Origin of the sequence: Rhizobium sp. FKL33, from assembly GCF_005222915.1 — a bacterium.
Lineage (GTDB): Bacteria > Pseudomonadota > Alphaproteobacteria > Rhizobiales > Rhizobiaceae > Rhizobium_E.
In genome coordinates this window covers 56889-113151 of sequence record NZ_STFX01000003.1, presented here as the reverse complement: position 1 = coordinate 113151, position 56263 = coordinate 56889, and the positions used below count along the sequence as shown (strand labels likewise).

At 61.5% G+C, this 56263-nt stretch carries 55 protein-coding genes (1 of these 55 running past the window's edge); 29 read left to right on the top strand and 26 right to left on the bottom strand.

What is annotated here, in order from left to right:
* The first annotated feature begins 378 nt into the window (after positions 1-378).
* The gene (locus tag E8Q41_RS01955) at positions 379-1047 is read left to right on the top strand and encodes an SAM-dependent methyltransferase (protein ID WP_137153814.1); all 669 of its coding nucleotides are present in this window, start codon (positions 379-381) and stop codon (positions 1045-1047) included.
* A 199-nt stretch (positions 1048-1246) separates the two neighbouring features.
* Positions 1247-1960 (top strand): DNA helicase, encoded by a 714-nt coding sequence (locus tag E8Q41_RS01950; RefSeq protein ID WP_170976329.1) that lies wholly within the window; start codon positions 1247-1249, stop codon positions 1958-1960.
* Positions 1961-1980: 20 nt separating this feature from the next.
* Here E8Q41_RS01950 and E8Q41_RS01945 read toward each other — a convergent pair whose 3' ends face one another.
* Positions 1981-3405, bottom strand: a complete 1425-nt coding sequence (locus tag E8Q41_RS01945; RefSeq protein ID WP_137153812.1) for a mannose-1-phosphate guanylyltransferase/mannose-6-phosphate isomerase — start codon at positions 3403-3405, stop codon at positions 1981-1983.
* 191 nt (positions 3406-3596) lie between these two features.
* Between E8Q41_RS01945 and lnt the strand changes: the two genes are divergently transcribed.
* The 4 genes from lnt (at position 3597) to trmB (ending at position 7964) form a co-directional block, all read left to right on the top strand.
* Entirely contained in the window at positions 3597-5183 is a 1587-nt protein-coding gene (gene lnt / locus E8Q41_RS01940; protein ID WP_137153811.1) for an apolipoprotein N-acyltransferase, read from the top strand.
* Between the two features lie 147 nt (positions 5184-5330).
* On the top strand, positions 5331-5753 hold the full coding sequence (locus E8Q41_RS01935; protein ID WP_137153810.1) for a helix-turn-helix domain-containing protein: 423 nt from the start codon (positions 5331-5333) through the stop codon (positions 5751-5753).
* Between the two features lie 259 nt (positions 5754-6012).
* On the top strand, positions 6013-7254 hold the full coding sequence (gene metK, locus E8Q41_RS01930) for a methionine adenosyltransferase (protein WP_137153809.1): 1242 nt from the start codon (positions 6013-6015) through the stop codon (positions 7252-7254).
* Entirely contained in the window at positions 7251-7964 is a 714-nt protein-coding gene (trmB, locus tag E8Q41_RS01925; RefSeq protein WP_170976328.1) for a tRNA (guanosine(46)-N7)-methyltransferase TrmB, read from the top strand. Before metK ends, trmB begins: the two co-directional genes overlap by 4 nt.
* Positions 7965-7967: 3 nt before the next feature.
* On the opposite strand, the gene E8Q41_RS01920 is transcribed toward trmB, so the two are convergent.
* The 3 genes from E8Q41_RS01920 to E8Q41_RS01910 all read right to left on the bottom strand — a co-directional run bounded on the left by E8Q41_RS01920 (position 7968) and on the right by E8Q41_RS01910 (position 9617).
* Positions 7968-8777 (bottom strand): alpha/beta hydrolase, encoded by an 810-nt coding sequence (locus E8Q41_RS01920; protein WP_137153807.1) that lies wholly within the window; start codon positions 8775-8777, stop codon positions 7968-7970.
* Positions 8778-8872: 95 nt separating this feature from the next.
* On the bottom strand, positions 8873-9130 hold the full coding sequence (locus tag E8Q41_RS01915) for a DUF1150 family protein (RefSeq protein WP_137153806.1): 258 nt from the start codon (positions 9128-9130) through the stop codon (positions 8873-8875).
* 52 nt (positions 9131-9182) lie between these two features.
* Positions 9183-9617 carry an Hsp20 family protein gene (locus E8Q41_RS01910; RefSeq protein ID WP_137153825.1) on the bottom strand — a complete coding sequence of 145 codons (435 nt, stop codon included), beginning with the start codon at positions 9615-9617 and terminating at the stop codon, positions 9183-9185.
* A 163-nt stretch (positions 9618-9780) separates the two neighbouring features.
* Between E8Q41_RS01910 and E8Q41_RS01905 the strand changes: the two genes are divergently transcribed.
* Positions 9781-10725: a nucleoside hydrolase gene (locus tag E8Q41_RS01905; RefSeq protein ID WP_137153805.1), complete on the top strand. Its 945-nt coding sequence runs from the start codon at positions 9781-9783 to the stop codon at positions 10723-10725.
* A gap of 231 nt (positions 10726-10956) precedes the next feature.
* Here E8Q41_RS01905 and groL read toward each other — a convergent pair whose 3' ends face one another.
* Positions 10957-12597, bottom strand: coding sequence for a chaperonin GroEL (groL, locus tag E8Q41_RS01900; protein WP_137153804.1), 1641 nt, complete (start codon positions 12595-12597; stop codon positions 10957-10959).
* A gap of 60 nt (positions 12598-12657) precedes the next feature.
* Positions 12658-12954 carry a co-chaperone GroES gene (groES, locus tag E8Q41_RS01895; RefSeq protein ID WP_137153803.1) on the bottom strand — a complete coding sequence of 99 codons (297 nt, stop codon included), beginning with the start codon at positions 12952-12954 and terminating at the stop codon, positions 12658-12660.
* A gap of 166 nt (positions 12955-13120) precedes the next feature.
* Between groES and chrA the strand changes: the two genes are divergently transcribed.
* The 3 genes from chrA to E8Q41_RS01880 all read left to right on the top strand — a co-directional run bounded on the left by chrA (position 13121) and on the right by E8Q41_RS01880 (position 15903).
* Entirely contained in the window at positions 13121-14485 is a 1365-nt protein-coding gene (gene chrA, locus E8Q41_RS01890; RefSeq protein WP_137153802.1) for a chromate efflux transporter, read from the top strand.
* 55 nt (positions 14486-14540) lie between these two features.
* Positions 14541-15242, top strand: a complete 702-nt coding sequence (locus tag E8Q41_RS01885; protein WP_137153801.1) for a pyrimidine 5'-nucleotidase — start codon at positions 14541-14543, stop codon at positions 15240-15242.
* 145 nt (positions 15243-15387) lie between these two features.
* Positions 15388-15903 carry an EF-hand domain-containing protein gene (locus E8Q41_RS01880; RefSeq protein ID WP_170976327.1) on the top strand — a complete coding sequence of 172 codons (516 nt, stop codon included), beginning with the start codon at positions 15388-15390 and terminating at the stop codon, positions 15901-15903.
* Between the two features lie 34 nt (positions 15904-15937).
* On the opposite strand, the gene E8Q41_RS01875 is transcribed toward E8Q41_RS01880, so the two are convergent.
* A complete protein-coding gene (locus E8Q41_RS01875) occupies positions 15938-16813 on the bottom strand; it encodes an LOG family protein (protein WP_137153799.1) in 876 nt (291 codons plus the stop codon).
* A gap of 86 nt (positions 16814-16899) precedes the next feature.
* Here E8Q41_RS01875 and dapD point away from each other — a divergent pair, with 86 nt between their 5' ends.
* Positions 16900-17757 carry a 2,3,4,5-tetrahydropyridine-2,6-dicarboxylate N-succinyltransferase gene (gene dapD / locus E8Q41_RS01870; RefSeq protein WP_137153798.1) on the top strand — a complete coding sequence of 286 codons (858 nt, stop codon included), beginning with the start codon at positions 16900-16902 and terminating at the stop codon, positions 17755-17757.
* Between the two features lie 43 nt (positions 17758-17800).
* Here the strand turns inward: dapD and E8Q41_RS01865 are convergent, their stop codons facing one another.
* Both E8Q41_RS01865 and E8Q41_RS01860 read right to left on the bottom strand, forming a co-directional pair.
* Positions 17801-18259 carry a type II toxin-antitoxin system VapC family toxin gene (locus E8Q41_RS01865; RefSeq protein WP_137153797.1) on the bottom strand — a complete coding sequence of 153 codons (459 nt, stop codon included), beginning with the start codon at positions 18257-18259 and terminating at the stop codon, positions 17801-17803.
* Positions 18256-18510 carry a type II toxin-antitoxin system prevent-host-death family antitoxin gene (locus E8Q41_RS01860; RefSeq protein WP_137153796.1) on the bottom strand — a complete coding sequence of 85 codons (255 nt, stop codon included), beginning with the start codon at positions 18508-18510 and terminating at the stop codon, positions 18256-18258. Before E8Q41_RS01860 ends, E8Q41_RS01865 begins: the two co-directional genes overlap by 4 nt.
* A gap of 111 nt (positions 18511-18621) precedes the next feature.
* Here E8Q41_RS01860 and dapE point away from each other — a divergent pair, with 111 nt between their 5' ends.
* Both dapE and E8Q41_RS01850 read left to right on the top strand, forming a co-directional pair.
* Complete coding sequence (gene dapE / locus E8Q41_RS01855; RefSeq protein ID WP_137153795.1) at positions 18622-19815, top strand: succinyl-diaminopimelate desuccinylase; 1194 nt, start codon at positions 18622-18624, stop codon at positions 19813-19815.
* Complete coding sequence (locus E8Q41_RS01850; RefSeq protein WP_170976326.1) at positions 19802-20398, top strand: hypothetical protein; 597 nt, start codon at positions 19802-19804, stop codon at positions 20396-20398. Before dapE ends, E8Q41_RS01850 begins: the two co-directional genes overlap by 14 nt.
* Here E8Q41_RS01850 and truA read toward each other — a convergent pair.
* From truA to E8Q41_RS01835, 3 genes are read right to left on the bottom strand one after another with little or no spacing between them, the layout of a single operon-like run.
* The gene (gene truA / locus E8Q41_RS01845; protein WP_137153793.1) at positions 20384-21178 is read right to left on the bottom strand and encodes a tRNA pseudouridine(38-40) synthase TruA; all 795 of its coding nucleotides are present in this window, start codon (positions 21176-21178) and stop codon (positions 20384-20386) included. The two genes, E8Q41_RS01850 and truA, sit on opposite strands and share 15 nt — an antisense overlap.
* On the bottom strand, positions 21178-22113 hold the full coding sequence (fmt, locus tag E8Q41_RS01840) for a methionyl-tRNA formyltransferase (RefSeq protein ID WP_137153792.1): 936 nt from the start codon (positions 22111-22113) through the stop codon (positions 21178-21180). The genes truA and fmt overlap by 1 nt, the downstream gene beginning before the upstream one ends.
* Before the next feature lie 48 nt (positions 22114-22161).
* On the bottom strand, positions 22162-23217 hold the full coding sequence (locus E8Q41_RS01835; RefSeq protein WP_137153791.1) for an AraC family transcriptional regulator: 1056 nt from the start codon (positions 23215-23217) through the stop codon (positions 22162-22164).
* A 144-nt stretch (positions 23218-23361) separates the two neighbouring features.
* Here E8Q41_RS01835 and E8Q41_RS01830 point away from each other — a divergent pair, with 144 nt between their 5' ends.
* Positions 23362-24105: a hypothetical protein gene (locus E8Q41_RS01830; protein ID WP_137153790.1), complete on the top strand. Its 744-nt coding sequence runs from the start codon at positions 23362-23364 to the stop codon at positions 24103-24105.
* On the opposite strand, the gene def is transcribed toward E8Q41_RS01830, so the two are convergent.
* Both def and E8Q41_RS01820 read right to left on the bottom strand, forming a co-directional pair.
* Positions 24106-24618 carry a peptide deformylase gene (gene def, locus E8Q41_RS01825; RefSeq protein WP_137153789.1) on the bottom strand — a complete coding sequence of 171 codons (513 nt, stop codon included), beginning with the start codon at positions 24616-24618 and terminating at the stop codon, positions 24106-24108.
* 81 nt (positions 24619-24699) lie between these two features.
* Complete coding sequence (locus E8Q41_RS01820) at positions 24700-26208, bottom strand: globin-coupled sensor protein (RefSeq protein WP_137153788.1); 1509 nt, start codon at positions 26206-26208, stop codon at positions 24700-24702.
* Positions 26209-26586: 378 nt separating this feature from the next.
* Between E8Q41_RS01820 and rmuC the strand changes: the two genes are divergently transcribed.
* The 5 genes from rmuC to E8Q41_RS01795 all read left to right on the top strand — a co-directional run bounded on the left by rmuC (position 26587) and on the right by E8Q41_RS01795 (position 32857).
* Positions 26587-27759 carry a DNA recombination protein RmuC gene (gene rmuC, locus E8Q41_RS01815; protein WP_137153824.1) on the top strand — a complete coding sequence of 391 codons (1173 nt, stop codon included), beginning with the start codon at positions 26587-26589 and terminating at the stop codon, positions 27757-27759.
* A gap of 53 nt (positions 27760-27812) precedes the next feature.
* Positions 27813-28709, top strand: a complete 897-nt coding sequence (locus E8Q41_RS01810; protein WP_137153787.1) for a ribokinase — start codon at positions 27813-27815, stop codon at positions 28707-28709.
* Positions 28710-28901: 192 nt separating this feature from the next.
* Positions 28902-31133, top strand: a complete 2232-nt coding sequence (locus E8Q41_RS01805) for a methyl-accepting chemotaxis protein (RefSeq protein ID WP_137153786.1) — start codon at positions 28902-28904, stop codon at positions 31131-31133.
* A 697-nt stretch (positions 31134-31830) separates the two neighbouring features.
* Entirely contained in the window at positions 31831-32259 is a 429-nt protein-coding gene (locus E8Q41_RS01800; RefSeq protein ID WP_137153785.1) for a hypothetical protein, read from the top strand.
* A 172-nt stretch (positions 32260-32431) separates the two neighbouring features.
* Positions 32432-32857 carry a DoxX family protein gene (locus tag E8Q41_RS01795; protein WP_170976325.1) on the top strand — a complete coding sequence of 142 codons (426 nt, stop codon included), beginning with the start codon at positions 32432-32434 and terminating at the stop codon, positions 32855-32857.
* Between the two features lie 75 nt (positions 32858-32932).
* Here E8Q41_RS01795 and E8Q41_RS01790 read toward each other — a convergent pair whose 3' ends face one another.
* Positions 32933-33769, bottom strand: coding sequence for an NAD(P)-dependent oxidoreductase (locus tag E8Q41_RS01790; RefSeq protein WP_137153783.1), 837 nt, complete (start codon positions 33767-33769; stop codon positions 32933-32935).
* 119 nt (positions 33770-33888) lie between these two features.
* Between E8Q41_RS01790 and E8Q41_RS01785 the strand changes: the two genes are divergently transcribed.
* From E8Q41_RS01785 to E8Q41_RS01775, 3 genes are read left to right on the top strand one after another with little or no spacing between them, the layout of a single operon-like run.
* A complete protein-coding gene (locus E8Q41_RS01785; protein WP_170976324.1) occupies positions 33889-35094 on the top strand; it encodes an FkbM family methyltransferase in 1206 nt (401 codons plus the stop codon).
* Entirely contained in the window at positions 35091-36176 is a 1086-nt protein-coding gene (locus E8Q41_RS01780; protein WP_137153781.1) for an FkbM family methyltransferase, read from the top strand. Before E8Q41_RS01785 ends, E8Q41_RS01780 begins: the two co-directional genes overlap by 4 nt.
* Positions 36177-36188: 12 nt before the next feature.
* Positions 36189-37001: a cephalosporin hydroxylase family protein gene (locus tag E8Q41_RS01775; protein ID WP_137153780.1), complete on the top strand. Its 813-nt coding sequence runs from the start codon at positions 36189-36191 to the stop codon at positions 36999-37001.
* 73 nt (positions 37002-37074) lie between these two features.
* On the opposite strand, the gene E8Q41_RS01770 is transcribed toward E8Q41_RS01775, so the two are convergent.
* From E8Q41_RS01770 to rfbF, 7 genes are all read right to left on the bottom strand, one after another.
* Entirely contained in the window at positions 37075-38151 is a 1077-nt protein-coding gene (locus E8Q41_RS01770) for a radical SAM protein (protein WP_137153779.1), read from the bottom strand.
* Positions 38152-38248: 97 nt separating this feature from the next.
* On the bottom strand, positions 38249-39484 hold the full coding sequence (locus tag E8Q41_RS01765) for a glycosyltransferase family 2 protein (protein ID WP_137153778.1): 1236 nt from the start codon (positions 39482-39484) through the stop codon (positions 38249-38251).
* 39 nt (positions 39485-39523) lie between these two features.
* Positions 39524-40744 carry a glycosyltransferase gene (locus tag E8Q41_RS01760; RefSeq protein WP_137153777.1) on the bottom strand — a complete coding sequence of 407 codons (1221 nt, stop codon included), beginning with the start codon at positions 40742-40744 and terminating at the stop codon, positions 39524-39526.
* A gap of 90 nt (positions 40745-40834) precedes the next feature.
* Positions 40835-42061, bottom strand: a complete 1227-nt coding sequence (locus tag E8Q41_RS01755; protein ID WP_137153776.1) for a class I SAM-dependent methyltransferase — start codon at positions 42059-42061, stop codon at positions 40835-40837.
* Complete coding sequence (locus E8Q41_RS01750; RefSeq protein ID WP_137153775.1) at positions 42058-42621, bottom strand: dTDP-4-dehydrorhamnose 3,5-epimerase family protein; 564 nt, start codon at positions 42619-42621, stop codon at positions 42058-42060. The genes E8Q41_RS01755 and E8Q41_RS01750 overlap by 4 nt, the downstream gene beginning before the upstream one ends.
* Entirely contained in the window at positions 42618-43703 is a 1086-nt protein-coding gene (gene rfbG, locus E8Q41_RS01745) for a CDP-glucose 4,6-dehydratase (RefSeq protein WP_137153823.1), read from the bottom strand. Before rfbG ends, E8Q41_RS01750 begins: the two co-directional genes overlap by 4 nt.
* Entirely contained in the window at positions 43703-44473 is a 771-nt protein-coding gene (rfbF, locus tag E8Q41_RS01740) for a glucose-1-phosphate cytidylyltransferase (protein ID WP_137153774.1), read from the bottom strand. The genes rfbG and rfbF overlap by 1 nt, the downstream gene beginning before the upstream one ends.
* A 241-nt stretch (positions 44474-44714) precedes the next feature.
* On the opposite strand from rfbF, the gene E8Q41_RS01735 reads away from it, so the two are divergent.
* On the top strand, positions 44715-45230 hold the full coding sequence (locus tag E8Q41_RS01735) for a hypothetical protein (RefSeq protein ID WP_137153773.1): 516 nt from the start codon (positions 44715-44717) through the stop codon (positions 45228-45230).
* Between the two features lie 2 nt (positions 45231-45232).
* Here E8Q41_RS01735 and E8Q41_RS01730 read toward each other — a convergent pair whose 3' ends face one another.
* On the bottom strand, positions 45233-47227 hold the full coding sequence (locus E8Q41_RS01730) for a CocE/NonD family hydrolase (protein WP_137153772.1): 1995 nt from the start codon (positions 47225-47227) through the stop codon (positions 45233-45235).
* A 156-nt stretch (positions 47228-47383) separates the two neighbouring features.
* Positions 47384-48334 (bottom strand): LysR substrate-binding domain-containing protein, encoded by a 951-nt coding sequence (locus tag E8Q41_RS01725; protein WP_137153771.1) that lies wholly within the window; start codon positions 48332-48334, stop codon positions 47384-47386.
* A gap of 131 nt (positions 48335-48465) precedes the next feature.
* On the opposite strand from E8Q41_RS01725, the gene E8Q41_RS01720 reads away from it, so the two are divergent.
* Positions 48466-48750, top strand: coding sequence for a DUF1127 domain-containing protein (locus E8Q41_RS01720; RefSeq protein ID WP_170976322.1), 285 nt, complete (start codon positions 48466-48468; stop codon positions 48748-48750).
* Between the two features lie 133 nt (positions 48751-48883).
* Here the strand turns inward: E8Q41_RS01720 and E8Q41_RS01715 are convergent, their stop codons facing one another.
* Positions 48884-49525, bottom strand: coding sequence for a TetR/AcrR family transcriptional regulator (locus E8Q41_RS01715; protein ID WP_246660048.1), 642 nt, complete (start codon positions 49523-49525; stop codon positions 48884-48886).
* Between the two features lie 135 nt (positions 49526-49660).
* On the opposite strand from E8Q41_RS01715, the gene E8Q41_RS01710 reads away from it, so the two are divergent.
* Genes E8Q41_RS01710 through E8Q41_RS01695 form a run of 4 tightly spaced genes read left to right on the top strand, consistent with a single transcriptional unit; the run spans position 49661 to position 53947 of the window.
* Positions 49661-50818 (top strand): MFS transporter, encoded by a 1158-nt coding sequence (locus E8Q41_RS01710; RefSeq protein WP_137153769.1) that lies wholly within the window; start codon positions 49661-49663, stop codon positions 50816-50818.
* A gap of 4 nt (positions 50819-50822) precedes the next feature.
* Entirely contained in the window at positions 50823-52103 is a 1281-nt protein-coding gene (locus E8Q41_RS01705; protein WP_137153768.1) for a D-arabinono-1,4-lactone oxidase, read from the top strand.
* On the top strand, positions 52100-53263 hold the full coding sequence (locus tag E8Q41_RS01700) for an alanine racemase (protein ID WP_137153767.1): 1164 nt from the start codon (positions 52100-52102) through the stop codon (positions 53261-53263). Before E8Q41_RS01705 ends, E8Q41_RS01700 begins: the two co-directional genes overlap by 4 nt.
* Before the next feature lie 18 nt (positions 53264-53281).
* Positions 53282-53947: a metallophosphoesterase family protein gene (locus tag E8Q41_RS01695; RefSeq protein ID WP_137153766.1), complete on the top strand. Its 666-nt coding sequence runs from the start codon at positions 53282-53284 to the stop codon at positions 53945-53947.
* Here the strand turns inward: E8Q41_RS01695 and E8Q41_RS01690 are convergent.
* A complete protein-coding gene (locus E8Q41_RS01690) occupies positions 53944-55644 on the bottom strand; it encodes a long-chain-fatty-acid--CoA ligase (RefSeq protein WP_137153765.1) in 1701 nt (566 codons plus the stop codon). The genes E8Q41_RS01695 and E8Q41_RS01690 overlap by 4 nt on opposite strands.
* A 151-nt stretch (positions 55645-55795) precedes the next feature.
* On the opposite strand from E8Q41_RS01690, the gene E8Q41_RS01685 reads away from it, so the two are divergent.
* Positions 55796-56263, top strand: partial view of a lactonase family protein gene (locus E8Q41_RS01685; RefSeq protein ID WP_170976321.1) — the beginning only. It continues 585 nt past the right edge of the window; the window shows 468 of its 1053 coding nt (coding positions 1-468); the start codon lies at positions 55796-55798; its stop codon lies off the right edge, out of view.

Below are 56263 nucleotides of genomic sequence, written 5' to 3'. Positions count from 1 at the left end.
CCCCACATCGCCTGACTTCGGCAGAGTCTGGCGACCGTTCCTATCAGAATCATGGGGATCGTTCCGGACGTGGCAACGTCGGCGAATCGTACAGGGCGCTTTCAGGAATTTCATCGGGTGATGCGAACGACCGAAACGATGGCGCAACGCGGAAGTGATTTCTGGACGGGGCCGGAAGCGGACTGTCTGTTTCTGGAGTTCGGCAGAAAACAGGAGCACTCTCTCCGACAAACAGTCTGGTTCCGACGCCGAGAGCGGTGGGTTAATTAGAAAACCCATTAACGACTTGCATAGCTAATTTAAACTCTCGTTTACCATATCTGTTTACTTTTGCCTTCAGCAGTCGGCAGGAAGACTGCCTCAGAGGGGAATCTCCAAATGGCCGCGCAGGCAAAGCAAAAACGCATCACATCCGAGATCCAGCCGGAAATCTCTTCGCTGGAAGCGAAATATGCTCGGTTCGACAAATTCCTGAAAGGTCTATGGAAGGATGTCTATCCGGAGACTGCGACCGACCTGCACGATTCCATCACGTCCTCGGCCTACAACGCCCTGAAGGCCGAATTCCCGTTGCCAGAAGGGGCCAAAGTGCTGGATATCGGTTGCGGCCAGGGCGTTGCGCTCAAGCATTTCGCCGCCGACAAGCTCGACGCCGTCGGCATCGCCATCGGCGAGGATGTACGCATATGCTGCGAGAAGGGCTACAACGTCATCGAGATGGACCTGTCCTTTTTGGATTTCGAGGACGAGACTTTCGATCTCGTCTGGTCACGGCATGTGTTGGAGCACAGCATCTTCCCCTATTTCTCCCTGGCCGAAACCTACCGCGTGTTGAAGCCGGGAGGGATCCTCTATATGGAAGTGCCGGCGCCCGATACAGCGGCGAACCACCAGAAGAACCCCAATCACTATTCCGTGCTCGGTCGCTCGATGTGGCTCGAATTGATCCGTCGCGTCGGCTATTCGTCCGTCCGGGTCCGCGAGATCGGGTTCAATCTGGCGGCCGGTCCCGATCGGTATTGGAGCTTCATCATCAAGAAGGGCTGACCCGCGACTTTGCTTCGCATGCGACAGCCCTGCGGGGTGCTGGTGGTCCCGGCAAGAATCGCTTAAGCAAGAGGCAGGCGCAGCCCGCGCCTCCCTCCCTCCGCAGGGGAAGCATGATCATGCCGGGCGCTTTGTCATGGGACATTCGCGAGCGCTGCATAAGGAGGGATTGCGGATCAGCTCGCTGTGCGAGGTTCCGATGACTGTTCCTATTTTCCTGCTCAAGCGTCAGGCCCGGCGGCTGGCGCGCGACAAAGATCTGCCGCTCCACAAGGCGCTGGATGCAATCGCCCGGCGCCAAGGCTATCAGGCCTGGAGCCATCTATCCGCCAAACTTGGCCGCGCAATCGACCCCGACCCCAATCTATTCGTAGAACCCGGCGAGCTGTTGCTGATCGGCGCCCGACCCGGCCATGGCAAGACGCTGTTCGGCCTCGGTCTGGCGGCGGATGCGGTAAAGATAGGTCATCGTGCGTCGATATTCTCTCTGGAGGAGACGGAGCCCGCGCTCAGGAACCGACTGGAGCGGCTTCAACGCGGCGAGGCGGCCCGGTCCAAACGGCTGCAGATCGATCCGACTGACGGGCTCGACGCCGATCACATCATGTCGCGGCTCCGCTTCGCCCAGCCGGGCGACGTCGCCGTTGTCGATTATCTGCAACTTCTCGACCAGAACAGGACATCGCCGCCGCTGAGGGACCAAGTCAGCCATCTCCGCAGTCTGGCGCGCGACAAACGGATTCGGATCGCCTTCCTGTCGCAGATCGACAGGCGGTTCGAACTCTCGGGGAAATCAATCCCCGATTATTCCGACGTCCGGCGGCTGGACGCGCTGGGGGCAGGACTGTTCGACAAGGCCTGCTTCCTGCACGAGGGGAAAACCAGCCTCGTCACACTACCGAGCGCAAGCTGAACCGTCGATCAGGGTGGGTCTCAGGCCCGCCCGAAGGTGTCCTCGATGCGAACGATGTCGTCCTCGCCGAGATAGGAGCCGGTCTGCACTTCCACCAGTTCGAGCAGGATCTTGCCGGGATTGGAGAGACGGTGCAACTCGCCCTGCGGGATGTAGATCGACTCGTTTTCGCGCAGCATCTGTTTTGTCTCGCCGATTTGAACTTCGGCGGTGCCGCGCACCACGATCCAATGTTCGGAGCGGTGGTGATGCTTCTGCAGCGACAACTGCTTGCCGGGCTTGACGAAGATGCGCTTGACCTGGAAGCGCTCGCCCATCAGCACGGAGGTGTAGCCGCCCCAGGGGCGGTAGCTGGTGCGGTGTTCTTCGGTCAGCTTGGCGGTCGCCGGGTTCTTCATGAGATCCTTGACGACCTTGCCGACATCCTGCGCGTCGGTGAGCTTGCCGACATAGACGGCGTCTTCCGACACCAGCACCACGGCGTCCTCGACGCCATTGACCGCGACATGGGCGCTTTCGGAGAAAACGAAAGAGTTCTTGGTGTTGTAGAGATTGACGGGTCCGCGGGCGACATTGCCGTCGGCGTCGCATTCGCTTTCCTTCCACACCGCGTCCCAGGCCCCGAGATCGGACCACTGGATCGGCGAGGGCGCGACGGAGGCGAGCTTGGTGTGTTCGAAGATCGCATAGTCGACGGAAATGTCGGGCGACTTGGCGAAATCGGCTTCGCCGAGACGGACGAAATCGAGGTCGACGCGGGCATTGTCGACGGAAGCCTTGGCGGCGGCGAGGACATCAGGCGCAAAGGCCGCGCATTCGCCGAGGAAGACGTCCGAGTTGAACAGGAACATGCCGGAGTTCCAGTAATAGTTTCCGGTCGCCAGCATTTCCTTGGCGCGCTCTTCATTCGGCTTTTCCACGAAGCGCTGCACGACATGGGCACCGGAGGCTTCCTTGGCGCCCGCTTCGATATAGCCGAAGCCGGTGGCCGGGGAGGTCGGCGTAATGCCGAAGGTGGCCAGCCGTCCCGCGCGCGCCGCAGCGGTAGCGGTGTCGATCGCCGTCACATAGGCGTCGTCGACGCGGATATTGTGGTCGGAGGCCAGCACATGCACCAGCCGCGGGCCGTTCTTGGCGGCGATCAAGGTGGCGGCCGCGATCGCCGGCGCGGTGTTGCGGGCGGTCGGCTCAAGAATGACCGCCTCCAGTTCGACGCCCGCCTCGAGCGCCTGCTCGGCGACGAGGAAGCGATATTCGGAATTGGTCACGACGATCGGCTTGCCGTACCGCTTGGGATCCTTGAGCCGCTTCAGCGTCAGTTGGAACAGGCTGTCGTCTCCGGTCAGCGCCAGAAACTGCTTGGGCCGCGCCGAACGCGACATCGGCCAGAGACGCGTGCCCTTGCCGCCTGCCAGAATAACCGGGACGATGAGATCCTGAGACATGTTCGAAATGCTCCAAATAAGGGTCAGAACCGCCGCGGCGCGCGTGCATGCCAGCAGTCGGCCCAATCACGTTTCCAATCTTCATTGGCATATTCTTCCGCAGGGAAACAAGCATCTCGGCGAAACAGGACAAATTGTGGTGAATGCTGCAAAACTCCGACAATTGATTCGCATCACGAGGGAAGACGAGCATGGAGCGCATCGCGGCGATGGTCATGTTGAGCGCCGGCTGGAGGCGTCTTGCGATCGCGGTCGCAGCCGGCGCCTTTTCGGCGCTGGCGCTGCCGCCTTTCGGCCTGTTTCCAGCCGGCTTCGTGTCCTTCTCGCTGCTGGTCTGGCTGATAGACGGCGCCTCGGGCAATCCCGATCGCGGCGTCATTCTCCGCCGTTGGCCGTCCTTCCTGATCGGCTGGAGTTTCGGCCTCGGCTATTTCGTCGCCAGCCTGTGGTGGACCGCCAATGCGCTGCTTGTCGACGCCGATGAATTCGCCTGGGCGGTGCCGCTGGCGGCGGTCGGGCTGCCTGCCTATCTCGCGATCTATTATGGTCTGGCCGCAGCTCTCGCGCGGATGCTCTGGACGGACGGCTTCCTGCGCATCCTCGCGCTCGCCGCAAGTTTCGGCCTTGCCGAATGGCTGCGCGGGATGGTGTTCACCGGCTTTCCCTGGAATGCGGTCGGCCAGGGCTTGATGCCCTTCCCGCTGATGATGCAAAGTCTCGCCGTGGTCGGCAGCGCCACGATGAACATCGTCGCAGTCTTCATCTTCGCAGCCCCGGCTCTGTTCGCCTCGACCCGCGGTCGCGCCACAGGTCTCAGCCTTGCGACGCTTCTCTTCATCGCTCATCTCGGATATGGCGGCTATGCTCTCTATGTCGCCCCGCAACCGGCGCAGACCGACCGCATCGTCCGGCTCGTCCAGCCCGCCATTTCGCAGGCCGACAAGCTGGACGACGCTCAACGCGCCGCCGTCTTCCAAGCGCATCTCGATCTCACCAAGGCGCCGCCTGTCGATGGCGGAAAACCGCCGCGGCTGATCGTCTGGCCGGAAACCTCGGTTCCCTTCATCTTGACGCGCAGCCCGGATGCGCTGTCGCTGATCTCCGACGCGCTCGAGGACGGGCAGACCCTGTTTGCCGGCGCGGTGCGGGTGGAAGGCGGCGGCGCCGAAGAGCGCTACTACAATTCGATCTACATGATCGATTCCCAGGGACAGATCATCGGCGCCGCCGACAAGGTGCATCTCGTGCCGTTCGGCGAGTTTCTGCCTTTCGAGGACTTCTTCCGCAAGCTCAACCTGCAGGCGGTGGCCGCCATGCCTGGGGGCTTTTCCTCCGCCGTTCAGCGCGGCATGCTGACGCTTCCGGATGGCTTCAGGCTGCTGCCGTTGATCTGTTATGAAATCATCTTCCCCGACGAGATCGAGACCGATGGCTCCGACGCGCCCGATGTGATCCTTAACATTACCAATGACGAATGGTTCGGCGTCAGTCCCGGTCCCTGGCAGCACTTTCTCCAGGCGCGCCTGACGGCGGTGGAAACAGGGCTACCGGTGATCCGCGACGCCAACAGCGGCATTTCTGCGGTGATCGATCCGCGCGGAAGGGTGACCGCAGGACTTGCATTTGGCGCAAAAGGTTTCATCGATACAACCATTCCGACCAAGATCGACACAATTGTGCCAAAAGCCTACCGCACACTCCTCTTCGGGTTGCTGCTGTTATCTAGTTTTTTGATTGTATTGCTTGCTCGCATGGGTTTTGTTTTCGAACGCAATTGACCAAAAACCCCTAGAAAGGCATAGTGTAATCGACGAGTTCAGCAAAATGCCAGAACACGTTATCGATTAACGACATGCAACGTTCGGTTTGCGAATCCTCCCGTATTGGCGGCAGAACTGCAGGGCACACATCACCGGAAACAAAAAATGATAGAAAACAAGAAGAAACCGAATCCGATCGACATCCATGTGGGCAGCCGGATTCGCCTTCGCCGCACCATGCTGGGTATGAGCCAGGAGAAGCTGGGCGAGAGCCTCGGCATCACCTTCCAGCAGATCCAGAAATACGAGAAGGGCACGAACCGCGTCGGCGCCAGCCGTTTGCAGGCGATTTCGGGCATTCTGAACGTGCCGGTGTCCTTCTTCTTCGAAGATGCTCCCGATGGAAATCCGGCCAATACGCCGTCCGGCCTCGCAGAAGCGTCGAGCTCCAATTATGTGGTCGATTTCCTGTCGTCCTCCGAAGGACTGCAGCTCAACCGCGCTTTCGTGAAGATCACCGACCAGAAGGTTCGCCGCAAGCTCGTCGACCTCGTCAAGGCTCTCGCCGCTGAGGCGGAAACCGAATAATGCCGCATCTGGATTGCGGGTTTCCATAGGGGAGCCCGCATCCGGCCGCGTGCCCGCGGCCCCTTACTCAAAACCTCTCGTAATTGCTGAACTGTCCGCCCTGTTTCGCTCCGCGACGCAGGGAATTAGCGCGTATACGCAAATCCGTTAACGAAGCGGAAAGAGGTTCATATAAAGATATATTTATGTCCTTCTACGCTTGTTTTTCCACAGGCGAGTGACTACACATGCTTCGGTCTTTCATTGAGGGGAATCCCGCATGCGCTCCAGCTATCTGTTCACCAGCGAGTCGGTATCTGAAGGTCATCCAGACAAGGTCTGCGACCGAATTTCCGACGAAATTGTCGATCTCGTCTATCGTGAAGCCATCAAGAGCGGCATCGACCCCTGGTCGGTCCGGATCGCCTGCGAGACGCTCGCCACCACCAATCGCGTGGTGATTGCCGGGGAAGTGCGCCTGCCCCCGAGCCTGATGAAGAAGGACAAGAACGGCGTCAACCAGATCAACCCGTCCAAGTTCAAGGCCGCGGCGCGCAAGGCCATCCGCGACATCGGCTATGAGCAGGACGGCTTCCACTGGAAGACCGCCAAGATCGACGTGTTGCTGCATTCGCAGTCCGCAGACATCGCCCAAGGCGTCGACAACGCCTCCGACAAGCAAGGCGAAGAAGGCGCAGGCGACCAGGGCATCATGTTCGGCTATGCCTGCACCGAAACGCCGGATCTCATGCCGGCGCCGATCTATTACTCCCACCGCATCCTGCAGCTCCTGTCGGAAGCCCGCCGCAAGGGCGAAGGCGACGCCGGCAAGCTCGGCCCGGATGCGAAGAGCCAGGTGACGGTGCGCTATGTCGACGGCAAGCCCGCCGAGGCGACCTCCATCGTGTTGTCCACCCAGCATCTCGACGCCTCCTGGGATTCCCAGAAAGTTCGCAGCGTCGTTGAGCCCTTTATCCGTCAGGCGCTCGGCGACCTGCCGATCGCAGAGGACTGCGCCTGGTACATCAATCCCACCGGCAAATTCGTGATCGGCGGTCCTGACGGCGACGCCGGCCTGACGGGCCGCAAGATCATCGTCGACACCTATGGCGGCGCAGCGCCGCATGGCGGCGGCGCGTTTTCGGGCAAGGACACGACCAAGGTCGACCGTTCCGCCGCCTATGTGGCGCGTTATCTCGCCAAGAATGTCGTGGCCGCCGGTCTTGCCGATCGCTGCACGATCCAGCTTTCCTACGCCATCGGCGTTGCCCAGCCGCTGTCGATCTATGTCGATCTGCACGGCACCGGCAAGAAGGTGACCGAAGACCAGGTCGAGGCCGCGATCCGCAAGGTGATCGATCTCTCGCCCACCGGCATCCGCCGCCATCTCAACCTCAACAAGCCGATCTACGCCAAGACGTCGTCCTACGGCCATTTCGGTCGCAAGGCCGGTCGTGACGGCTCCTTCTCCTGGGAGAAGCTCGATCTCGTCAAGCCCATCAAGGAAGCATTGGCTTCGTGAGCGCGTCCGACGATCAGGCTGAGCGCCCTTCGCGATCGACCGAAGCCTTTTTCGGTCGACGCAAGGGCAAGGCGCTCAGGGTCAATCAGGTTCGCCTGATGGACGAGGCGTTGTCGGCGCTGAAGCTGGATCTTTCCAAGCCCGCTCCGGTGTCTCTCGCAACGCTGTTTCCCACGCCCGTCGAGCGGATCAGGCTCGAAAGCGGCTTCGGCGGCGGCGAGCATCTCATTCACCGGGCGCTGGAGAACCCGGAGACCGGCTTCATCGGCGTCGAGCCCTTCGTCAATTCCATGGCGAAGTTGCTGGCCCGCGTCGAAGAGCAGGGCATCCGCAACATCCGCCTTTTCGACGACGACGCCACGCTGGTGCTCGACTGGCTGCCGTCAGCCTCCATCGACCAGATGGATCTGCTCTATCCCGATCCCTGGCCGAAGAAGCGTCACTGGAAGCGGCGCTTCGTGTCCGATGTCAATGTCGAACGGTTCCACCGCGTCATAAAGCCGGGCGGGCAGTTCTGTTTCGCGTCCGACATCGACACTTATGTGAACTGGACGCTTGAGCATTTCGACCGGCATCCCGGTTTCGAATGGTCGGCGCGGAACGCCAGCGACTGGCTGACGCCATTCACCAACTGGCCCGGCACACGCTACGAGGCGAAAGCCCGGCGCGAAGGCCGCTCTTCGGCCTATCTCACCTTCCGCCGGCTCTGATTTTCAGAATTTCAAACTCTTGAGAAACGCCAGGGCGGCCGCATTGAACACATGCGGCCGCTGGATCGGCGCAAAATGGCTGACGCCCGGCAGACGGGCCAGTCTGCCATTCGGCAGGGCATGGGCGAGGTATTCGGCATGTTCCGGCGCGATGAATTCGTCAAATTCCGCCTGCGCGACGGCAACCGGGGTCCGGATCGTTTCAAGGTCCTGCGCCGACAGGTTGGGTTCGTTGCGCTGCATCAGCGACACCGCATCGGCGAACTCCTGAAAAGCCTCGGGCGTTTCCGACAAGAGCGCATAGTCGTTGCGGTTTCTCGAGAGGCAGCGTTCGATCACGGGCGTCAGCTTGAACGGCATGACGCCGAAGGGATCGACATTGCAGGCAAAGAAGAACAGGCCGGCGACGCGACCGGGATGGCTGCGGCAAAGCTCGAGCCCGGTGCAGGCTCCGTCGCTCCAGCCGATGACGGCGAAGCGTTCGACCTCCAGTTCGTCGCAAACCGCGATCACATCCTGGCCGAGCAGCCGATAACTGAAGGGTCGTCCGTCGCGAGTGCTGCGGCCATGACCACGCGTATCGATCAGCAGGAGCCGGTAGCCGGCTTCAAGGAGTGGCTCAATCTGATTGGCCCAATTGCCGCTATGCCCGAGACCGCCGTGGAGCAGGAAGGCGCAGGGGCCGCGTTCACCATGAAGCGCCCACCATATCCGGGCGCCGTCGACTGCGGTGACGCCGGTCTTTTCGGGCGTCCGCGCAACAGCCAGGCCGTCACGCTCGAAATCAATCAGCTGATCGTCCTGCCTGTACATTCCCGCCCTCCCCGCCCGCGCGAAGAGCGCGCTTGCTCGTGACGTTAGGCGAGACGCCGCAATCCGGCAAGAGCAGCCGGATTGCGGAATATAAGCTAGTGTAGACTTACCGTCTGCAAATCATCCTCGGCGGCCTTAAAGAAGGTCGAAGAGCGATTGTCGGTGAGAAGAATCGGCGTGCCGTCGGCGCCGAACAGCGCCCAGAGGTCGAGACCTGGATTGAGGTTCGGGGCTTCGGGAAAAACACGCGACACGTCTTCTGAACGCATCTTGCGGATATAGCCGAGCTTTCCAGCGCCGAGATGCGCGAACTCGCTACGTGTCAAGCGATCCAGTGTGGGTCTTGCGGCCATTCTATTGCCTCCTTCATGCTTCGGAAGACGCGGGGCCAATCCCGTCCAACCATCATTCTGAAACAGAGATGTTAATTTTTCGCACAAGCTTTTCGGGTTCCGGACGAATGAGGTCGACGGAGAGCAGTCCGTTCTTGAGGCTAGCGCCGATGACCTGCATTCCGTCGGCCAGCATGAAGCAGCGCTGAAACTGCCGCGAGGCGATGCCGCGATAAAGAAACTCGCGCTCACCCTGCTCGGCCTGGCGGCCGCGGATGATCAGCTGGTTCTCTTCGGTGGTCACATCGAGATCGTCCTCGCCGAACCCGGCCACGGCCAGCGTGATCCGCAGGCGTTCGGGCTCGCCGGCGGCGGCGTTGGCCTTCAGACGTTCGATATTGTACGGGGGATAGCCGTCATTGTTCTTGGCGAGACGTTCGAGCGTCTTTTCCATGGCGTCGAAGCCCAGAAGAAGCGGGCTGGCGAAAGGGGCAATACGCGTGTTCATTCCGTTCATGTCCTTGGCTGCAAGCGACAATCGCCGGGCCTCGTTCAAGCGTCCGGCAAGACGACATATGGTGACTTGCGGATGGACTTGCAAGACGCTTGCGCTTGCGGCGGCAGCAGGCAATAGTCGCCGCGAAATCAATAAGAAGAGGACCGGCGCCGACATGGCCAATCCGCGAAAGATCATCATCGACACCGACCCTGGCCAGGACGACGCGGCCGCCATCATGCTCGCTTTGGGCTCTCCCGAGGAGATCGACCTGCTCGGCGTCACCACGGTGGCCGGCAATGTGCCGCTGTCGCGCACGCAGACCAACGCCCGCATCGTCTGCGAATTTTCCGGCCGCACGGACGTGAAGGTCTTCGCAGGCTGCGACCGGCCGCTCAAGCGCCCGCCGGTGACCGCGGAATATGTGCATGGCCCGACCGGCCTCGACGGCCCGGAGCTTTTCGAGCCGACCATGCCGCTGCAGGCGGTGAACGGCGTCGATTTCATCATCGACACGCTGAGGACGCATGAGGCGGGGACGGTCACGCTCTGCACGCTCGGGCCGATGACCAATGTCGCCACCGCCTTCCAGCGCGCGCCCGACATCGTCGCCAGGGTCAAGGAAGTGGTGATGATGGGCGGCGCTTATTTCGAAGTCGGCAACATCACCCCGTCCGCCGAATTCAACATCTATGTCGACCCCGAAGCCGCCAGCATTGTTCTCAAGTCGGGCGCTCCCGTCACCATGATGCCGCTCGACCTGACGCACAAGGTGCTGACGCTCAAAGCCCGCGTCGAAAAGATCCGCGCGCTCGGCAACCGCGCCGGTGTGGCGCTCGCCGAAATGCTCGATTTTTTCGAGCGTTTCGATGTCGAGAAATACGGCTCCGACGGCGGCCCGCTGCATGATCCCACCGTGATCGCCTATCTCATCAAGCCGGAGATCTTTTCCGGTCGTCATTGCAATGTCGAAATCGAGCTCGACTCGGAGCTAACTGTGGGCATGACCGTCATCGACTGGTGGCGCGTCACCAAGCGCGAGAAGAACGCGATGGTGATGAAGGACATCGACGCCCAGGCGTTTTTCGACCTGCTGACAGAGCGGGTGGGACGTCTCTGATTGCATCAATAGGTCAGTCAAAGCGGTCTCAGGAAACTGGGGCCGTTTTTTATGCCAACAAACCAAAAGGGAGCGGCCCGAGAGCCGCTCCCCAATTCTGACCGGTGGATCAGAGTGATAGGCTATTGGCCTATCACATCATGTCCATGCCGCATGTTCAGCGCGCTTGACGCGCTGAACCATCTTTGTTGATGGGCGGCTTTATGGACCTGTGTGATAGGCTGTCGCCTATCACATCATGTCCATGCCGCCCATGCCGCCCATGCCGCCCGGCATGCCGCCGGCAGATTCCTTCTTCGGAAGTTCGGCGATCATGGCTTCGGTGGTGATCAGCAGCGAAGCAACCGAAGCTGCGTTCTGCAGAGCGGTGCGGACAACCTTGACCGGGTCCACGATACCCATGGAGATCATGTCGCCGAATTCGCCCGTCTGAGCGTTGTAGCCAAAGTTGTCGTTGTCCTTTTCGAGGATCTTGCCGACGATGATGGAAGCTTCGTCGCCAGCGTTGTCAGCGATCTGGCGAACCAGCGACTGCAGCGCGCGGCGAACGATGTTGATGCCGGCTTCCTGGTCGTCGTTGACGCCCTTGACGGTGATCTTCGTGGACGAACGCAGCAGTGCGGTGCCACCGCCGGGGACGATGCCTTCCTGAACGGCAGCGCGGGTCGCGTTGAGCGCGTCGTCGATGCGGTCCTTGCGTTCCTTGACTTCGATTTCCGTGGAGCCGCCGACGCGGATCACGGCAACGCCGCCAGCGAGCTTGGCAAGACGTTCCTGCAGCTTTTCGCGGTCGTAGTCAGAGGTAGTTTCTTCGATCTGGGCCTTGATCTGGGCGACGCGGCCTTCGATGTCGGACTTGGCGCCGGCGCCGTCGACGATCGTGGTGTTTTCCTTGGAGATCGAAACCTTCTTGGAACGGCCCAGCATGTCGAGGGTGACGTTTTCGAGCTTGATGCCGAGGTCTTCGGAGATCACGGTGCCGCCCGTCAGGATGGCGATGTCTTCGAGCATGGCCTTGCGGCGATCGCCGAAGCCCGGAGCCTTGACGGCAGCGATCTTGAGGCCGCCGCGGAGCTTGTTGACGACGAGCGTTGCGAGAGCTTCGCCTTCGACGTCTTCAGCGATGATGAGGAGCGGCTTGCCGGTCTGAACGACGGCTTCGAGCACCGGCAGCATGGCCTGGAGGTTCGAGAGCTTCTTCTCGTGCAGAAGGATGAACGCGTCGTCGAGGTCGGCGACCATCTTTTCGGCGTTGGTCACGAAGTAGGGCGAGAGGTAGCCGCGGTCGAACTGCATGCCTTCGACGACTTCGAGTTCGGTTTCGGCGGTCTTGGCTTCTTCAACCGTGATGACGCCTTCATTGCCGACCTTCTGCATGGCTTCGGCGATATCAGCGCCGACCTGCTTGTCGCCGTTGGCGGAGATCGTGCCAACCTGAGCGACTTCTTCAGACGTCGAGATCTTCTTGGCCTTGGCCTGGAGGTCCTTGACGACTTCCGACACGGCGAGATCGATGCCGCGCTTCAGGTCCATCGGGTTCATGCCGGCGGCAACGGCCTTGGCGCCTTCGCGAACGATGGCCTGGGCCAGAACGGTTGCGGTGGTCGTGCCGTCGCCAGCGATATCGTTGGTCTTGGACGCGACTTCGCGAACCATCTGTGCGCCCATGTTCTCGAACTTGTCTTCAAGTTCGATTTCCTTGGCGACCGAGACGCCGTCCTTGGTGATGCGCGGAGCGCCGAAGGACTTGTCGATGATGACGTTGCGACCCTTCGGGCCGAGGGTGACCTTCACCGCATCGGCGAGGATGTCGACGCCGCGCAGCATCTTTTCGCGCGCAGTACGGCCAAACTTGATTTCTTTAGCAGCCATTTTGGAAAACTCCCGGGCTCATTGCCCATTGGTTTGCTTGGAATTTGACGAAACCGGCAATCAGCCGATGATGCCCATGATGTCGGATTCCTTCATGATCAGAAGGTCTTCGCCATCGAGCTTGACTTCGGTGCCCGACCACTTGCCGAACAGAACGCGGTCGCCGGCCTTGACGTCGAGAGCAACGAGATTGCCCTTGTCATCGCGCACGCCGGAGCCGACGGCGACGATTTCGCCTTCCTGCGGCTTTTCCTTGGCGGTGTCCGGGATGATGATGCCGCCCTTGGTCTTTTCTTCGGATGCAACGCGACGAACCACGACGCGGTCGTGAAGCGGGCGGAAATTGGTGCTTGCCATTGTCTGTTTCCTCGATCAAATGACATTACCGGGTCAGGCCCGGGGGAAAGGTTGTTAGCACTCCCTCCTATGGAGTGCTAGCGGCACTGGATTTAGGGTCGAGGCGTCCGAGAGTCAAGGATCGGCCGCACGAAAAAAATTTCAATAAGGTAAACGCGGGACCCGAATGAGCGATTTGGAACAGCTCTCCATCCGCCCCCCTCATCCGAGCTTCGGCGACGCCGCCCGCGTCTGGGCGAAGATCGGCGTCCTCAGTTTCGGCGGCCCTGCCGGGCAGATCGCGCTGATGCACAAGGAACTCGTCGAAGACAGGCGATGGATCTCGGAGAGCCGCTTCCTGCACGCGCTCAATTTCTGCATGCTGCTGCCGGGCCCCGAGGCCCAACAGCTCGCCACCTATATCGGCTGGCTGCTGCATGGCTGGCGCGGTGGGCTGATCGCGGGCCTGCTCTTCATCCTGCCCGGATTTTTCGTAATCCTCGGCCTCTCCGCTATCTACGCTATCTGGGGCCAGACCGGCCTGCTCGACAGCGCCTTCATGGGCTTGAAGGCAGCTGTGCTGGTGATCGTGATCGAAGCTCTGATCCGCGTCGGCAAGCGCTCGCTCAAGAACAACGCCATGCGCGCAATCGCGCTTTCGGCCTTCATTGCCCTGTTCGCCTTCGCCGCACCCTTTCCGCTGGTGATCCTGGCGGCGGCGCTGATCGGATATGCCGGCTTTCGCTTCGCGCCCGAACTGTTCACCAGCGGCGCACATCATACAGCGTCGAGAGACCGTCCGGCTGTCATCGACGCGGATCATCCGGGCCGTCCGGCAAGCTGGCGCGGTTCGATCGCGGCGGCGGTCGTCTGGTCGGCGCTGTGGGCTGCGCCATTCGCGCTTCTCGTCGCCTACGGCCTCGGCTCCAGCGTCTATCTCGACATCAGCCTGTTCTTCTCGCAGATGGCTGTCGTCACCTTTGGCGGCGCCTATGCCGTGCTCTCCTATGTCGCGCAGCAGGCGGTCGATCATTATCATTGGCTGAAGCCGGGCGAGATGCTCGACGGTCTCGGTCTTGCGGAAACCACGCCGGGGCCTCTGGTCCTGGTGCTGAGCTTCGTCGGCTTTATCGCCGGTTTTCGCGCGCCCGGCGATATGTCGCCGCTTTTCGGCGGCGCGCTCGGGGCGCTGCTCACCACCTGGGTCACGTTCACGCCATGCTTCCTCTGGATCTTTCTCGGCGCGCCCTGGATCGAGAAGCTGCGCTCCAACCAGGCCCTGTCGGGCGCGCTGGCGGCGATTTCGGCGGCCGTCACCGGCGTCATCTTCAACCTCGCGCTCTGGTTCGGGACTCATGTTCTTTTCGCCCGGCACGTCAAGTTCGAGGAAGGCCCCTTCCGAATGAGCCTTCCCGAACCGGCGTCGGTCGATATCGTTCAGCTTGCGCTGACGGCGCTGGCGGCGATCGCGCTCTTCCGGCTGAAGCTCGGCGTGTTCAAGACGCTGGCGCTGCTGGCCGGGGCCGGTTTGCTGGCCGGGCAAGCGACCTGACGAAGCGGCGTCGAACAGACTTGCCAATTTCGCCATCCCTGTCATAACCCGTGGCATGACAGACAAACGCGCCCTGCCTTCGAAAGCCGACTTCGCCCATGTGACGGAATGGGTGTTCGATCTCGACAACACGCTCTATCCACATCACGTCGATCTGTTCGCGCAGATCGACCGTAACATGACCGCGTTCGTGGCTGAGTTGCTCGGGCTCGAGGTGGACGAGGCGCGCAAGCTGCAGAAGCTCTATTATCACGAACATGGCACCACGCTGCGCGGGCTGATGCATCACCACGGCCTCGAGCCATCAGCCTTTCTGGAAGCGGCCCATCGCATCGATTATTCGGGTCTCGCGGTCGACGAAGGGCTGAGCGAGGCGATCAAGGCGCTGCCCGGACGCAAGTTCATTCTCACCAACGGCACGGTCAAACATGCCGAGGAAGCCGCACGCGCACTCGGCATACTCCACCACTTCGAGGATATATTCGACATCGTCGCGGCGGACTACGTGCCGAAGCCGGCGGGCTCGACCTACGACAAATTCGCGAGCCTGCACCGGGTGGAAACGCGCCAAGCCGCGATGTTCGAGGATCTGCCTCGCAATCTCCAGATCCCGCGCGCTCTCGGCATGAAGACGGTTCTGATCGTCCCCCTCAACAAGGACCATCACCTCGAACGCTGGGAAATCCCCGACGAGCGTGATCCCGCGATCGATTTCATCACCGACAATCTCGCCGATTTCCTGCGCGCCGTCGTGTGAACAACTTGCTGAACGGGTCATTCAGGCCCCGTTCAGCGCCCTTCCTCTATTCATGAGGTCAACGTCGCGATCGGATCTGTCCAGCGCGACGATGACAAGGCCGGTTCCTCCCCCGCCCGGCCGCGACCAGAGAAAGGTTGATATCATGAACGCCAAGACACTTATCGCCTCCACCCTCGCGCTTGCCGTCGCTGCCACCAGCGGCGCCGCTTTTGCAGCCACGACGCCCTCCACGACCGCAAAGGATCCCGCCAAACGCGAGCAGCGCGTCGCCTATATGATCAAGCGCCTCGACACCAACAAGGATGGCAAGGTTTCCAAGCAAGAAATGGAAGCAGCCATGAACACTACCCTTTCGGTGGTGGACGCCAACAAGGACGGCTTCCTGTCCAAACAAGAAGTCGAAGCCGGCAAGGACGCTTTAAAGGCCTATCGCCAGAAGGTTAAGGCCGAGCCCAATGCCAACCTCGCCGCACCCGCGCGACTGCCGAATGGCGTGATCAAGCATTTCGACAAGATCGACGCCAACAAGGACGGCAAGCTGTCCAAGGAAGAACTGGACCGGGTCGCCGACCGCATGTTCCAGCGCCGCGACGCCAACAAGGACGGCTTCATCACCGCTCAGGAATTCCTGGCGACCAAGGCCAAGAAGCAGGGCTGACCTGCTCCAAGCCGATGGCATCACGGCGTCTCCGTCAGGAGGCGCCGTTTTCCTTTTCATAGAAGCGCTTGATGATGGCGCAGGCCTCGTCGGCGGTGTTGACGAAGCTTATGAGGTCGACATCCTCGGGCGCGATCGTGCCAAATTCCGCGAGCGCGTCAAAATCTACGACCCTCCGCCAGAACTGTTCGCCGAACAGGATCAACGGCACTTTCGCCATGCGGCCAGTCTGCATCAATGTGATCGTTTCGAACAATTCGTCCAACGTGCCGAAGCCGCCGGGGAAGACGGTGATCGCCTTGGCCCGCATCAGGAAATGCATCTTGCGGATGGCGAAATAATGGAAATTGAAGCTAAGTTCCGGCGTGACATAGGGGTTCGGCGCCTGTTCGTGCGGCAGCACCACGTTGAGCCCGATCGAAGGCGCGCCGACATCGGCGGCGCCGCGATTGCCCGCTTCCATCACGCCGGGACCGCCGCCCGTCACCACCACATATTCCTTGTAGTCATGTCCCGCCGACCATTCCGAGCACAGGCGGGCGAATTTGCGGGCTTCGTCATAAAAGACGGACGCCGCTTCGAGATTGGCTTTCTGGCCGGCGTTCTTGGCAGCCCAGGCCGGTTGGCCGGGAGCGGGAATGCGCGCGCCGCCGAACATCACCACGGTCGAGCGGATGCCGTATTCGGTAAGCAGCATTTCGACTTTCAGCAATTCGAGTTGCAGCCGCACCGGGCGCAACTCCTCTCGGCAGAGAAAATCATTGTCCGCGAAAGCTAGGCGATAGGCTGGCGACAGGGATTGCGGGGTTCCCGGAATGCGCTCGGCGCGCTTGAGGTCGCTGCGGCTACTGCGCAGGGGATCCCACACGCCGTCCTTGCGCCTGAGTTCGTCGGTTTTCCCCTTTGCCATGCTTATTTCCATCCGCTATAGAGCCGCAACCGGCCCAGTTTTTCGTTATTCTGGCAGGATAATCCTTCAAAGCTTAAGGAATTCCCATGACCGTCCATGACCTCGCCTCGCTCGAAAAGACCATCGACGCCGCCTTCGACAATCGCGATTCCGTTTCGACTTCGACCAGAGGCGAGATCCGCGACGCCGTCGAAACCGCGCTGAACCTGCTCGACGCCGGGAAAGTGCGCGTCGCGACCCGCGGCGAGGACGGCGCATGGACCGTGCATCAATGGCTGAAGAAGGCGGTTCTGCTCTCCTTCCGACTCAACGCCATGGAAATCATCAAGGGCGGTCCAGGCGATTCCACCTGGTGGGACAAGGTGCCGTCCAAGTTCGACGGCTGGAGCGCCAACGAATTCGAGAAGGCCGGGTTCCGCGCCGTGCCGAACGCCGTCGTCCGCCGTTCGGCCTATATCGCCCCCAACGCCATCCTGATGCCGTCTTTCGTCAATCTCGGCGCCTATGTCGGTGAAGGCACGATGGTCGACACCTGGGCCACCGTCGGCTCCTGCGCCCAGATCGGCAAGCATGTGCATCTGTCGGGCGGCGTCGGCATCGGCGGCGTGCTGGAGCCGATGCAGGCCGGCCCGACCATCATCGAAGACAATTGCTTCATCGGCGCCCGCTCTGAAGTCGTCGAAGGCTGCATCGTGCGCGAAGGCTCGGTGCTCGGCATGGGCGTGTTCATCGGCAAGTCGACCAAGATCGTCGATCGCGCCACCGGCGAAGTCACCTATGGCGAAGTGCCGCCCTACTCCGTCGTCGTCGCCGGCTCGATGGGCAGCGGCAACTTGATGCCGAACGGCGTTGTTGCTCCGAACCTCTATTGCGCCGTCATCGTCAAGCGCGTCGACGCGCAGACCCGCTCCAAGACCGGCATCAACGAGTTGCTGCGCGACTGAGGCGATTCGTATGCGAGAGATCAAGGCGCTTCCGGGCGCCTTTTTACGGGCTGCGAACGATAGTTTCGGGCGTAATGCAGTTTATGCCGAGTTGCTCGAAATCTCTCAGATTTCTGCTGAGAACGACGAGACGATGATGTCTTGCCGTTGCGGCGATGAGCACATCAGCGAACTGAGGATTGTGACCGTCAGCGATCACAGCGCCCTCCAAACGTCCTGCGTCAAGGGCGACCACAAGATCGATTGGAAGAATACTTTCCCGGTATAAAGCGACCAAGTTCTCAAGCCAGCGCCACAATTTTTCGGCACGCGCCGGATCGCCTCTCTTGGACTTCGAGAGCTTTTCTGCGCCTTTAGCAATTTCCTGAATCGTCACGGCAGAAATGTAGACGCGGCCCTCAGACCATTCCGCTTTCAGCCAATCCAGGATAGCGCGGTCCAATCCCTGGCGGCCGGGATAAAACTCGGACACGATGTTGGTGTCGAGCAGCCACCCGTTCACAGATCACTCTTTCGACCACGCGATGGGTTGCGCTCAAACAACTCCGACTCGGCGCCAGGAAACGTGGCCAGAAAGTCGATGAGGTTTTGTCGCGGCGAATTGTTGGGCGCAACGCCCTTCAAAGCCTCGAGAGGCACGAGCGCGGCCACCGGCTCCCCGCTACGGGAAATCGTCACGATCTCGCCGTCTCTCACCTCGTCGATCAGGTCCGAAAGATCTGCTTGCACTTCGGCGATCGTAACTGTGCGCATAGGGATTTCCTCGATCAGAGAGACCAGAATGCGGGGCGTGCGTTTGCGTGTCAATTCACTTGCGCTTTTCCCCGTGACAGAGCCGCAATCATCGGCTAACGCTGGACCATCATGCCTGTCACCGATCCGATTGATAATCTTCAAAAGCTCATTCGCTGCCCCTCCGTGACGCCCGACGAGGGCGGCGCGCTGAGGCTTATCGAGTCTCTGCTGACGCCGCTGGGCTTCAATGTCGAGCGCATGACGATGAGCGAGGCCGGAACGCCCGATATCGACAATCTCTATGCGCGATTGGGCGAGACCGGCCCGCATTTGATGTTCGCCGGCCACACCGACGTGGTGCCGGTGGGTGACGAAGCCGCCTGGAGCCATCCGCCCTTCGGCGCTGAAATCCATGACGGCGTTATGTTCGGCCGTGGCGCTGTCGACATGAAGGGCGGCGTCGCCTGTTTTGCGGCTGCCGTCGCCCGGCATATCGAAAAGCACGGCCGTCCCCAGGGATCGATCTCCTTCCTGATCACCGGCGACGAGGAAGGTCCCGCGGTCAACGGCACGGTGAAATTGCTGGAATGGGCGCATGCCCGCGGCGAGCGTTGGGACGCATGCCTGGTGGGCGAACCCACCAATCCGGACAATCTCGGCGACATGATCAAGATCGGCCGCCGCGGCTCGGTCTCCGGCTCGGTCACGGTGCATGGCGTGCAGGGCCATGTCGCCTATCCGCATCTGGCGGAAAATCCGGTTCGCGCCGCCCTCGCCATGGCGACGGAACTGATGGAGGCGCCCTTCGATCACGGCACCGATGATTTCCAGCCGTCCAACATGGAAGTGACGACGATCGACGCCGGCAACAAGGCGACCAACGTCATTCCCGCCAAAGTGAGCTTCGCCTTCAACATACGCTTCAACGACGCCTGGACGGCCGACACGGTCAAGTCCGAAATTATTCGGCGCCTGGATCAGGGCGCGGCATCCTCGGCGCTGCGGCCGGGCCGCGAGCCGGCGCGCTACGATCTCGTCTGGGCCGAGCGGCCGAGCCATGTGTTCCTCACCCGCGACGAACGACTGATCGGCACGCTGTCGCGCGCGATCGAGCGGCATACGGGCGCCACGCCGAAGCTTTCCACGACGGGCGGCACCTCCGACGCGCGCTTCATCAAGGATTACTGCCCGGTGGTCGAGTTCGGCCTGGTCGGCCAGACCATGCATATGGTCGACGAGCGCGTGAGCGTGTCGGAACTCGAAGCGCTGACGCGGATCTATGAGACGTTCATCGCCGACTGGTTCAGAGATGCCGGGGCGTGAGGAGCTCTTCTATTATCTGAATGGCCTGTGGCTGCTGATCCGCGGCCGCAGCGAGGGCTTTCAGTGGCTCGATCTGAGTGACCGCGGTTTCTGGCGGTCATGGTGGGCGATCGTCTATTGCCTGCCGCCCATTCTCCTCGATCTCTGGGGAACACGGGCCGTCTATCTCCAGGGCATGCCGGAGAACACCCATCTCGGCAACGGCTTCTGGTCGGGCCTGCTGTTTCTCGACCTTCTGTCCTGGACCGCGCCTTACGCTATCCTCTTCGCCGCGATGAGCGCCGGCGGTTATGCTTCGCGCTTCCGACCCGCCGTCATTCTGCTCAATTGGCTGGGCGTGCCGGTGCAATGGATGTTGATGGGCATATCCGCATCAATGGTCGTCGCGCCTGAGAATATCGACGTGCAGGCGTCGATCGCGCTCGTGCTCTACCTCGTCTCCGGCTATGCGCATGTGATGGTGATGCTGCAACTGATGGAGCGCAAGGCGCTTCCGGCCACGGCCTTCGTGATCGCCATCGCAGCAGGTTCGATGCTCACCCAATATTATGCGATCGACGCGCTCGGCCTATCCTTCGGTTGACTCGTCATCATCCAGCGTCAGAAGCGTAGACAGGTCGCCGTAGTCGACCTGCATGAAGAACAGTCCGTGCGGCGGAGCCACGGGTCCACAGCGGGCGCGATCCCGTGCGAGCAGCGCCTCGCGGATGTCGAGCGCGCTCCATTTTTCTTCGCCCACCATTTTCAGCGTGCCAGCGAAGGAGCGGATCTGATTGTGCAGGAAGCTCTGCGCCGAGGCGCGGATCTCGACATAATGGCCATTGCGCGTGACATCGACCCGCTCGATCGTCCGGCGCGGGTTCTTCGCCTGACAATGCGAGGAGCGGAAGGTGGTGAAATCGTGATGGCCGACGAATTCCTGCGCCGCCTCATGCATGCGCTCCGCATCGAGCGGCTTTTTCACATGCCAGGCGCGTTCTGCGTCAATGGCCGAGGGCGCCATGCGGTTGATGATGCGATAGAGATAATGGCGCTTGGTGGCCGAAAAGCGCGCGTCGAATGTGTCGGGAACAAGTTCCGCCGAGAGGATGGCGACCCGCTCCTCCGCCATGGCGAGATGGGCGTTGACGGCATTGGCCACCGTCGCCGCCTTCCACTCGCGGCTGAGATCGACATGGCAGACCTGGCCGAAGGCGTGAACGCCTGAATCGGTGCGGCCGGCGGCGCGTAGCGACACCTCTTCGCCGGTCATCGCGAAGATGGCCTTTTCGATCGCGCCCTGCACCGATTTGCCATTGTCCTGGCGCTGCCAGCCGACATAGGGCACGCCGTCATATTCGACGATCATCTTGTAGCGCGGCATCAGCCGATCCTCGCGCCGGCCGGGACGGAAAGTCCGCGCAAGAAGTCGGGCGCATCGAGCGGCTTGCCGCCAGCCTTTTGCAGCTTCAAGAGACGCACCGCCCCATCGCCGCAGGCGATGGTCAGCCGGTCGTCGAGCACGGTCCCCGGCTCCCCTGCTCCTGAAGCGCGCTCCGAGCGCAGCACTTTGACGCGTTCGATTTTGCCGCCGAACTCCGCCTCGAACCAGGCGCCGGGAAAGGGCGCGAGGCCGCGAATGTGATTGTTGACGTCGCTCGCCGGCTTGGAGAAGTCGATGCGCGTCTCGTCCTTGCTGATCTTGGCGGCGTAGAGAACGCCATCTTCCAGCTGTGGCGTCAGCGTCAGCGTTCCCGCCTCGAGCGCGGCCATGGCTTCGACCATCAGCGCCGCGCCCATCTCCGACAGCGCGTCATGCAATTCGCCTGCAGTCATGGCGTCGGGAATGGCGATCTCGCGGGTCATCGCCACCGGTCCGGTGTCGAGCCCCTTGTCCATCTTCATCACCATCATGCCGGTCTTTTCGTCGCCGGCCATGATCGCGCGCTGAATGGGCGCGGCGCCGCGCCAGCGCGGCAGAAGCGAGGCATGGCCGTTATAGCAGCCGAGCCGGGTTCCCTCGAGGATCGACACAGGCAGCAGTAATCCATAGGCGACGACGACGGCGACATCTGCGCCGAGCGCCCTGAACGCCTCGACATCCTCGGTCGCCTTGAAGTTCACCGGCGTGCGCACTGGGATGCCCAGTTCCTTGGCCGCCTTATGGACCGGAGACGGCGTCAGTTCGAGCCCGCGACGGCCGGCAGGCCGGGGCGGCTGGGAATAGACGGCGACGATCTCGTGACCGGCGGCGTGCAGCGCTTTGAGGATGGGCGCGGAAAAATCGGGCGTTCCCATGATAATGATTCTGAGCGGCATGGCGGATCTCCGGCTGATCGCCCCTTCAAGCCTCTTGAGAGCAGAAGATCAAGCCCCTCGGCTTGCGACCGCGCGTCGCCAGTCGGTCGGGCTCTGGCCCGACACACGCAGAAATTCGCGATTGAAATTGGATTTGGTCATGAAACCGGCTTCGAGCGCGATCTGCACCACGCTGTCCTGCGTCTCTCTCAAGAGACGTTGGGCCTCGCGAACGCGATACTCATTGACATATTGCGAGACAGACACGCCGTGGCAGCGGTTGACGGCGCGCGACACCGCCCGGGTGGTCTTGCCGAGTTTGCGCGCGAGCCTGACGAGGTTCAGCTCCATATCGCGATAGAGGCCGTTCTTCTCCATCAGCGCGTCGAGCGCACGTGCGATGGCCCGGTCTTCCTCCGTGGCCTCCTGGCTCGACGGAGGAAGATCCTCGGCCTCATCCGGCTCGCCAGCGCGCTCTGCCGCATTGCCATCCGACCGTGCGGGATCGACGAGCGCTGCCGCCGCAGACAGGATTACCAGACTGACGGTGGTTCCAAACGACACGATCGCGCCGGAATATCGTCCCGCAGACAAGGCAAGGTCGAGGCTGATCAGCATGTCCGACACGGCCGAGGCAATCAGCGTCGCCCCGGTGATCTGCAGCGCCCGATAAGAGGTGACGACGCCATCGAGGCGCGACGAGATTAGCCGATCGGGCCCTCCTCGGCTCATCGAAAGCAGCAAGCCGCCATAGAAGACGAAATCAACAATGATCACTGCGCCAACCCAATCACGGCGAAACAAAAGCAATGCCGTAACGACGACCGGCCAGAGGGCATGCGGCCAATCCGCGAGACCCGGTCGCGTCGCGCCGCCTGTCAATCCGCGAAAAGCCAGGAAAGCGGCAGGCGGCAATAGGCTCGCCATCGCCGCCATGAAGGGCTGCAGCACCGTAGCCCCATAGCCCCAGCGCGCGCCGACCAGAATGGACTGGAAGGCAAACAGCATCATCAACGCGACGAAGGCGAATGCGTCATCGCCACGTTCGCGCGCGGTCCGCGCATAGCGAACCGCAAAGACCGCCAGGAACAAGGCGACGACAAAGGGAAGCGGCAGCAGAATCATCGGCGGTCCATCGGCAGATACAGAGGTGTGCGATGGTTCTGTCCTTTATCGCGATCCTGCGCGACCTCAAACGCGTTTCAGGTCGCCGCCTTCGCCCGCATCGTCATTCTGGCCTCCGTCATTCACACCCAAAGGAGGCGCAACATGCGCAAGAAGACGATCTTTCTCGGACTGGCCGCGAGCTTTGCGGCGATCATCGCCCTCGACGCCGCCCTATCGGTCTGGACGTCGGAAGCCCGCGCATCAGATCCCGTCGATCTCGCAGCAGTCAACCGGATCGAGGTGCGGGGGGCCGCCAGCCGCATATCGGTGAACACCGACGGCGCCGCGCCTTTCGAAGCCCGGCTCATTGGGACCCGAAGCGGCTGGGGCGCGCTCTGGCGCTCGAGCTGGTTCGACGACGGCTGCGCCATGACAGGCTCCATGCGCGTCGAACGCGGTTCGCTGATCGTCGACACCGGCGATGCGCCCTATGATTTCGATTGGGACGATTGCCGGCTGGAACTCAAGGCCAATCTGCGACCGGACGCCGCAGTGCTGATCGAACAGCGCGCCTCGGCTATCAAGCTCGCCGGCGACTTCTCGGTGCTGGAGATCAAGTCGGATGCCGGAGATGTCGATGTCGAAGGGCATGCCGATGCGATTTCGCTGACCGGCGCGGCGCTCCGCGCCCGGATCGCCTTCGACGAAGTGCGCAAATCCGAGACGATCCGGCTGATGGGAAAAATGATGGATGCGACGCTGATCTTCCCGGCCGGTTCGTTCATCAGCTACGCGGTCGAGTCGATCGCATCCTATATCGACAGCGCGCTGCCCAACACGCCGGGCGCGAAACCGGAGATCCTGATCCGCGGGGACATGGTCAGGACCACGATCCGCGAGCAGTGATCAGGCGCGGAGCTTGGCGGCCTTGGTGAATTTCTTGATGACCATCTCGCGTTTCAGGCGCGAGATATGGTCGATGAAGAGCACGCCGTTCAGGTGGTCGATCTCATGCTGCAGGCAGGTCGCCAGGAGGCCGTCCGCCTCGATTTCCTGCGCCTTGCCGTCGAGGTCCACGTAGCGAACGCGGATGGTCGCCGGACGTTCGACCTCGGCGTAATAATCCGGAATAGACAGGCAACCTTCTTCATAGGTCGATCTGGCGTCGCTCGACGACAGGATCTCCGGATTGATGAAGACCTGCGGCTTCTTCTCTTCGCCCTCTTTGTGGAGGTCGATCACGACGACGCGCTTGGGCACGCCGATCTGGATCGCCGCGAGGCCGATGCCGGGGGCGTCATACATGGTTTCCAGCATGTCGCCGGCAAGGCTTTGCACCTCCGGCGTCACGTCTTCGAGCAGAGCCGAAGTCTGGCGGAGGATCGGGTCGGGCAGAATGATGAGCGGCTTGATCGTCATTTTGCCTCCATAATACAGCCGCCCGGCTTGCGCAACAGCGCCGGGGGCGTCATGGCCGCCGGCGCTGTTGGAAATCTGAAATCAGGCCGCCTGCCGCACGCCCGCCGAAGCCCGCCGCGCGCTCCAGGTCGGTTCGCCTGTCTTGAATTCATCGAGCACGCCGTTCAGCCGTTCCACTTCGGCAGCCAAAGTGCGAACTTCGCCGGAGCTCTTCTCGACCATGCCGGCATTCTGCTGGGTGATCGTATCGAGGCTGCTGATCGCGGCGGACACCTCCTTCAGCCCGGATGACTGCTCATCGGCCGCCGATGCGATATCGGAGATGATTTTCGTCAATTCGACGATCCGCGAGGTGATGTCGCCGAGCGACTCGCCGGAGCGATTGACCAGGGCGACGCCCGTCTGCACCTGGTTGGAGCTTTCGGCGATGATGCCCTTGATCTCCTTGGCGGCATTGGCCGAGCGCTGGGCGAGTTCGCGCACTTCCTGGGCGACGACGGCGAACCCGCGACCCGCCTCCCCCGCCCGCGCCGCCTCGACCCCGGCATTCAGCGCCAGCAGATTGGTCTGGAAAGCGATTTCGTCGATGACGGTGATGATCTTGGAGATTTCCGTCGAAGATTTCTCGAGCGCGCTCATGGCGGCCACGGCTTCCAGCACCGTCGCCCCCGAGGTCTTGACCACGCCGAGCGTTTCCTTCGCGACGGCGGAGGCGTTGCGGGCGCCGCTGGCGGTCGAGGTGACGTTTTCCGACAGCTCATGCAGGGCCGCCGAACTCTGCTCGATGCTGGCGGCCTGTTGTTCGGTGCGACCTGACAGGTCATTGGTCGCCTTGGCGATCTCCTGCGCGCCGTCGAGGATCTGCTGGGCGGCGACGCGGACATTTTCCATGGAGTGCCGAAGCGCTTCCACGGCATTGTTGTAATTGTTGGCCATGGCGCCGAATTTCTCCGGCATGTCATGGCCAAAACGGGCCTGGAGGTCTCCAGCCGAGAGCATCTCCAGCATGTGGCCGAGCTTGCGCAGCGCGTCGGACTGTTCAGCCTCGGCGATGGCTCTCTCCCGTTCTGCGCGTTCGCGCTGCGCCGCGAGTTCATCGAGATAGACGCTGATGGCGTAATCCATGTCGAGCAACGCCGCCTTGACGATCAGCGAAATGTCGTCCGCAACCGACTTGTCCTTCGATTTGAAGAAGCCGCCCTGTTTCCGCGCCACCACGCCGTGGATCAACTGCTCGAGAACCAGCGCGTAACCGGCGATATAGAGCCGGGGCTCGAGACCGATGCGCGCATGCGCCTTGCCGATCGCAGTGACGCCGTTGACATAGGCTTCGTCCAATGCGCCGGAGGTGATGATGCCCCAATGCTTGGCCTGCGCGCTCTTCGCCCCGCTGATATGGGACTCGTTCTTGAAGAAGCGGGCTGTTTCCGGATTGGCGCGCACCTTGGCGTAAAACTTGTCGAGAGCCGGTCCGATCAGATCCGACACCACAGGAGCGAGCTTCTGCAACTCCTTCTGCGCTGCTCCGTCCACCCCCAGGAAATCCAGCCTCTGGCGAAGGGGGGTCGTTTGTTGCGTGGACGAAGTCATAGGCGGGCACTCCGGCGATGAGTTGTGTTTCATGAGGCCAATAACTTTAAAGAGTAGACCTCAATGGTTAATCACTTATTATCCAAAGCTTATTAGATTTCCTAAAATTAAACGAAATCACTACTAAGCTGCTGACTAACTACTGCTTCCGTTCAAACATTACCCGCAGCGGCGCAGACATTCTTGATCAAGATCAAGTACTGACCGTCACGCATTCGGAGCAGACCGCAAGTCTCATGTCTTGGTTTACAATCGCTTAAGCGCCGGCGGACACGCCGGGTGTTCCCGTTTTGATCTGGAAGGAACCTGCGAATCTGCTAGGATCGCGCGATGAACGCTTCCTTCACCGCCGCCGGCCCTGTGCTAGAAATCGGAACGATGTCCCTCACGCCGGAATTCGCCGTCGCGGCGCTGGCGGCTGTCGCCGTTGTCCTCGTCATCCTGTTTTTGCGGTCGAGGAGCCGCAGGCTGGAAGCCGAAGATCTCGCCGAGGCGCTGCAGGCCAAGGCGGAGGACGACGCCGTGAGGCTCAGTCAGATCCTCAAGGCGCAGACGGAAATGCAGGGACGCATCGCCGCCATGACGGAAATGTTCGGCGCGCGACAGGCCGAATTCAACCAGACCGTCAATCAGAGGCTGGACGGCATGACGCAGCGGATCGGGGCCACGATCAGCGAGCAGACGCGAACGACGCATGAAAATCTGCGCCGCCTGCAGGAGCGCCTTGCGGTCATCGATACTGCCCAGACCAATATCCAGACCCTGGCGCGCGATATCGTCTCGCTGCAATCGATCCTTTCCAACAAACAGACGCGCGGCGCATTCGGCCAGGGACGCATGGAAGCGATCATCGCGGATGCGCTTCCGCAGGGCGCCTATCGGTTTCAGGCGACCTTGTCGAACGGCTCAAGGCCCGATTGCCTGATCCGGATGCCGAACAATCAACCCTCGCTCGTCATCGACGCGAAATTTCCTCTGGAAGCCTGGAACGCGATGCGGGAGGGCAGCCCCGAACGCGTGAAGGCGGCGGCCCAGCAATTCCGCAGGGACATGGAGATCCATATCCGCGATATCGCCTCGAAATATCTGCTGCCGGGAGAGACGCAGGACACCGCCTTCATGTTCGTGCCCTCGGAGTCCATCTTCGCGGACTTGCACGAGAGATTTGAATCCGTAACCCAGACCGCCCATCGCAGCCGGGTTGTCATCGTGTCGCCCTCTCTGCTGCTTCTCTCCATCCAGTTGATCCAGTCCATGCTCAAGGACCAGCGCATGCGCGAACAGGCGCATGTGATCCAGGCGGAGGTCGTCCATCTGATGGAGGATCTCGGCCGGCTCGACGACCGGGTGAGAAAGCTCCAAGGACATTTCCTGGCCGCCCAGAAGGATGTCGACATGGTCATTGCCGCGACAGACAAGGTGTCGCGGCGCGGCCAGAAGATCGAGGCCATGGACTTCGAGGCCCAGGAACTTCCGGCGGAGACGCCGGCCCCGAAGGCGGCGGAGATCAAGACCGGCCTTCTCAAATTGAGGCTGGTTGACGAGGACTGACGGGCGGGCGACAAAGGGGCTGAAAAAAGAACAAGCCACCTGCGGGAAAAATCATGATCACTGTCCTCGGCTCCATCAATATGGACCTCATCGCCAATGTGCCGCGCCTGCCAAGGCCCGGCGAAACCGTGACCGGCGATCGCTTCACCACGGCCCCGGGCGGAAAGGGCGCGAATCAGGCGCTCGCGGCGCGGCGCGCAGGCGCGTCCGTCGCCATGGCGGGCGCGTGCGGCGAGGACGAATTCGCCGGCCCCGCACTCACCTATCTCCGTTACGATGGCGTGGATCTGACCCGCATCAAGAGCGCCGCCACCGCCACCGGCGTGGCGCTGATCTTCGTGGGCGGCGATGGCGAAAACGTCATTTCGATCATTGCCGGAGCCAATGGCACGGTCGGCGTCGAGGACGCCGAAGCCGCCGTCGCCGCGATGAAGCGCGGCGACATCCTGATGCTGCAGCTGGAAATTCCCGCAGCGACAATCGAAGCGGCGCTGAAGGCTGCGCGCGCCCGGGGCGTCCGCACCCTCCTCAACATCGCGCCCTTCACAGAGGATGCGCCGCGGCTTGCGGCCATGGCGGATTACGTGATCGCCAATGAAACCGAGTTCGAGCGGCTGGTCGGTCGGTCGGACCTTTCGTCGGCGGAGCGCAAGGAAGCGATGGAGACCCGTCATAAGGAATTCCAGCAGACGCTGATCGTCACTCTCGGAGCCGACGGCGTCGCCGCCATGCACAAGGGCGCGTATCTCACGGCGGCCGGCCTGGATATCGATCCCGTCGACACGGTCGGCGCGGGCGACACGTTCTGCGGCTACTTCGCCGCCGGGCTCGATGCAGGCCTCAATTTCGAATCATGCCTGCGACAGGCCGCAGTGGCGGGATCGCTCGCATGCACCAAGCCCGGAGCCCAGCCTTCCATTCCCTTCATCGGCGAGCTGCGCAACATTTGAGCATCAAAGCTAATTTTTCCGCATAAAGGCCGGGAGAAAATGACATTTCCGGCCACCTTTTGTCACGGATTTATGAAACTATATATCACAAAATCAATATTTAGCGATTTAGAAATATCTTAGTGGCGATCATGTCGGCATTTGTCGAAGACGGGGTCTGCTCACCTCGTCCCCTATCGAGGCTTGCCTGTCATGAAGTCCCTTGCGCCTAAATCACTCGCCATGAAGCTCCTGCTCGTGACTGGTGCTACCATCACCGCCCTCTTGATCGCCTCCAACTTCGTCCTGATCTCCCAAACCCGGGATCGCGTCCAATCGCTGATCCAGAACCAAGCCGAAACCGAGGCGATGTCCATCGCCTCGCTGATCGCCGGACAGACCGGTGAACTTGCGAGCGCCGCGCGCACCATGACGGGTGTGATCGGTCGCGCCCATCAGGAAAAGTCGCTGGACCGCAAGGGGGTGATCAATGTGCTGCGCGCCAATCTCGAGCAGCATCCGATGGCCTTCGGCAGCTGGTTCGCAGAGGAGGCCAAGGCGTTCGACGGCCGCAAGGACGAATTGAAGAACCAGAAGGAACTCGGGGCAAACGAGGACGGCGTCTTCACGCCCTATTGGTCGAAGGGCAAGACCGGCGAAGCCTTCTACTCCACCTTCCGCGCCGATTATGCGGCAGAATGGTATTCCGTCTCCGCCAAGACCCTGAAAGGCTCGATCACTAAGCCCTACCTCGCTGAAGGCACGGAAGTGCCGACCTCGATGAGCTCTATCTCCTTCCCGGTCATGTCAAACGGCAAGCTGATCGGCGTCGGCGGGGTTGATATCTCGCTGCGCATGCTCGCCGAATCCCTTTCCGCGTTGAAGCCGTTCGGCACCGGTCGGGTCATGCTCGTGTCTCAGGACGGAAAATGGCTGGTCGCGCCGGAATCCGATAAATTGATGAAGGCCTATGACGGCGCCTCGCCCGAAGTGGTGAAAGCGGCGATGCAATCGGGGACGCTGGCCGAGATCGACAATCTCGCCGGAACGGACGGCGAGACCTTCAACAGGCTCGTTTATCCCTTCGAACTGCCGGGTCTCGGCGTGAGCTGGGTGCTGCTGATCGACGTTCCGCAATCGGCGATGGCCGGTCCGGTGCGCGACCAGACGATCATGATGGTGGCGGGCGGCGTCGCCCTGCTGCTTGCCGTGCTCGGCGGCCTCTACTACGCGGTGCGCGCTTTCGTTCAGCAACCGATCCGCGGCATCATCGCTGACGTCGTCCGCCTCGAGAACGGCGACTATGCGCATACCGTCTCGGGCCAGCATCATTCGGATGAGACCGGCGACGTCGCCCGCGCGCTGGAAGGCTTCCGCCACAAGCTCGCGCGCTCGCAGGAGGTGGAACGCGAATCCGAAGCCCATCGCAAGGCCACCGAAAATGAACGCGCGAAGACGGAGTACGAAAGAAGCGAGAACGCCCGGGTGCAGAACCTCGTGGTGACGGAGGTCGGTAAGGCGCTCGAAAAACTGTCGAACGGCGATCTCACCTGCCGCATCGACGGAGCATTTCCGGGCGAATATCAAAGCCTGCGCGACAACTTCAACTCGGCTGTCGAAAGCCTCGAACAGACCGTGCAGATGGTCAATGCCGCAGTGGGCGCCATCAATGGCGGCACCACGGAAATCTCCAACAGCGCCAATGACCTGTCGCGCCGCACCGAGCAGCAGGCCGCACAGCTCGAGGAAACGGCCGCCGCGCTCAACGAATTGACCGAACAGGTGCAATCGAGCGCCGACAATGCCCGCAACGCCGCCAGCGCCGTGCAGAAGGCCTCGAACGACGCCGAGCATTCCGGAAAGATCGTCCAGAGCGCCATCCAGGCGATGCATGGCATCGAGCAGTCGTCCGGTCAGATTTCCAACATCATCGGCGTGATCGACGAAATCGCCTTCCAGACGAACCTGCTCGCATTGAATGCAGGCGTCGAAGCGGCCCGCGCCGGCGAAGCGGGCAAAGGCTTCGCCGTCGTCGCCCAGGAAGTGCGCGAACTCGCCCAGCGCTCCGCCACCGCCGCCAAGGAGATCAAGACCCTGATCGGCGCCTCGGAAGCGCAGGTCCACGACGGCGTCAACCTCGTGGCGCAGACCGGCGAAACGCTGCAGGCGATCGCGCAGCAGGTTCTGCAGATCAACGGCCTGATCAAGATGATTTCAGTTTCGGCCAGCGAGCAGGCGACCGGCCTCAAGGAAATGAACTCGGCCATGCACCAGATGGATCAGGTGACACAGCAGAACGCGGCGATGGTCGAGGAAACGACCGCCGCCTCCATGACGCTCAGCGAAGAGGCGGAAAGCCTCAAGAACCTCGTGGCCCGGTTCCGCACATCCGGATCTACAGGCTCAAGCGCGCTTCATTCCGTGGCGCGGCGCATGCGAGCCTGACATCACTCCGTCGGCCTGTGAGATGGAGGGGAGTTTTCTGCTCCATCTCATCGTTTGAAGGCCTCGAAAAGACCGAGGCCCGAGTCTGATCTGTAGCATGAGATGCGTAAGGAGCGTGTTTCGTTTAGGCGCTGTGAAAATATCATCCTGCTGACGACGTCAGGATCATCTTGACGGGAAGACAAGTATAGACATCGTATATGTAAGATTGATTGCTTTATCATATTGATGAAAAACATTTCCCCGAACAGCTAAAGAAATGTCCCTGTTCGCCGATTAGTGAAGATTATTGCCGAGGATTGCCGATTATTTTTCTTACGGCAGAGAATTATCGCAACAGAATTTCCTTATATAGCATGGAATTATGTTTTTGAGCATTAACAAAAATATACGACAAAATTTGTTATTCCGGAGTAACACGGTTGCAAACCTGTTTTAAAGTCTCGAAGATAGTGTTATTCATGGCTTGTGCAGACGCTAAAACAACTTATAAAAGAGCACCGAATCACTGTGATGCGGAACGCCGGGTGGGGGCGTGCAACAGCAATTTTGGCTTCCGGCCAGAACGCATCGGATTTGGTGACCCATTTGTAGACATACAATCCGCATTTGAATGGGATTTGGCATAAGCGCCCGATCGGATGCGGATATAGGTGTTCAACCCATATGTTGAATTATTGATCGGGCAGGAATCGACGTGTTCAAGATTTCGAAATCGACAACTTTTCTTCGTCATTCCCTCGTCGCCGATTTCGGCGATGCTGGTGGCCATGACATCGATCGGTTCTGCTCGACGGAAGCCTGGGTGGGCGATCTCGCCAACGGGCTGTTCCAGATCGGCCGCATAAGCGGATATTTTCACGGGTTGGAGCAAGGCGAATGCGGGCTTCTGACGCTGCTTCGCTGTTATGAACCCAATGATCGCGTTCATATTCTTGAACTGCTTGAAGACGCCTCGTCGTCGCCCTCTTCCTTCTGCTTCTCGACCTACATCATTTGCGGCCCCGAGGAGCGTCAGCCGGTGATGTGCGTCGGCGAATCCATGGGTTTCGGCGACACGACGCATGGCGCTATGCGCGGCGTGTTCATCTTCCCGCGCATCATCCCGGCGCAAGGCTCTCACTGACCCGAAATGGCAGCGGGGAGCCGTATAGAAGGGCTCCATTTTTTCGGTCTCCGGCCGCTGTTTCGAATGTTGGGCGGATCGTTCACCGTATAGAGACGAAATGTCTTCTACTTCGCGCGTATCCTAAACAATAGGAACATGCTTTAGTGTCTCCATCGAAATGGAGAGCCCAATGACCAACAATGTCCTCATTCTCATCGCTCGCATCCTCCTGTCCTTCATCTTCATCCTGTCCGGTTTCGGCAAGCTGATGGATCCCGGCCAGACCGCCGGGTTGATTAGCGGCGCCGGCTTGCCCGCCGCCACCGCTCTTGCGTATATCGCCGGCCTGTTCGAAGTCGTTGCCGGCCTTGCCGTTCTCGTCGGTTTCCAGACCAAGATCGCCGGTTTTGCGCTTGCTGCCTTCTGTGTGTTCACCGGCGCGGTTTTCCACAGCGGCACGGTCGCAATTGAAGGGTGGCCGGCGGAGGCGCTGGGTTGGATCAACCAGCTGAACCAGATCATGATGATGAAGAATTTCACCCTCGCCGGCGCCTATATCCTGCTCGCCGTGGCTGGCCCGGGCGCCTTCTCGATCGACGCCCGTCGCGCCGGTTGATCTTCCTGCCTGAGCCTAGAAATTGCGGCGGAGCGTCAAGCTCCGCCGTTTTCTGTTCGTCGCGTTTGCATGGACTCAACGTTTGATCACATTGCAAACGCCCGCCACCGCCTGTGGGTCGCGCGGATGCACTTGCGCGGCTCCGAAACTCAGAAGACGCCGCGCTCCATAGAGATCGGCGATGCGCTCGGCGATCTCCCGCAAAGTCACCGGCTCGCCGGAACAGACATTCACCACGCCGGTCTGGCCGGTTTCCACCAGTCCCGCCACATCGGCGCCGGCGATCTCGACATCGAGAAAATCACGGATCTTGTCGCCGGCCGACAGCGTCATGGTTTCGCCTGCAGCGAGCTTGCGATGCAAGGTCGGGAAGAGCCGCGCCGGATGCTCGCCCTCCCCGAACAGATAGAACAGACGCGCCCAGGCAAAATCGACGGCGGCGGTTTCAAGCCGCCGCCGCGCCGCCAAATAGAGCGCGAGCTTGGCCGCTGCATAAAGCGTTACCGGACCGAGGGCCGCTGTCTCGGTGATCTCGCTGTTGGGCAGGCTGTATTCAAAACAAGTGCCCACCCCTACGAAACGTCTTGTTCCGGCGCGGCTGACGGCGTCTACAAGCCTCAGACTGCCGTCCAGGCAGCGGATATTCTCCGGCGAATCGAGATAGCGCCCCGGCTCCACATACCAGGCGGCATGGATGACCGCCTCGACGCCATCGAGTTTGGAAAGCCACCATTCCATGCTCTCAGAGAAGAGATCGTCGGTCCGGACCAGCTCGATCCGGTCCCTGGCCCCATGTTCGAAGTCGTGACCGGTGCGCACGGTCATGCGCACGGCATAGCCTCGCCTTAGCAACGACTTGACGATCTGCCGGCCGACAAATCCGGTTCCACCCGTCACCAGCACCGTCTTCACGCCGCCCTCCGCTTCATTCGTCCATCACGGCTATATTCGGCGTCATGAATAGCTCCGTGCAAGGGTGAGGGGAATAAGGTGCGAGCGGTTAACCAGAGATTCGTAGGATGCCGCAGCTATTGGATATCACAGGCAGCGCCCGTATGCGGCATGGCGCGCGCGCATTCTCCAGCCTGCCCGGCGTCGTCAGGTCGGTCGGTCTCCTGGAGGAAATCGCCGTCGGCTCACCTTTCGTAGCGCCCATCCGCGAGGATCTTCCTATCGGCCTCTATGGCGCCGGCGATTTCGGCCGCATGGCGCTGGAGGTCCTGAAGGCGCTGTGGATCAAGCCCGCCTTCCTCATCGACCGGAATCCGAATGCCGCCCGCAGCCATCCCGCCTTCGACGGCATTCCCGTCTATGGCCCGGATGAGACGCCCGGCACGCTCAAGCAGCAGGCCCAGATCCTGGTGACGGTGGCCACCGCAGCCTATGCCCCGATCGAAAACACGCTGTTCGAGCACGGCTTTCAGCATGTCGCGCCTTTCTATGATTTCTCCGAACGTTTCCGACATATCCATCCGCTGTCGAACGGCTGGCGGCTCGAGACGCTGACCTCGCATGATCAGGCGATGATCGCCCATGTGCTGCAGGGGCTCGAAGACGATGCGTCACGCGCGCACTATCTGCAGTTTCTCGCCTGGCGACGTCTTCGGCAGGAATGGACTTTCGACGGGGCGCCGATCGATGCGTCCAGCCGCTATTTCATCCCGGACGTCGAGGCGCTCCTGACGTCGGGCGAGCGTCTGGTCGACGCAGGCGCTTATCGCGGAAGCGTATCGGTCGATTTTGCGCGCCGGCGGCCCGACTGGGCCAGCATTGCCGCCATCGAACCCGATCCGCTCAATCGCGCCGATATGGAGCAAGCCTTCGCCGCAGCTTTCCCGGATGAGAAGAGGCAACCGCAGACCTTCGATTGCGCGCTGGGCGCCGCCAATGGCGAAGCGCCGTTCCATCACGGGCTCGGCTACGCCTCACAACTCTCCGTGACCGGCGGATTGATGGCGCAACTCCGGGCGCTCGATGATCTCGATCTCGCGCCGACTTTCCTCAAACTTCATCTCGAAGGCGGCGAACTCGATGCGCTCAAGGGCGCCAGCCAGACGCTCGCCAAGCGCCGCCCGATCGTGACCGCCACCATCTACCACAACGATGACGGCGTCTGGCGCACGCCGCTCTATCTGATGCAGACGCTCAAGGACTATCGCTATCTCCTGAGACTGCACGCCTGGTGCGGGACCGGCACCGTGCTCTATGCCCTGCCCCGCGAGAGGTCGGACACATGACGCCCGATTTCGACCAAATCGCCGAATGGGCCGGGCAGATCCGGCGGTCCATACCCGAAGGCGTCCTCGCCGGCGCGGCGCCCTCGGCGCTTTACGGTTACGGCTTTCTCGGCTGTTTCGCGCATAAAGACCTGCAAAACCAAGGCGTGCGTCTTTCTTGCGCCTTTGACGGCAAGCCCGAGCTCGATGGACAGCTCATCGACGGATTGGAAATTCGCTCGCCGGCCCGTCTCGGCGAGGACAGACCACCCTTCGTTTTCGTGAGCGCCCGACATGCCGTGCGCGAAGTCTCGATGAGGCTCGACGCGCTCGGCATCGCCCATGTTTCTGTCGACGCCCATTATGTTGCGCGCGATATAGACGCCTACAAGCAAATTCACGACGACTGGCTGACCGATGACAGATCCCGGGAAACGCTGCGCGCGGTGATGGCGACGATGCTGACGGGCGATAAAGCCTATGTCGCGGGGGTGTTCGAACGCGACCAGTATTTCTGCCTGCCGCAATTCTGCGGGTCGGAGAAGGAAATCTATGTCGATGCCGGCGCCTATGTCGGCGACAGTCTTGAGCGTTTTCTCTGGAGCCAGAACGGCGTCTTTCACAAGGCGCTCTGCTTCGAGCCGGGCATGCGCCAGTTCCGCGCGCTCGCCAATCGCCGCCGCCGGCTGATCAGCGAGTGGGCGCTCGACGAGAACCAGATCGCCGTCATTCCCGCAGCACTCGGTGAGACGGATCAAACCGCCTCAGCCGCCACCAGCAGCGGCGACATGACCAGCCTGGCGCTGTCGGAGGCGGGCGAGCACCCGATCAAGATCCTGTCGCTCGACGCGCATCTCGCCGGCGAGCGTGTGAGCATGATCAAGGCGGATGTCGAAGGCATGGAAATGGCGCTGCTCAATGGCGCCGCCGAGACCATCCGCCGTCACAGGCCCAAACTCGCCATCTGCGTCTATCATTACCCCTCGGATATTCCGGTCATCAGCCGGACCATCAAATCGCTCGTTCCCGACTATCGTTTCGCGCTTAGGCACCACTCGCCGCAGTTCATGGAAACGGTGCTCTACGCCTGGGTCGAGACCTGAAAGGAAGCCGTCATGGATCCCGTCGAACATTTCCGCCAACTGGTCGCCAACAATATCCGCAAGATCGGCGACGACAGAGATTTTCTCGGCCTGTCCAATATCTGGGTGCGGGAATCGATCCGGCATGGCTATGCGCAGAATTTCACCTGGCTCGGCCGTCCCGTCATCCAGGTGCCGCAGGATCTCTATGCGATCCAGGAACTGATCTGGGCCTGCCGCCCCGACCTGATCATCGAAACCGGCATCGCCCATGGCGGCTCGCTGGTGACCTCGGCCTCGATGCTGGCGCTCATGGATTATTGCGACGCCGTGGTCGAAGGCAAGGTTCTCGACCCCAAAGCCAGCCGCAGAAAGGTGGTCGGCGTCGACATCGACATCCGCGCCCATAATCGTTCGGCGATCGACGCCCATCCGATGCGCCACAAGATCCATCTGATCGAGGGCTCGTCGGTCTCCGCCGAGGTGATGGCCCAGATCGAACAGCATGCCGAGGGTTATGAGCGGATCATGGTGTTCCTGGATTCCAACCACACGCATGAGCATGTGCTTGAGGAGTTGGAGCTCTACGCGCCCTATGTCAGCAAGGGTTCCTATTGCGTCGTGTGGGACACCGGCGTCGAAGACCTGCCGGAAGGCTTCACCGCCGATCGCCCCTGGGGCAAGGGCGACAACCCCAAGACAGCCGTCTGGGAATATCGCAAGCGCCTGGAAAGCGAAGGCCGCAAGGGCCGCGACGGCGAGCCGCTGAACCTCGACATCGACCTGACGATCGAGCACAAGATCGCCATCACCGCCTCTCCTGACGGGTTCCTGAAGCGGGTGTGAGCCAAGCCACGCTTGGCAATGACAAAAGCCGGGTCGAACGCCCGGCTTTTTCACGTCATGGAGATGTATGGAGCTATTCCGCCGCCTGCGCAGCAGTCGGCGGCACGATGGCCGCATCCAATTGACGCCTGATATCGGCGGGCAGTTGCGAGACGTCGACGGCGGTGCGGTTGCCGCAGCCGGCGCAAAGCTTGATGTCGTTGCAGCCGCCGTTCAGATGCTTGCGGCGAATCTCGTAAAGCGCGACGGAGTCGACGACTTCGAGGATCGAGCCGCCCAAATGTTTCTTTGTCGGCGGAAGCTCCTCCATCAGATGTCCCACGGTCAGGCCGTTGAACACGTCGGAGCAGCAGGCCGACACCTTGCCATTGTGCATGACATAGAGAAGGTAGAAGGGGATTTCGCAGGGCGCGGCCATGCCGTCCTTGCCGTCCAGCATGCCCTTGCCGACATCGACCAGCGGCTGCTGCTTCAGATGCACGACATTGGACTTGCGGGCGGCCTCGGCGAATTCATTGAACACCGAATCCGAATCCGCCTGGGTGATGCCGTAGGAATTGTCTTCCTCGGCGGCGAAATATTTGATGTAGAGTTCGGTCTTGCCTTCGGCTTCGACAACCGGGATGACGGCGCGGAGATTGGCGAGAACCCGGTCGGCGTAGTCGCCGACTTTGACCGTGTTGTATTTTTCGCGGTCCAGCGTATCGACGCTGATATGGATCTCATCGAGACCGGCGGCGATCAGTTCCCGCGCCTTGGTCTCGTTGAGCAGAATGCCGTTGGTGATGACGCGGGTCTTGAGCGCGAAGCCTTCGGCCTTCACCCTGGCGATCATCGCGCCGATCTTCTTGTTGAGCAGCGGCTCGCCATTGCCGTGGAACTGGATCATCGCCAGAGGCCCGCGTTCGGCGACATAGACGCGGAGATCCGACAGGATCTTCTCCCAGGTCTCTTCCTTCATCACGCCGGCATGTTCGCGGAATTTCGGGGCGCGGCCGGAATGGGCGTCGCAGAAGGTGCATTTCAGATTGCAGGCCGAAGCCGCCTCGATCACCAGCGTCAGGATCTTGCGATCGAGCAGGGCCGCGGTCAGGTTGCGGGCCCGGATCGCCATGAATTGCGGATCCTTGGCTTGCTGGAATGTCAGCATGTCGAACGTTCCTTCCCGGCCTCGATGACGGCGCGCCTTTCGGCTGCATTAACTATAGGCCCGCAAATGCAAACAAAGCTTTTATGCCTGGGCGCCCTCATGCTCGCTTCTTCGCGTTTTCATCGACCACGAACTGGAAATCCGCAACGATCTCGGAAACCGGCAAAAGCGCCGCAGAGACGAAGCGATAGTAATCCTCGCAGGTCCGGCAATGGGGATTGTCGGCATTGACGACCAGGAGCTTTTCCTTCGTCAGACCGGAGAAGGGGATCGTCCTAGCCGGACGGTCGGGATAGACGGGCTTGAATTGTTTGAGATATTTTCCGCCCTTCCATTTGGAGAAGGCGGTGCGATAGCGCGCGACGGTCACCTCGAAATCCTCTGCGGAGGCGGCCGCGGCGCACTGGTTCATGCAGGCCTGAACGAAATTGTCCTCGAAGCCGGAAAATGCGACGCCATGGCGCTTGGAAAACCAGTGATGCACCATGCCGATGCAGGCCATCAGACCGAAACGGCTCTTGAACGGATAATCCTTGAAGCACTCCATCTGGTCGAGCGGCGCATCGAGCTCCTTGTCGAACAGAGCCTGCTTGGCTTCCTGATCCTTGAGGCTCTTGATGCCCGCGGTGTTCGACATCGGGCAGACGCCAAGCACCGAGAGCGGTCGGGCGCAGTGGACGAAGGCCTTGGCGTTGGCGATGATCTTGTAGATGCTCTCATAATCCACGACAGGAAATTCGAAGAAGGCGCCGCCATAGCGCGCCTTGATGCGATCAATCAGTTTGCGCGACGCTGCGCCGTGATAGATGGAAAATCCGGAGACAATGATATTGCTCGCCTGGCGGAAGCGATAGGCGCGATCCTTGATCAGGTCATGCGAGACGTCGTGGACGGCAGTCAGCGTCTGCACGATCTGTCCGGAAGCGGGTTTTTCGCCATCGGGCCAAGTGTAGAACAGTTTTGCCCAGTCGATCGCCTCGACGCCGGGCCGCTCAGCCTCGATCTTGAGAATGACGCCGGCGGCGTCTGGATCGGCGTAATCGTCGTCGCCGATGAACGTCACCCAGCGCCCGGTTGACGCCTCCATGGCGACATTCCAGTTTTCCAGCATCGAACGGGTCTTGTCGCCGCTTGCGACATAGCGGATTCGGGGGTCGGCGATCAGCGGGCGCATGAATTCGTCCATGATCTCCGGCTGGTCGGAATTGTCGACGAAGACGAATTCGACATCATCGCGATCGGACCGCAGCAAGGCTTCGATCGTCTGCTTGAAATAGGGCTGACGATTGCGGGACGGCACGCAAATGGACAGGACGGGCTTCAGGGCCGGCATGGGAGAACTCCGTGATCGGCGGAGACTAGCCGTGTTGGCTTAAGCGAAACTGGCTGTCGACAGCGGCCGATGCGCCGACTCGACGTGATATGTCAACGCATCGAGCGGACCGACGATCTGGCGGGCGAACCGCAATCCCTCGGCAGGCGTGTCGGCCACGGTCTCGTCGATATAGAGCGTCGCGCCGCGCAGACCGGTAAAGGCCTGAGCCTGGGCGCGGCTGCGGTAGCGGGGTTGGAACGCCGAGAGCCAGCGCCCGTCCTCGAAACCCGCAAGCGCCGTGCGACAGGCTGCGACTTGCTGTTCGAACGCCTGTCGGCTCTTGCCGTTTTCACAGTCGCGGACCAGAGCCTTCACGAAGTTTTCTTGCCAATCGTCGTAGGCCACACCGTATTTCTGCCTGAACCAGTGCTGGACGCCGAGAATGCAGCCGGCGACGCCGAGATGCGGGCCGAAAGGGAAACCGCTCATCCACTGGCTCGCCTCTTCGCCCGGGCCATGCTCGGCGATCAGCGCCTGATAATTGGCTTGAGACCTGGCGAAATCATTGGCGGCGGCGGAATTGCTGTCTGCGGACACGCCCGCCACGGAGAATGGCCGTTCCACATAGAGAAAGCGGTTCGCCTCGACCGCCAGCTTGCAGGACCATTCGTAATCGACCACGGAATGCTCGAACAGCTGGCCGTAACGCGCGGCGATCGTCTCGACCAGATCGCGTCTGACCGCGCCGTGATAGATCGAATAGGCGCTTGAGGGCACGTGGCTCGCGCCTCGCCATCCGAACAGCCTGTCGAAGAACTGGGCGCGCGACGTCTCGACGGCGCGATTTCCGAGTTGCAGCGCCATATTGCCGGGCGTGTGACGGCTGTCCGGCCAGGCGAAGGACAACCTGTTCCAGCCGATGCAATCGACATCGGGGACCCGCTCCTCGATCGCATCGAGACAATCGGCCATGTCGAGATCGAAGAAATCGTCGTCGCCGATGATGGCGATCCAGTCGCCGCGACAGGCCGCAACGGCGCGGCTCCAGTTTTCGGGCATGGACAGCGCGAAACCGACGGGCGGCAGATAGGTCAGACGGGGATCATCGATCGTCGCGGCATAGGCCGCCAACGAGTCTGCGTCGTCCGAATTGTCGGCGAAAATGACCTCGACGTCCCGGCGCGGGTTGCCGAGGAGATCGACAAGAGTGCGCTGCGCGCAAGCGCGACGGTTGCGCGTGGGAATGCAGAGCGACAGCCGCGGTCGGCGATCAGGCATGCGCGCGGCGCGGACCCTTCTTGGGCGCCTCGACGGTGACCTCTACCGGTTTCAGGATCGGCGCGGCAACGTCGATGACGGAGAGCGCAGTCACATCTCCCGGAGCGTCGGTATGGCTGTCGCGAACTTCCCACCCCAGTCTCTGATATAGGAAAGCTGCGTCACGATTTCGGTCTGGATGTTCCATGGCAGTATCACCACCCTGTCGGGCCTTTCGGCTTTCAGCCTCGCTTCATCGACCACGGGAATGCGGCTTCCGGGCAGGAACGTCCCCTGCTTGGCCGGATTCTTGTCCACCACGAACGAAATCAGATCGCGCTTGACGCCGCCGAAATTCAGCAGCGTATTGCCCTTCGCCGCCGCGCCATAGGCCGCAACTTTGAGACCCTTCCGCCGGCAGTCGATCAGATAGGCGACGACATCATTTCGCACCCGCTCCGCCTCGGCCTGAAATCCCCTGTAGAATTCGCCCGAAAGCAGCCCCGCTCGTTCCTCGGTCGCCATCATGATGCCCACGGAGGCTTGCTCAGGCCTTGAGCGCGCGTCGGCGCGACTGGCGAAGACCCGCAGACTGCCGCCATGCCACGGCGTCGTTTCGACGTCGAACACCCGGAGACCATTGGCTTCGAAAACCCGCTTCACCGCATGCAGCGAGAGATAGGAATAGTGTTCGTGATAAGCGGTGTCGAATTGCCGCTCCTCGACCATGTTGAGGAGATGCGGGAATTCGAAGGTCGCCACCCCTTCCGGCTGAAGCAGGCAAGCGAAGCCGGAGACGAAATCATTGATGTCCGGCACATGCGCAAGCACATTGTTGGCCGCCATCAGGTCGGCGCTCCAGCCCTCCGCCTTCAGGCGTTCGGCGAGCGTCAGCCCGAAAAACTCCTCGATAATGTCCAGCCCCTTGGCGCGGGCCGCCGCCGCGGTGCTGGCGGTCGGTTCGACGCCGAGGCATTCAAAGCCGAGAGGTTTGGCGTATTGCAGGAGATAGCCGTCATTGGCGGCGATTTCGACCAGCCGCGCGCCTTCGGCAAAACCGAAGCGCGCCTTCATCGCCGCGACATAGGCTTGCGCATGGTTGAGCCAGGAGGTCGAAAACGAGCTGAAATAGGCGTAGCTCTCCGAGAAGAACGTCTCGCGGCTGGCGAAATCCTCGGTTTGCGTCAACAGGCAAGCCGAGCAGGTTCGGATGACCAGAGGATACCAGAGTTCGGGTTCCGCGAGCTTTTCGGCGGAGAGATAGGAATTGGAGGGCGGCGCCGTCCCCAGGTCGAGAAACGGCCAGAATGCCTCGCCGCCGCAATGCCGGCATTTCATACGTCTATTCCTTCAAACGCCTCGGTGAGCATGAGATGCGTGCGATCCCGCTCCGACAGATTGGCGAGCGGCAGCGGCCAGGCCACGCCAAGCCGGGGATCGGCGAGATTGAGCGCGCCTTCCGACTCCGCCTGATAGGGAGCGGAATGGGCGTAGAGCAGCTGGACATCGTCACTCAACGCCTGAAAGCCATGGGCGAAGCCCTCGGGGATCAGCAGCGAGGCGCAATTGTCCGCTGTCAGTTCAGTGGCGAAATGCGAGAGGAACGTCGGCGAACCCTTGCGGATATCGACGACGACGTCGAGCACCGCGCCGCGCAGGCAGGTGACGAGCTTGGCGTCGGCCGCGGGCGGTTTCTGGAAGTGAAAGCCGCGCGCCGTGCCGCGCTTCAGCGTGACCGTTTCATTGACCTGGGCGATGCCGCCGAGCCAGCCATAGGCGGCCAGTCCCTCGGCGTCGAACAATCGGCTCAGATGGCCGCGGTCATCGGCGAGCCGCTTGCGCTTCAAGAGGATCAGGCCCGAAAGCGGCGTGCGGCTGGCGTCGAAACGGCCGGTCATGCGGATTTCCTTTCCTTTGCCTCGGAATCGCTCAAGCGCGCCTCGAAGGCGTCGATATCGCGCCCGCACAGCGTTTCGGCCGAGAGGCCGCCGGCGAGACCTTTGTACCAGCCCCAGGTCCGGCCGATCGTCTCGTCGAGATCGAAGCGCGGGACAAATCCCAGATCATTGCGGGCGCGGGCGCTGTCGAGCATCAGGAGACCCGCTTCATGCGGCCCCTCGCCGCCGTCACCCCAGCGAATGCGCGAGAGGTCGAAATGATGGGCCGACCGCTCCAGAAGGTCGCGCACGCTGGCGGCGCTTTGCGGATCCGGACCGAAATTATAGGCGGGCCCGGTTTCGGGATCGCGCCATAGCCGTTCGGCGAGCAGCAGATAGCCATGCAGGGGCTCGAGCACATGCTGCCAGGGCCGAACCGCCTGGGGTCGCCGAATGTCGAGCTCTTTATCGGTTTCGAAGGCCCTGATCGCATCCGGGATCAACCTGTCGTCCGCCCAGTCGCCGCCGCCGATGACATTGCCGGCGCGCGCCGTGGCGACGCCGATCCCGCGGGCCAGAAAGTAGGAACGCCGATAGCTGGAGGTGACGATATCGGCCGCCGCCTTGGAGGCGGAATAGGGATCATGCCCCCCCAGCGGATCGACTTCCGCGAACGCCCTGCCTGTCTCGGCGTTTTCATAGACTTTGTCGGTGGTCACCGAGACGGCGACGCGCAGGCTTTCCACCGTTCGCGCGGCGTCCAGGAGATTGGCCGTGCCCTGCACATTGGTCTCGAAGGTTTCGAGCGGATCACGGTAGCCGGCGCGGACGAGCGGCTGGGCCGCCAGATGCAGGATGATCTCGGGTCGAACCGCATCGACACGCGCACGAACCGCATCGCGGTCGCGGATATCGACGATGTCGCGGCCGCCGCGGGCGCTACCCAGCAGGACATGAAGCGATGGCCGGTCCTCGGCGGGCGCCAAGGCCAAGCCCTCCACCTCAGCGCCGAGACGCCTGAGCCAGAAGGCGAGCCAGGCCCCCTTGAAGCCGGTATGCCCCGTCAGCAGCACGCGCTTTCCATGCCAGAAGGAGCGATCCATCACCAGACCTTCCAGGGCGGGCTGCCGGAGGCCCAGAGATTTTCCAGCTGGATCTTGTCGCGCAGCGTGTCCATCGGTTGCCAGAAGCCCTTGTGGAACCAGGCCTTCAACTGGCCGTCTGCGGCGAGACTGCCCAAGGGCTCGCCTTCGAAACTCGTCGCGTCGCCCTCGATGCGATCGATGACGCTCGGATGCAGGATGAAGAAGCCGCCATTGATGAAGCCGCCCTCGCCCTCGGGCTTTTCGACGAAGCCGGTGACGTCGTCGCCCTCGAAGCGCAGCGCGCCGAAACGCGCCGGCGGGCGCACGGCGGTGACGGTGGCCAGCTTGCCATGACGCTTGTGGAAGGCGATGGTCGCGGAGATGTCGGTGTCCGCCACGCCGTCGCCATAGGTGAAGCAGAAGGGCTCGTTGGGATCGAGATAGGACGCGACGCGCTTGAGGCGCCCCCCGGTCATCGAGTTTTCGCCCGTATCCACCAGCGTCACCCGCCAGGACTCGGCATTCTGGCGGTGGAATTCCAGCCGGTTCGAGCCGAGATCGAAGGTGATGTCGGACATATGCAGGCTGTAATTGGCGAAATATTCCTTGATCATATAGCCCTTGAAGCCGCAGCAGATCACGAAATCGCGCACGCCATGCGCATAATAGATCTTCATGATGTGCCAAAGAATGGGCCGGGAGCCGATCTCCACCATGGGCTTGGGGCGCGTATGGGTCTCCTCGGCCAGTCTGGAGCCGAGGCCGCCCGCCAAAATCACAGCCTTCATATCTGCTTCACCCGCGAATCATCCTGACGCCTGCTGGGTCTTATAACCACTCTTGGGCCGGGAAGCTTTTGCGGGCCTAAAGTTCTTGCTGCGAATAGCAAAGGCCCCTATCAAGGAATCTGCTTTTTAGCCGAGCAATCAAAAAAGGCGAGATTGGAACGGCCCTATCCGGAAGCGAGCGACCTCCCCAATGCTGTCTATACCTCAAAAAATTCAGATCAACCGCCAGCAGTTCATATCGTTGCGGTCGAGGTTGTCGGCGCGTCTGATCACCCAGCAGTCACAGGTGTTCTTCAAGGAAGCGCGTGAAGAGGCGCTCAAACAAGGCGCAAAAGAAATCGGATCGGCCTTTCTCAAACTCGTGACGTTCCGTGATTTCGACAATCTGGAAGCCGATTTCGGGTTTTTCACCGAGAAACCGATGCGCACGAACGGGCCCTTCAAGGCCGGCAGTCTACCGGCGGCCGACTATATTCAGGCGAGTTGGCGGGGCCCCTATGAGCGGATGCGCGACATTCACGTCCTCATCATCCAATGGGCGAACGAAGCGAAACTCACCATCGACAGCACCCGCGATGAGAAGGGCCTGCATTTTGGCTGCCTTCTCAACGTCTTCAGGATTTGCGACCTGAGCGAGCCGGATTCCTCCAAGTGGGAAACCGACATCCTCTTCCGGCTGAAGAAGTGGAAGCCAGGGGAAGCGGTGGAGCCGTTTGTCCAGGCTCTTCCCCTCCCGCGTCCGCCCCAGGGCAAATGAGGTCACATCCCGTCGCGCGGGATGGATTTGGCATAGGCTTTGCGGAAAAACTCGTCCTCGCCGTCTATCGCCACGACTTCGGCGTCGATGATCCAGTCATCGGCGGTGCAGCTGATCCGCGCCGTCGAGATCGTGCGGACAAACCAGCCTGGTCGGGACATGTCACAGGTCCACACCGAGGTTCCCGTCATCGACGACGGATCGTTGTCGGCAATCGTCCATAGCTCTTCGCGCAACTGCCGCGTCGAGAGGCCCGTGCCGGGATGCTCATGCAGTCCGGTGTCTTCCACAATTCGGTATTCGGTGCGGGCATGGGTGAGATCGCGCGCCACCGAACGTCTGGTATCACCCGGCGCGTGCTCGATATAGGTCGGCAGCGGCGACGGGTTATCCGGCTCCTTCATGACGATGCGCGCTGCGTCGCCGAGTTTGGGCAACAAGAGCTCCACCGAGGCGAGATCGATGTCGAGCGTGGCGTCGGTCGGCGGCGGCAGGATCATCGGCCAATAGGCGGTCGACAGCGACAGCCGGATGCGATGGCCTGGCTCGAATCGATAGCCGCAGGCGTCCAGCGTCAGGGTGATTTCCGTGTCTTCGCCGGGCGTCAGCGGCTCGGGATGCTCGTTCGACGTCCGATGCGCCAGATTGAGCACGCCGAAGCTGACCCGGAGCGCCGTCCCATCGGGATGCACATCGACGATACGGGCGCAGAGATTGGCGAGTTCGGCGTCCGACTTGAGCGTGATGCGAACCACGGGCATGCCGAGATAGTCACGGGCTTCCGCCAACGGCTCGGTTTCGAACACGAGCGAACCCGCGTCGTCGCTACGTTGATCGACGGCCATTTCTGCGTCCGGCTTCAGCGTGAAATACTCGCCCGACGCCGTGCCGGTGGCGAGCGGCGAACGCAACGCGGTCCTGCCCCGAGCATGGCTCTCGCTGCCGAAAGCCAGCCCATGCGCGCCATCGAGACGGAGGCTGTCCATATCAGGCGCCGTCCAGCGCGGCTTAGCGACCCAGAATCCCGGATCGAAGTCGCGGCGCGGCGCGGGCTTGACGTCGTCCATGATATAGGCGCGGACCTGCGGCAGGTCCTCGGCGCCGTTTTCCTCGCCCTTCAGCCAGCGGTTCCACCAGCGGATCGCTTCGCCGAGAAAATCGGCGCGCGGCTTGGGCCAGGCGAAATGGGGATATTTGTGCACCCAGGGACCGATAATCGCCTTGGCCTTGTCGCCCAGGCCTTCCACGGCCTTCAGCGGCGTGTTGCGGTAGCCGTCAGCCCAGCCGGCGATCACCAGCGTCGGGATCTGGACATCGTCGAAATTCTCGCAGATCGAACCGTGTTTCCAGAAATCGTCGCGGCGCTGGTGCTCGAGCCATTCCTCCAGGAAAAAGGGTTCGGCGTCGAGCCGCTCCAGCCACATCTCCTTCCACCGGTTGCCGGTCAGTTCAGGGTCCGGCGAGCGGGACTGATAGGCCAGCATGGTCGCCGCCCACGACAGTTGCGCAGAGAGATGGCAGCCGTTCTTGTAATGGATATCGTCATTGTAGCGATCGACGGTCGAGGCGATCGAGATCACCGCCTTGAGCGCCGGCGGGCGCAGCGCCGCCACCTGCAGCGAATTGAACCCGCCCCAGGAAATGCCCATCATGCCGACCGAGCCGTTGCACCAGGGCTGTTCGGCGATCCAGGCGATCAGTTCACAGGCGTTGGCGAGCTCCAAAGGCGTGTATTCGCCGTCGATGACGCCATCGGATTCCCCCGAGCCCCTGATGTCGACGCGGACGCCGGCGATGCCGGCGGCGGCGAAGACCGGATAGGTGGATTCGTCGCGCGGGCTCGTTCCGTCACGCTTGCGGTAAGGCAGGAATTCGAACACCGCCGGCACGGGATCGGCGTCGGCGTTTTCGGGCATCCAGATGCGGGCGGCGAGGCGCGTGCCGTCCTTCAGCGTGATCCAGTGATTTTCAATCGTGGCGAAGGCGCGGTCGGCCATGGCGTTCCCATCTTGTCGAAAAGAGAAGTCTTCTTGAGGGCGAGTCTAGGACCGGGGCAGCCGAATGTCATTTCAAAAGCGCCCTGTGCGGGCCGAATTGCGGCCCGCTTATAATATTATAATTCTCTGATGATCGACAGAGAATGCCGGCGCGCTTCACCAACCCGGAAGCATATGGCCGGCCTTCAGCCGGGGCATGCGCGGCCACATCTTCACGTCGCGGTCGAGCTCGTCGTCGACATTGGCCGGGGTGATATTGTCGAGGCAGGCCGAGATATGGGCGGTGATGGCGTTGGTCAGCGAGGTCGACAGGCCCGTGCGCTTCATGATGCCGATCTGCACCGGCGCAAGCGGCGGAAAGCCGTCCGGCTGGCCCAGCACCTTCATGCCGGTGCGCAGCGCCGATTCCGGCAGCACGGACACGGCCATGCCGGCGAGCACGGCGGCCGCTACGACGGTGGAGGACCAACTGGTGAACAGGATCTGATATTCACGGCCGATGGAATCGAGCGAGGCGCAGGCAAGTCTCCGCCACTGACAATCACGGCGGCCGAGCGCCAGCGGCACGGGCGCGTTTTCCGGCAGCGGATGATTGGCCGACGTCACCCAGCAGAGCGGCTCGGTGCGCACCACTTCCGATTCGCGCTCCAGCGGATTGTGGGTGACGAGCGCGATGTCGAGTTCGCCGCGCGCCATCTTCTCCGCCAGTGCGACGGAGGGCTCGCATTCGATGTAGAGTTCGACATTGGGATGGGAGCGCGCAAAGCGCTGGATGATCTCCGGCATGTAGCGGTCGGCATAGTCGTCAGGCGTGCCGATTCTCAACGTGCCCTCGAGCCGGTTGTCGTCGAAAGCGGCGACGGCTTCGTTGTTCAGCCGGATCATGCGCCGCGCGTAATTGAGCAGTTTCTCGCCTTCGGGCGTCAGCCGGTTGCCGCGGCCGTCCTTCACGAACAGCGGTTTACGGATGCGTTCTTCGAGACGCCGCATCTGCATCGACACCGCCGACTGGGTCTTGAACACGCGCTCGGCGGCCTTGGTGAAACTGCCCGCATCGGCGATCGCGACGAAGGTCTGCAACTGATCGATATCAAGCGGCGCGGACATGCGCATCCCCCACACATAAGAACCGTTGATGATAATGATTAGAAACATTCGTTGGACTGATCAATAGGATTCTTTTTAAGTGACCATTATCAAATCAACAGCCGCCGGTGGGTCCGGCTATGGAGAGTTCAATGGCAACGCGCGACAGGTATGCTGCAAGCGCAGAGTCCGGCATAAAAATTTTTTTGCAGAACTGGACGGTACTCCCCTTGCGCGGGCTTGCACAAAAGTATCTGGCATACAAAAACCGTCGCGTGATTGCGTCGATGCGCGACTTCGACGACGCGCAACTGGCCGATATCGGCTTGAGCCGTCGGGACATCGACAGCGCCTTGGAACGGGCCTTCAGGGATAACCCTTATGCGCCCTTGATCCAGGCGCGCGAGAAGACAATCCGCGGCATGCGCCGCTTCTGAAAGAGTTTCGCCTTCGCTGGAAGGCGCGCGAGTTTCCCCGCAGGGTTTCGCCAAGCAGGCCCTGCCATTTGCCCGGTCGCATTGCCTCCCAGCAATGCACCGGGTTTTTTTCTGCCGATTTCCAGTTTCCGCTTCACCGGCGCGCAAAGGCCGCGAGCTGGGTCCTGATCATGATCTTGTAGTCGTTGATGACGGCGTCCGATTCGTCGGGGCCGACCGCGAGCGCCAACCTAACCGCCCCGCTCGCCAGCTGGAACATCAGGAAGGTCACCCGCTGGAACGCCTCGAACTGATCCTCGGCGATGAAGGGCCGGGCGCTTTCCGCAAACTGATCCGCATGCCGACGGGTGGCGGCGATGTCTGCTCCCTTGGAGCTCTTGTCAGCCTGGATGGCGTTTACCATGTCGAGAATGGCGGGATCGGCGACGATGCGCTGATAGTAGTAGTCGAGCAGCGAGACGGCGGCAGTGCAGATCTCATCCAGATCCCGCGCTTTTTCCAGTCCGCCATCGAGAACGGAACCCAATTCGGCGATCCACTGATTGTGCAGCATCGACACGATCGAGGACTTGTTGGGGAAATATTGATAGAGCGAGGAGATCGGGCCGCCGGCCAGCGCTGCAATCTCGCGCATCTTCACCGCATCGATGCCCTTTTCGCCGATCAGCTGCTTGGCGGCGCCCAATATTTCCTCGACGCGCTCCCGGCTGCGATCCTGTTTCGGGGAACGCCTCAAATTGGAATCCAGATCCTGCATGCCGTCGTGGTCCTCCACTTAGCTCCCCTGCTTGACAGAAAGATGACCAACTGTCAGATTTGTTTATGAGGAGAATATAAATAAAAGCAATTGAGCAATCCGCAAGAAAAAGCAAGCGTGAGGTTGGTCGTGCAGACTGGATATGGTTTACCCATGCGCCGCGGACTGCGCAGGCTACGGGAAAGCGACCTTCCATCGTCCATGGCGGTGGGCTCGATCGGGGCCCTGTCATTGGGGCTGCAGCCGATATTGCTCGGCGGGCTCTTTACCGAAGCACGCGCCACCTTTGACGAGATCGCGATCCTCGCCACGCTGGAAATGCTGGCGATCGGTCTGGGTTCGGCCATGTTGTCGGCAATCGGCGGCGCGCGTTCGATGCGGATGAAATCCGGCATGCTTCTGGCTCTGGCGGCTGCTGCGCATGCCGCCACGGCCTTTGCCCCGACGCCGCTGTGGCTGATCCTCGTCCGGGTGTTTGCGGGATTCGTGGAAGGCGGATTGATTGCGGTGGCGATCGAACTGATCGCCCGCAGCGACGCGCCCGGCCGCAATGGCGGCTGGTTCATCATCGTCCAGACATTGGCCCAGAGCGCCGCAGCGGTGGTGATCGCGCTGCTGATCGCCCCTGCCTGGGGCTCGACGGGAAGCTTTCTGTTGCTCGCGGCGGCGACACTGGCCGGACTGCTGTTTGCGCCGCGGCTTCTCGATGATTACGGCCCGCTTTCAGCCGACGCCGCACTGCATCCGCGCGCGGTTTTCGCGCTTCGACCGGGTCTGGCGCTGTTGTCGATCTTCAGTCTCTATATGTTCACCGGAGCGATCTGGGCGTTTCTGGAGCCGCTGGGCGCCGAGAACAATGTGCCTTCCGCCACGGTGGGCCTGATCGTGTCGGTGTCGCTTCTGGCGCAGGTGGCCGGAGCGCTCGCCGCAACGGCGCTTGAACCGAAGATCCCTTATGTCGGAATGCTGTCCTTCTGCGCGCTCGCCGCCGTCGTCATCGCCTATGCCTTCACCCAAAGCGTCTCGCTGCCCTTGTTCTGGCTGCTGTCGCTCGCCTCCGGTTTCCTGCTGTTGTTCGTGACGCCCTGGCAGATCGCCATGACGGTGGCGGCGGACAGCACGCGCCGCACCGCGCTGCTCACGCCGGCCGCGCAATTGTTCGGCGGCGCGCTCGGGCCTGCCGGAGCCTCGTTCTTCGTCACCGGCGCCGATTACAGGCCAATCGCGGTCTTTGCGGGCGCATCGGCGCTGATCAGCCTGGCGCTGACGCTTTCCTTCGGCCTCGCCCGATCCAGACACAGAGGAGTTTGACACGATGAATGCGCCGCACACCTGGTCGAACTGGTCGGGCTATGTCACCGCGCGCCCGCAGCGCTTCGAGACGCCTGAAACGGTGGAAGCGCTGCAGGAGATCGTGAAAACCGCGCCGGGCCCAATCCGCGTCGTCGGCTCCGGCCATTCCTTCACGCCGCTCGTGCCGAGCGACGGCACGATCCTGTCCCTCGACCATATCGAGGGCCTGATGTCCCATGACGACGAACACTGCCGCGCCACGGTGCGAGCCGGCACGAAGCTCGGCAATCTCACCAAAATCCTCGACAGTGTCGGCCAGGCGCTCGCCAATATGGGCGACATCGATAAACAGTCGATCGGCGGGGCCCTCGGCACCGCCACCCATGGCACCGGCTCGACGCTCGGCGCCTATCACACGCTGCTCCACCATATCGAACTGGTCGACGGGCGCGGCGAAAGGCGCGTCTTCACCCGCGAGGCGGATGGCGAGATGATGAACGCCATCGGCGTCAGCCTCGGGGCCTTCGGCATCGTGAGCGCGGTGACGCTCAACAACCTGCCGACCTATCGCATGCGCAAACGCCGCTGGGTGCTGCCGATCGGCGACATGATCGCCAATTTCCAGTCGATGATGAAGGCCCACCGGTCCGCCGAGTTTTATTTCGTGCCCTATTCCGGCCATGCGATGTTTCTCGCCAGCGACATCACCGACGAGCCGGTGACATCACGGCCGCCGGAGGATGACGAGGACGGGTTGAAGACGCTGAAACTCGCGCGCAATCTGCTGAAATGGTTTCCATGGATGCGCCGCAAGCTGATTTCGGACGCGATGCGGAAATTGCCGCGCGAGGACTATGTCGAGAACTGGTTGAAGGTCTATACCAGCGACCGGCAGACGCGATTCAACGAGATGGAGTATCACCTGCCCATCGAGGAGGGTCCCAAGGCCTTGGCGGAAATCATCGAACTCACCGAAAAGCGCTTTCCCGAAGTCTATTTCCCGATGGAGGTGCGCACCGTCGCCGCCGACGAGATCTGGCTCAGCCCCTTCTACAAGCGGCAGACCTGCTCGATCGCCATTCATCATGACGCGGCCGAAGACCCGATCGCCTTCCAGCGCGCCGCCGAGCCGATCTTCCGCCGCTATGGCGGCCGGCCGCATTGGGGCAAGATGCATACGCTGATAGGCGCGGATTTCGCCAAGCTTTATCCCCGCTGGAAAGATGCGATGGAGGTGCGGCGAATGCTCGATCCCGACGGACGGTTCGTTTCGCCTTACATCAAGCGGCTGATCGAGGCATGAGCGACAGAGCCTATTTCACCTCGCTCGGCGGGGCTTTGGCCGCGGCCGGTCGCTTTCAGCCGACGCTGGTCATCGATCGCGACCGGCTGGACGCCAATGCCGATACCGTGGCGAGGAAGAGGACGGCAGGCAAAGCCTTGCGGCTGGTCGACAAGTCGCTCGCCGTTCCCGCCCTTCTGGCGCGGCTGATGAACCGCCTCGACACGAAGAGGGTGATGAGTTTTCATCTGCCCATCACCCGGGCGGTGCTGGCGGCGCATCCCGACGCCGAAATCCTGTTCGGCAAGCCCATGTCGGCTGTGGCTCTGAGACATGTGTTCGAACAGGCAAGCGCGCACGAACGGCAGGCGCTCAGCCGCCGTGTGGTTCATCTCGTCGACAACGCCGAACGTTTGACAGACTATGCCGCACTTGCGGCTTCGCTGGATATCGATCTGCGCGTCGCCGCCGAAATCGACGTCGGCATGCACCGGGGCGGGTTTGCCTCTCCCGCGGCGTTGCGATCCGCCTTCGCTGCGGTCAGGAACAACCGCATCCGATTGGAAGGCGTGATGGGCTATGAAGCGCATATCATCAAAATTCCGGGTTTTGCCGGCGGGGCGGCAGGCGAACGCGCCCGCGTGCTCGGCCACTACAAGGCTTTTGTTGACGCGCTCTCGCCGGACCAACGGCGGATCCTCAATATCGGCGGCAGCAACACCGCGCTCGGCTACGGGCCGGATCTCGCCAACGAGATCTCCATGGGATCGGCCTTTCTCAAACCGACTGATTTCGACAGCGCGGAACTCACCGATCTCCTGCCGGCCCTGTTCATCGCCACGCCGATCCTGAAACGGGTCAAGGCGCAACTGCCCGGCCCGTCCTTCCTGACGACACTGATGCAAACGCTTGGCAAGTTTCCGCGCGAAGGCTGCTTTCTCTATGGCGGCAAATGGATGGCGAGCCCCGTCCATCCCCCAGGCATGCGTGAGAATGCGCTTTGGGGCCAGAGTTCCAACCAGCAATTCATGGCGTTGTCGGATGGGTCCGACGCCCGCGAGGGCGATTTCGCCTTTCTGCGACCGAGCCAGAGCGAAGCGGTGCTGCAGCAATTCGGCCCGATCGCCGTTTACTCGGGCGGGCGGATCGTGGAAGACTGGACGCCGCTTCCTCCCGGTTGACCAGTCCGAAAGATCATCATGAGCGTCACCATCGCCATCGGCGACATCCACGGTTGTCTCGCCGAACTCGACAGTCTGCTGGACATCATCCGCTTGGCTTACGATGGGGGAACGCTGGTCTTTCTCGGCGACTATGTTGATCGTGGTCCTGACAGCGCCGGCGTCGTGGACCGCGTCATGGCGGGGCCGCAGACAAAGAACTGGCGCTGGGTCGCCCTGATGGGCAATCACGAACGCATGATGCTCGATGCGCTGGCGGGCGCAGATCGTGAAGGCTTCTGGCTCCGCAACGGCGGCGAGGAGACTTTACAGTCCTATCGCGGCGAGGTTCCGGAGGCGCATCGACTGTGGCTTGCCAACCGTCCTCAGATCCATGTCGATGTTTTCAGGATCTTTGCCCATGCCGGGCTTGACCGTGGGCGACCGCTTGAGGATCAGGAGGAGAATACGCTGCTCTGGCGCAGGCCAAAACCCGAGGATGATCACGGTGAATTCTTCGGTCGTCACCTCTGCCATGGCCATACGCCGCGCGACGAAAATCCCGTCACGCGCGGCGCGCGCAGCAATATCGACAGCGGCTGCGTGTTCGGCGATCGCTTGACGGCCGCCGTTTTTGACGACGCCGTTCCGGGCGGGCCCACACGCTTCATCAACATATCCAGCCGCTATCGCTGGACCGGTTAAGTCCGCAACTCCTTCCGCAGGATCTTGCCGACATTGGATTTCGGCAGGCTTTCGCGAAATTCTATGTGTTTCGGACGCTTGTAGTTCGTAAGTCTTGACGCACAATACTCCTTGATCTCGGCCGCCGTGAGATCCGGGTTCTTGCGCACCACGAACAGTTTCACCGCTTCGCCGGAATGTTCGTCCGGCACGCCTATCACAGCGGCTTCGAGGACGCCCGGATGGGAGGCGACCACCTCTTCCACTTCATTGGGATAAACGTTGAAGCCGGAAACGATCACCATGTCCTTCTTGCGATCGACAATGCGGATATAGCCGTTCTCATCCATCACGCCCATGTCGCCCGAACGGAAGAAGCCATCAGGCGTCATCACCTTGGCGGTTTCCTCCGGCTTGTTCCAATAGCCGGACATCACCTGCGGGCCGCGGATGCAGATCTCGCCGACCACGCCGAGCGGAACCTGCTTGCCGTCGTCATCCTGGATCTGGATATCTGTGGAGGGCAGCGGCAGGCCGATCGTGCCGGTGAAGGAGCCGGCGTCGAGACGGTTGACCGTGGCGATCGGCGAGGTCTCGGACAGACCGTAACCTTCGGAAATCGGGCAACCGGTCACCGCTTGCCAGCGTTCGGCCACCGGCCTCTGGCAGGCCATGCCGCCGGCCAGGCTGAGGATGAGTTTCGAGAAATCGAGCTTCTTGAACTCCTCATTGTTCACAAGCGCATTAAACAGCGTGTTGAGGCCCGGGAAGACATGGATCTTTTCCGACCGCAGCACCTTCACAAAGGCGGGAATGTCTCGCGGGTTGGGGATCAGCACATTGCGCGCCACTTCCTTCATCCCCATCACCAAATTCACGGTGAGCGCGAAAATATGGTAGAGCGGCAGCGGGCAGACGAAGGTGAAATCCTCGGGCTTTTTGGCGCGGCGATAGAGAACCGACAGCCAGACGGCCGTCTGCTCGGCATTGGCGAGAATATTGCCATGCGTCAGCACCGCGCCCTTGGCCACCCCGGTCGTGCCGCCGGTATACTGCAGAAAGGCGACATCGGAGGCCGTGACGTTCTCGGGACGGAATCGCAGGCTTTTCGCCTCCGCAAGCAGGGTTTTGAACGGCACGTGGCCGGGCAGCGTCCAGAGAGGCACGAGCTTCTTGACCTTACGCACCACGAAATTGACGAGATGGCCCTTGAAGCCCAGGAGATCGCCCATGGTGGCGACGACCACGGTCTCGACACCCGTTCCCGGCAGGGCCTGCTGCACGGTTGCGGCGAAATTCTCAAGCGTGAACAGAAGCTTCGCGCCGGCGTCTTTCAGCTGATAATTGAGTTCGCGCGGGGTGTAGAGCGGGTTGACATTGACTGCGATAAAGCCGGCGCGCAGCACCGCGAGCGCGACGACGGGAAATTGCAGGATGTTCGGAAACATGATCGCGACGCGATCTCCGCGTTTCAGGCCCTTCTGCTGCAGCCAGGCGGCGACCTGACGCGACATCTGATCGATCTCGCCGAAGCTCAGCGTCTTGCCCATGCAGGTATAGGCCGGCTTGTGACCGTTGCGACTGACGACATCCTCGAACAATTCTCCGAGCGAGGCATGCTTCAAAGGCTGAATTTCGGACGGAACGCCATCCGGATAGGATTTTAGCCACGGCCTGTCGCCCGGCATAGGCTGCAAGCTCGAATCAATTGCGTTCATCTTTTCCTCCCAGCGCTATTTTGACATCCTGCGCTCTCCTCGACAGGATGTTAATCGCCTTTGCTCCTCACGCAAGCAAAGACTAGTTTACATTGACGTAAACGTCAACGCACAGCTGACAGACGCTCGTCTTTCGCAAATGGAAAATGGCATGACCATGGAAACGCATCTGCTGATCTGCTCCGCCTCACCGGGTCTGGGAGCTCTCGCGCTTCATCGGTTGGGCGGAGACACATTCATGTCTTCCATCACGCCAAATCCTTCGTTTCTGGCGGCGTCGACCAAGACCAAAATGATTTACGTCGCGAGCGAAAAATCCAAAGGTTCTGGCCGCGTCACGCCGGTCGAACTCAATGCGGAGCGGCTTTCGGCGCGGACTGCGCAGGCCACCGGTGGGAATGCCGCCGTTCATCTTTGCCTCGACAGGACCGAACGTTTTCTGTTTGTCGCGAATTACCAAGCATCTCGCGCGCCGGGCGACGCCTCGTTATCCGCCTTTTCCCTTTCGGATAGCGGCGACATCTCAAACCCCATAGCGCGCTTCACGCATCACGGCACCGGCCCGGACAAGCGCCGGCAGGAGGGACCGCATTGCCACTGCGTCGCTATCAGCCCCGAC

Coding starts and splice junctions, on each gene's coding strand:
- E8Q41_RS01860 (WP_137153796.1), bottom strand. CDS start 18,510: ATGCGCACAGTTACGATCGCCGAAGTGCAAGCAGATCTTTCGGACCTG.
- E8Q41_RS01905 (WP_137153805.1), top strand. CDS start 9,781: ATGGCCAATCCGCGAAAGATCATCATCGACACCGACCCTGGCCAGGAC.
- E8Q41_RS01705 (WP_137153768.1), top strand. CDS start 50,823: ATGAATGCGCCGCACACCTGGTCGAACTGGTCGGGCTATGTCACCGCG.
- E8Q41_RS01805 (WP_137153786.1), top strand. CDS start 28,902: ATGAAGTCCCTTGCGCCTAAATCACTCGCCATGAAGCTCCTGCTCGTG.
- E8Q41_RS01955 (WP_137153814.1), top strand. CDS start 379: ATGGCCGCGCAGGCAAAGCAAAAACGCATCACATCCGAGATCCAGCCG.
- E8Q41_RS01880 (WP_170976327.1), top strand. CDS start 15,388: ATGAACGCCAAGACACTTATCGCCTCCACCCTCGCGCTTGCCGTCGCT.
- E8Q41_RS01850 (WP_170976326.1), top strand. CDS start 19,802: ATGCCGGGGCGTGAGGAGCTCTTCTATTATCTGAATGGCCTGTGGCTG.
- E8Q41_RS01945 (WP_137153812.1), bottom strand. CDS start 3,405: ATGTCTCAGGATCTCATCGTCCCGGTTATTCTGGCAGGCGGCAAGGGC.
- groES (WP_137153803.1), bottom strand. CDS start 12,954: ATGGCAAGCACCAATTTCCGCCCGCTTCACGACCGCGTCGTGGTTCGT.
- E8Q41_RS01950 (WP_170976329.1), top strand. CDS start 1,247: ATGACTGTTCCTATTTTCCTGCTCAAGCGTCAGGCCCGGCGGCTGGCG.
- fmt (WP_137153792.1), bottom strand. CDS start 22,113: ATGCCGCTCAGAATCATTATCATGGGAACGCCCGATTTTTCCGCGCCC.
- E8Q41_RS01810 (WP_137153787.1), top strand. CDS start 27,813: ATGATCACTGTCCTCGGCTCCATCAATATGGACCTCATCGCCAATGTG.
- E8Q41_RS01750 (WP_137153775.1), bottom strand. CDS start 42,621: ATGACCGGCCGTTTCGACGCCAGCCGCACGCCGCTTTCGGGCCTGATC.
- E8Q41_RS01935 (WP_137153810.1), top strand. CDS start 5,331: ATGATAGAAAACAAGAAGAAACCGAATCCGATCGACATCCATGTGGGC.
- chrA (WP_137153802.1), top strand. CDS start 13,121: ATGAGCGATTTGGAACAGCTCTCCATCCGCCCCCCTCATCCGAGCTTC.
- E8Q41_RS01760 (WP_137153777.1), bottom strand. CDS start 40,744: ATGCCTGATCGCCGACCGCGGCTGTCGCTCTGCATTCCCACGCGCAAC.
- E8Q41_RS01835 (WP_137153791.1), bottom strand. CDS start 23,217: ATGATTCTGCTGCCGCTTCCCTTTGTCGTCGCCTTGTTCCTGGCGGTC.
- rmuC (WP_137153824.1), top strand. CDS start 26,587: ATGTCCCTCACGCCGGAATTCGCCGTCGCGGCGCTGGCGGCTGTCGCC.
- E8Q41_RS01755 (WP_137153776.1), bottom strand. CDS start 42,061: ATGAAATGCCGGCATTGCGGCGGCGAGGCATTCTGGCCGTTTCTCGAC.
- E8Q41_RS01695 (WP_137153766.1), top strand. CDS start 53,282: ATGAGCGTCACCATCGCCATCGGCGACATCCACGGTTGTCTCGCCGAA.
- E8Q41_RS01875 (WP_137153799.1), bottom strand. CDS start 16,813: ATGGCAAAGGGGAAAACCGACGAACTCAGGCGCAAGGACGGCGTGTGG.
- E8Q41_RS01820 (WP_137153788.1), bottom strand. CDS start 26,208: ATGACTTCGTCCACGCAACAAACGACCCCCCTTCGCCAGAGGCTGGAT.
- dapE (WP_137153795.1), top strand. CDS start 18,622: ATGCCTGTCACCGATCCGATTGATAATCTTCAAAAGCTCATTCGCTGC.
- E8Q41_RS01910 (WP_137153825.1), bottom strand. CDS start 9,617: ATGAACACGCGTATTGCCCCTTTCGCCAGCCCGCTTCTTCTGGGCTTC.
- groL (WP_137153804.1), bottom strand. CDS start 12,597: ATGGCTGCTAAAGAAATCAAGTTTGGCCGTACTGCGCGCGAAAAGATG.
- truA (WP_137153793.1), bottom strand. CDS start 21,178: ATGCCGCGCTACAAGATGATCGTCGAATATGACGGCGTGCCCTATGTC.
- E8Q41_RS01775 (WP_137153780.1), top strand. CDS start 36,189: ATGGATCCCGTCGAACATTTCCGCCAACTGGTCGCCAACAATATCCGC.
- E8Q41_RS01720 (WP_170976322.1), top strand. CDS start 48,466: ATGGCAACGCGCGACAGGTATGCTGCAAGCGCAGAGTCCGGCATAAAA.
- E8Q41_RS01690 (WP_137153765.1), bottom strand. CDS start 55,644: ATGAACGCAATTGATTCGAGCTTGCAGCCTATGCCGGGCGACAGGCCG.
- E8Q41_RS01885 (WP_137153801.1), top strand. CDS start 14,541: ATGACAGACAAACGCGCCCTGCCTTCGAAAGCCGACTTCGCCCATGTG.
- E8Q41_RS01765 (WP_137153778.1), bottom strand. CDS start 39,484: ATGCCGGCCCTGAAGCCCGTCCTGTCCATTTGCGTGCCGTCCCGCAAT.
- E8Q41_RS01700 (WP_137153767.1), top strand. CDS start 52,100: ATGAGCGACAGAGCCTATTTCACCTCGCTCGGCGGGGCTTTGGCCGCG.
- E8Q41_RS01710 (WP_137153769.1), top strand. CDS start 49,661: ATGCGCCGCGGACTGCGCAGGCTACGGGAAAGCGACCTTCCATCGTCC.
- E8Q41_RS01725 (WP_137153771.1), bottom strand. CDS start 48,334: ATGTCCGCGCCGCTTGATATCGATCAGTTGCAGACCTTCGTCGCGATC.
- E8Q41_RS01915 (WP_137153806.1), bottom strand. CDS start 9,130: ATGGCCGCAAGACCCACACTGGATCGCTTGACACGTAGCGAGTTCGCG.
- rfbG (WP_137153823.1), bottom strand. CDS start 43,703: ATGGATCGCTCCTTCTGGCATGGAAAGCGCGTGCTGCTGACGGGGCAT.
- E8Q41_RS01795 (WP_170976325.1), top strand. CDS start 32,432: ATGACCAACAATGTCCTCATTCTCATCGCTCGCATCCTCCTGTCCTTC.
- E8Q41_RS01780 (WP_137153781.1), top strand. CDS start 35,091: ATGACGCCCGATTTCGACCAAATCGCCGAATGGGCCGGGCAGATCCGG.
- def (WP_137153789.1), bottom strand. CDS start 24,618: ATGACGATCAAGCCGCTCATCATTCTGCCCGACCCGATCCTCCGCCAG.
- rfbF (WP_137153774.1), bottom strand. CDS start 44,473: ATGAAGGCTGTGATTTTGGCGGGCGGCCTCGGCTCCAGACTGGCCGAG.
- lnt (WP_137153811.1), top strand. CDS start 3,597: ATGGAGCGCATCGCGGCGATGGTCATGTTGAGCGCCGGCTGGAGGCGT.
- dapD (WP_137153798.1), top strand. CDS start 16,900: ATGACCGTCCATGACCTCGCCTCGCTCGAAAAGACCATCGACGCCGCC.
- E8Q41_RS01830 (WP_137153790.1), top strand. CDS start 23,362: ATGCGCAAGAAGACGATCTTTCTCGGACTGGCCGCGAGCTTTGCGGCG.
- E8Q41_RS01920 (WP_137153807.1), bottom strand. CDS start 8,777: ATGTACAGGCAGGACGATCAGCTGATTGATTTCGAGCGTGACGGCCTG.
- E8Q41_RS01730 (WP_137153772.1), bottom strand. CDS start 47,227: ATGGCCGACCGCGCCTTCGCCACGATTGAAAATCACTGGATCACGCTG.
- metK (WP_137153809.1), top strand. CDS start 6,013: ATGCGCTCCAGCTATCTGTTCACCAGCGAGTCGGTATCTGAAGGTCAT.
- E8Q41_RS01770 (WP_137153779.1), bottom strand. CDS start 38,151: ATGCTGACATTCCAGCAAGCCAAGGATCCGCAATTCATGGCGATCCGG.